This window comes from Nocardia mikamii NBRC 108933, from assembly GCF_001613505.1.
GTDB classification, from domain to species: Bacteria; Actinomycetota; Actinomycetes; order Mycobacteriales; family Mycobacteriaceae; genus Nocardia; species Nocardia mikamii.
Genome location: NZ_BDCM01000024.1, coordinates 54,331 through 96,238 on the forward strand (window position 1 = coordinate 54,331; position 41,908 = coordinate 96,238).

At 67.0% G+C, this 41,908-nt stretch carries 40 protein-coding genes and 4 tRNA genes; 31 read left to right on the forward strand and 13 right to left on the reverse strand.

Annotated elements, in window-relative coordinates:
- Positions 1-17 precede the first annotated feature (17 nt).
- Positions 18-461 (reverse strand): siderophore-interacting protein, encoded by a 444-nt coding sequence (locus NMI01S_RS30735; protein WP_063002242.1) that lies wholly within the window; start codon positions 459-461, stop codon positions 18-20.
- Positions 462-644: 183 nt separating this feature from the next.
- Here NMI01S_RS30735 and menD point away from each other — a divergent pair, with 183 nt between their 5' ends.
- On the forward strand, positions 645-2,267 hold the full coding sequence (gene menD, locus NMI01S_RS30740; RefSeq protein WP_063002243.1) for a 2-succinyl-5-enolpyruvyl-6-hydroxy-3-cyclohexene-1-carboxylic-acid synthase: 1,623 nt from the start codon (positions 645-647) through the stop codon (positions 2,265-2,267).
- A 32-nt stretch (positions 2,268-2,299) separates the two neighbouring features.
- Here menD and NMI01S_RS30745 read toward each other — a convergent pair whose 3' ends face one another.
- Complete coding sequence (locus NMI01S_RS30745; protein WP_063002244.1) at positions 2,300-2,503, reverse strand: Rv3202a family protein; 204 nt, start codon at positions 2,501-2,503, stop codon at positions 2,300-2,302.
- 183 nt (positions 2,504-2,686) lie between these two features.
- Between NMI01S_RS30745 and NMI01S_RS30750 the strand changes: the two genes are divergently transcribed.
- Positions 2,687-3,268, forward strand: coding sequence for a TIGR03086 family metal-binding protein (locus NMI01S_RS30750; RefSeq protein ID WP_063002245.1), 582 nt, complete (start codon positions 2,687-2,689; stop codon positions 3,266-3,268).
- A 13-nt stretch (positions 3,269-3,281) separates the two neighbouring features.
- Here the strand turns inward: NMI01S_RS30750 and NMI01S_RS30755 are convergent, their stop codons facing one another.
- Complete coding sequence (locus NMI01S_RS30755) at positions 3,282-3,893, reverse strand: TetR/AcrR family transcriptional regulator (RefSeq protein ID WP_063002246.1); 612 nt, start codon at positions 3,891-3,893, stop codon at positions 3,282-3,284.
- 83 nt (positions 3,894-3,976) lie between these two features.
- Between NMI01S_RS30755 and NMI01S_RS30760 the strand changes: the two genes are divergently transcribed.
- Positions 3,977-5,017, forward strand: a complete 1,041-nt coding sequence (locus tag NMI01S_RS30760) for an aldo/keto reductase (RefSeq protein ID WP_063002247.1) — start codon at positions 3,977-3,979, stop codon at positions 5,015-5,017.
- Positions 5,018-5,025: 8 nt separating this feature from the next.
- On the opposite strand, the gene NMI01S_RS30765 is transcribed toward NMI01S_RS30760, so the two are convergent.
- The 4 genes from NMI01S_RS30765 to NMI01S_RS30780 all read right to left on the reverse strand — a co-directional run bounded on the left by NMI01S_RS30765 (position 5,026) and on the right by NMI01S_RS30780 (position 12,367).
- Entirely contained in the window at positions 5,026-9,300 is a 4,275-nt protein-coding gene (locus NMI01S_RS30765; RefSeq protein ID WP_245717095.1) for a bifunctional nitrate reductase/sulfite reductase flavoprotein subunit alpha, read from the reverse strand.
- Positions 9,301-9,461: 161 nt separating this feature from the next.
- Positions 9,462-10,166: a demethylmenaquinone methyltransferase gene (locus NMI01S_RS30770; RefSeq protein ID WP_036505900.1), complete on the reverse strand. Its 705-nt coding sequence runs from the start codon at positions 10,164-10,166 to the stop codon at positions 9,462-9,464.
- Between the two features lie 78 nt (positions 10,167-10,244).
- Complete coding sequence (locus tag NMI01S_RS30775) at positions 10,245-10,931, reverse strand: SGNH/GDSL hydrolase family protein (RefSeq protein ID WP_063002249.1); 687 nt, start codon at positions 10,929-10,931, stop codon at positions 10,245-10,247.
- A gap of 2 nt (positions 10,932-10,933) precedes the next feature.
- On the reverse strand, positions 10,934-12,367 hold the full coding sequence (locus NMI01S_RS30780; RefSeq protein ID WP_084513405.1) for an MFS transporter: 1,434 nt from the start codon (positions 12,365-12,367) through the stop codon (positions 10,934-10,936).
- A gap of 125 nt (positions 12,368-12,492) precedes the next feature.
- Here NMI01S_RS30780 and NMI01S_RS30785 point away from each other — a divergent pair, with 125 nt between their 5' ends.
- Complete coding sequence (locus NMI01S_RS30785; RefSeq protein WP_063002250.1) at positions 12,493-13,137, forward strand: TetR/AcrR family transcriptional regulator; 645 nt, start codon at positions 12,493-12,495, stop codon at positions 13,135-13,137.
- Between the two features lie 67 nt (positions 13,138-13,204).
- On the opposite strand, the gene NMI01S_RS30790 is transcribed toward NMI01S_RS30785, so the two are convergent.
- Both NMI01S_RS30790 and NMI01S_RS30795 read right to left on the reverse strand, forming a co-directional pair.
- A complete protein-coding gene (locus NMI01S_RS30790) occupies positions 13,205-14,344 on the reverse strand; it encodes a glycosyltransferase family 4 protein (RefSeq protein ID WP_063002251.1) in 1,140 nt (379 codons plus the stop codon).
- A 74-nt stretch (positions 14,345-14,418) separates the two neighbouring features.
- Positions 14,419-14,895, reverse strand: coding sequence for a DUF3592 domain-containing protein (locus tag NMI01S_RS30795; protein WP_174554588.1), 477 nt, complete (start codon positions 14,893-14,895; stop codon positions 14,419-14,421).
- Positions 14,896-14,935: 40 nt separating this feature from the next.
- On the opposite strand from NMI01S_RS30795, the gene NMI01S_RS30800 reads away from it, so the two are divergent.
- Positions 14,936-15,442 carry a DUF2505 domain-containing protein gene (locus tag NMI01S_RS30800; RefSeq protein WP_063002252.1) on the forward strand — a complete coding sequence of 169 codons (507 nt, stop codon included), beginning with the start codon at positions 14,936-14,938 and terminating at the stop codon, positions 15,440-15,442.
- Between the two features lie 50 nt (positions 15,443-15,492).
- On the opposite strand, the gene NMI01S_RS30805 is transcribed toward NMI01S_RS30800, so the two are convergent.
- The 3 genes from NMI01S_RS30805 to NMI01S_RS30815 all read right to left on the reverse strand — a co-directional run bounded on the left by NMI01S_RS30805 (position 15,493) and on the right by NMI01S_RS30815 (position 17,778).
- Positions 15,493-15,942, reverse strand: a complete 450-nt coding sequence (locus tag NMI01S_RS30805) for a VOC family protein (RefSeq protein ID WP_036505891.1) — start codon at positions 15,940-15,942, stop codon at positions 15,493-15,495.
- A gap of 9 nt (positions 15,943-15,951) precedes the next feature.
- Positions 15,952-16,413 (reverse strand): helix-turn-helix transcriptional regulator, encoded by a 462-nt coding sequence (locus NMI01S_RS30810; RefSeq protein WP_063002253.1) that lies wholly within the window; start codon positions 16,411-16,413, stop codon positions 15,952-15,954.
- Positions 16,414-16,497: 84 nt separating this feature from the next.
- Positions 16,498-17,778 carry a geranylgeranyl reductase family protein gene (locus NMI01S_RS30815; RefSeq protein WP_063002254.1) on the reverse strand — a complete coding sequence of 427 codons (1,281 nt, stop codon included), beginning with the start codon at positions 17,776-17,778 and terminating at the stop codon, positions 16,498-16,500.
- 357 nt (positions 17,779-18,135) lie between these two features.
- On the opposite strand from NMI01S_RS30815, the gene NMI01S_RS30820 reads away from it, so the two are divergent.
- Positions 18,136-19,158, forward strand: a complete 1,023-nt coding sequence (locus NMI01S_RS30820) for a polyprenyl synthetase family protein (protein WP_030516270.1) — start codon at positions 18,136-18,138, stop codon at positions 19,156-19,158.
- A gap of 146 nt (positions 19,159-19,304) precedes the next feature.
- Positions 19,305-20,183: a zinc metalloprotease HtpX gene (gene htpX / locus NMI01S_RS30825; protein WP_063002255.1), complete on the forward strand. Its 879-nt coding sequence runs from the start codon at positions 19,305-19,307 to the stop codon at positions 20,181-20,183.
- Here the strand turns inward: htpX and NMI01S_RS30830 are convergent.
- Positions 20,180-20,671, reverse strand: a complete 492-nt coding sequence (locus NMI01S_RS30830; protein ID WP_063002256.1) for a YajQ family cyclic di-GMP-binding protein — start codon at positions 20,669-20,671, stop codon at positions 20,180-20,182. The two genes, htpX and NMI01S_RS30830, sit on opposite strands and share 4 nt — an antisense overlap.
- 164 nt (positions 20,672-20,835) lie before the next feature.
- On the opposite strand from NMI01S_RS30830, the gene NMI01S_RS30835 reads away from it, so the two are divergent.
- From NMI01S_RS30835 to rpoB, 24 genes are all read left to right on the forward strand, one after another.
- Positions 20,836-20,916: transfer RNA gene (locus NMI01S_RS30835), tRNA-Tyr, on the forward strand.
- A 251-nt stretch (positions 20,917-21,167) separates the two neighbouring features.
- A tRNA-Thr gene (locus NMI01S_RS30840) sits at positions 21,168-21,240 on the forward strand.
- Positions 21,241-21,305: 65 nt separating this feature from the next.
- Positions 21,306-21,378: transfer RNA gene (locus NMI01S_RS30845), tRNA-Met, on the forward strand.
- A gap of 43 nt (positions 21,379-21,421) precedes the next feature.
- On the forward strand, positions 21,422-21,592 hold the full coding sequence (rpmG, locus tag NMI01S_RS30850; RefSeq protein WP_011211653.1) for a 50S ribosomal protein L33: 171 nt from the start codon (positions 21,422-21,424) through the stop codon (positions 21,590-21,592).
- Positions 21,593-21,812: 220 nt separating this feature from the next.
- Entirely contained in the window at positions 21,813-22,883 is a 1,071-nt protein-coding gene (locus NMI01S_RS30855) for a fused (3R)-hydroxyacyl-ACP dehydratase subunits HadA/HadB (protein WP_084513409.1), read from the forward strand.
- A gap of 240 nt (positions 22,884-23,123) precedes the next feature.
- Positions 23,124-23,196: transfer RNA gene (locus NMI01S_RS30860), tRNA-Trp, on the forward strand.
- Between the two features lie 31 nt (positions 23,197-23,227).
- Positions 23,228-23,641, forward strand: a complete 414-nt coding sequence (gene secE, locus NMI01S_RS30865) for a preprotein translocase subunit SecE (RefSeq protein WP_063002258.1) — start codon at positions 23,228-23,230, stop codon at positions 23,639-23,641.
- A 140-nt stretch (positions 23,642-23,781) separates the two neighbouring features.
- A complete protein-coding gene (gene nusG / locus NMI01S_RS30870) occupies positions 23,782-24,603 on the forward strand; it encodes a transcription termination/antitermination protein NusG (protein ID WP_063002259.1) in 822 nt (273 codons plus the stop codon).
- Between the two features lie 70 nt (positions 24,604-24,673).
- The gene (gene rplK, locus NMI01S_RS30875; protein WP_030516276.1) at positions 24,674-25,108 is read left to right on the forward strand and encodes a 50S ribosomal protein L11; all 435 of its coding nucleotides are present in this window, start codon (positions 24,674-24,676) and stop codon (positions 25,106-25,108) included.
- 93 nt (positions 25,109-25,201) lie between these two features.
- Positions 25,202-25,915 (forward strand): 50S ribosomal protein L1, encoded by a 714-nt coding sequence (gene rplA, locus NMI01S_RS30880; RefSeq protein WP_063002260.1) that lies wholly within the window; start codon positions 25,202-25,204, stop codon positions 25,913-25,915.
- Positions 25,916-26,340: 425 nt separating this feature from the next.
- Positions 26,341-26,895, forward strand: a complete 555-nt coding sequence (gene rplJ, locus NMI01S_RS30885) for a 50S ribosomal protein L10 (RefSeq protein ID WP_063002261.1) — start codon at positions 26,341-26,343, stop codon at positions 26,893-26,895.
- Between the two features lie 72 nt (positions 26,896-26,967).
- Positions 26,968-27,354: a 50S ribosomal protein L7/L12 gene (rplL, locus tag NMI01S_RS30890; protein WP_063002280.1), complete on the forward strand. Its 387-nt coding sequence runs from the start codon at positions 26,968-26,970 to the stop codon at positions 27,352-27,354.
- A gap of 236 nt (positions 27,355-27,590) precedes the next feature.
- A complete protein-coding gene (locus NMI01S_RS30895; RefSeq protein WP_051043278.1) occupies positions 27,591-28,679 on the forward strand; it encodes an ABC transporter ATP-binding protein in 1,089 nt (362 codons plus the stop codon).
- Between the two features lie 11 nt (positions 28,680-28,690).
- The gene (locus tag NMI01S_RS30900) at positions 28,691-29,485 is read left to right on the forward strand and encodes an MlaE family ABC transporter permease (RefSeq protein ID WP_051025193.1); all 795 of its coding nucleotides are present in this window, start codon (positions 28,691-28,693) and stop codon (positions 29,483-29,485) included.
- A gap of 41 nt (positions 29,486-29,526) precedes the next feature.
- Positions 29,527-30,354, forward strand: a complete 828-nt coding sequence (locus NMI01S_RS30905) for an MlaE family ABC transporter permease (protein ID WP_086006975.1) — start codon at positions 29,527-29,529, stop codon at positions 30,352-30,354.
- 178 nt (positions 30,355-30,532) lie between these two features.
- On the forward strand, positions 30,533-31,888 hold the full coding sequence (locus tag NMI01S_RS30910) for an MCE family protein (protein ID WP_063002262.1): 1,356 nt from the start codon (positions 30,533-30,535) through the stop codon (positions 31,886-31,888).
- Positions 31,885-32,964: an MCE family protein gene (locus NMI01S_RS30915; protein ID WP_174554589.1), complete on the forward strand. Its 1,080-nt coding sequence runs from the start codon at positions 31,885-31,887 to the stop codon at positions 32,962-32,964. Before NMI01S_RS30910 ends, NMI01S_RS30915 begins: the two co-directional genes overlap by 4 nt.
- Complete coding sequence (locus tag NMI01S_RS30920; protein WP_063002263.1) at positions 32,964-33,974, forward strand: MCE family protein; 1,011 nt, start codon at positions 32,964-32,966, stop codon at positions 33,972-33,974. Before NMI01S_RS30915 ends, NMI01S_RS30920 begins: the two co-directional genes overlap by 1 nt.
- Positions 33,974-35,260, forward strand: a complete 1,287-nt coding sequence (locus NMI01S_RS30925) for an MCE family protein (protein ID WP_084513406.1) — start codon at positions 33,974-33,976, stop codon at positions 35,258-35,260. The genes NMI01S_RS30920 and NMI01S_RS30925 overlap by 1 nt, the downstream gene beginning before the upstream one ends.
- A complete protein-coding gene (locus NMI01S_RS30930; protein ID WP_084513407.1) occupies positions 35,257-36,495 on the forward strand; it encodes an MCE family protein in 1,239 nt (412 codons plus the stop codon). The genes NMI01S_RS30925 and NMI01S_RS30930 overlap by 4 nt, the downstream gene beginning before the upstream one ends.
- A complete protein-coding gene (locus tag NMI01S_RS30935) occupies positions 36,492-37,733 on the forward strand; it encodes an MlaD family protein (RefSeq protein ID WP_063002264.1) in 1,242 nt (413 codons plus the stop codon). Before NMI01S_RS30930 ends, NMI01S_RS30935 begins: the two co-directional genes overlap by 4 nt.
- 49 nt (positions 37,734-37,782) lie before the next feature.
- The gene (locus NMI01S_RS30940) at positions 37,783-38,550 is read left to right on the forward strand and encodes a hypothetical protein (RefSeq protein ID WP_157126448.1); all 768 of its coding nucleotides are present in this window, start codon (positions 37,783-37,785) and stop codon (positions 38,548-38,550) included.
- Positions 38,551-38,563: 13 nt separating this feature from the next.
- Positions 38,564-39,325, forward strand: coding sequence for a hypothetical protein (locus tag NMI01S_RS30945; protein ID WP_063002266.1), 762 nt, complete (start codon positions 38,564-38,566; stop codon positions 39,323-39,325).
- 508 nt (positions 39,326-39,833) lie between these two features.
- On the forward strand, positions 39,834-41,908 hold a 2,075-nt coding region (rpoB, locus tag NMI01S_RS30950; protein WP_084513410.1), incomplete at its 3' end, for a DNA-directed RNA polymerase subunit beta.

Below are 41,908 nucleotides of genomic sequence, written 5' to 3' on the forward strand. Positions count from 1 at the left end.
GCGTCGCGCTGTGCCGATCAGCCCGGCGCCGACTTCCCGAACCGCCAGTAGCCCGTGAAAGTAATGTCCGCCTTGGCGATTCCGCGCTCGTTCGCGAGATGCCGGCGCAGGCCGGAGGCCAGTTTCTGCTCTCCCGCCCCGAAGGCGTAGACCCCGCTCGCCGCAATGTCTGCCGCTCGCGCGGCGGCCGGCGCGAGGCTGCCGATCTCGGCCGCCGGATTGTTGCGGACCAGCCAATTCACCACCACCCCTTCGGGTTCGCTCAGATCTTGCGCATCGTCGGGGTGGGTGATCTCCAGATACGCCGCACCTCGCAGATCCCGCGGCGCCGATCGCAGAGTTCCGGCGGTCGCCGCCGCCGAGGGCAGCCGCAGTTCACCGTCGCGCGGCAGGAAGAGGCGGAACCACTGGTCGAATCCCCTCGGGGTGAACTCGGCGAGACCGGCGCCACCGAGAGTCACCGCACGAAATTCGGGCTGATCCGCTTGTTCGCCAGTATCTCGGCGGTGAGGATCCGCCGCCCCTCCGGCTTGACGTACTCGGCCCGCTCGGCCCTGAGGTCAGGTTAGCGAAACCTAACTCGGCGAAGGGGGTGTGAGCGGGTCGACGTCCCCTACGGCCGGAAGGTCTGACAGTCTGGGGATGTGAATCCATCGACAGCACAGGCCCAGGTCGTGGTGGACGAGCTGGTGCGCGGGGGTGTGCGCGATGTCGTGCTGTGCCCGGGCTCGCGCAACGCGCCGCTGGCCTTCGCGCTGCAGGCGGCCGATGCGGCGGGGCGGCTGCGCCTGCATATGCGCATCGACGAGCGGACCGCCGGATTCCTCGCGGTCGGTATGGCGGTGTCCACGGGGGCGCCGGTGCCGGTGGTGATGACCTCGGGAACCGCGGTGGCCAACCTCGGACCCGCGGTGCTGGAGGCCAACTACGCCCGGCAGCCGCTGATCGTGCTCAGCGCCAACCGGCCCTACGAGATGCTGGGCAGCGGCGCCAACCAGACCGTCGAGCAGTTCGGCCTGTTCGGCAGTCAGGTGCGGGCGGCGATCAGCCTGGGCCTGGCCGAAGCCGAACCGGATTACCGCAGTCAGAACAGTGTGTGGCGGGCCGCGGTCTGCCGCGTCCTGGCCGCCGCGCGCGGCACCCGGTCCGGTAACGCCGGGCCCGTGCACTTCGACATTCCGCTGCGCGAGCCCTTGGTCCCCGATGCCGTTGCCGGCGAGCCGATTCCGGCCGGACGCGCCGGTGGCGCGCCGTGGACCGAGACTCGGTACGCGACGCTGGATGTGCCGCTGGATATCGACCTGAGGCTCGATACCGTCGTCATCTCCGGTCACGGCGCGGGCTATCGCGCCGAGCTGGCGCAACTGCCCACGGTCGCCGAACCCACCGCCGCGATGCCCGGCCCCGCTTTGCATCCGCTGGCGCTGCCCTTGTTGAAGCCGCGCCAGGCCATCATCACCGGCCGCCCGACTCTGCATCGGCAGGTGTCGAAGGTGCTGGCCGATCCGGATGTCACCGTCTTCGCGCTGACCACCGGGCCGCGCTGGCCCGATGTGTCCGGCAATGTCGTCGGCACCGGCACTCGTGCGGTCACCTCGGGGGCGCCGCGCCCGGAATGGCTCGAGCGGTGCCGCGAACTCGACGCGATGGCCTGCCGCGCGATCCGCACCGAACTCGCCCGCCATCCCAAGCCGACCGGCCTGCATGTGGCCTCGGTGGTGATGGACGCCCTGCGCGAGGGTGACCAGCTACTGCTCGGCGCCTCGAATCCGGTGCGGGACGCGGCGCTGGTCTCGCATCCGCGTCCCGGCGTGAAGGTGCTGTCCAACCGCGGCGTCGCCGGGATCGACGGCACGGTGTCCACCGCGGTCGGCGCGGCCCTGAGCCATCCCGGCCGGACCTTCGCGCTGATCGGCGACCTGACCTTCCTGCACGACGCCTCCGGCCTGCTGATCGGCCCGGGGGAGCCGCGCCCGGCGGATCTGACCATCGTGGTCGCCAACGACGACGGCGGCGGCATCTTCGAACTGCTCGAGCAGGGCGACCCGCAGTACGCCGGCGTCTTCGAGCGCATCTTCGGCACCCCGCACGGGATGGATCTGGCCGCGCTGTGCGCCGCCTACCGGATCCCGCACCGGCAGGTCGACCCGGCCGAGCTGGCGGTGGAATTGACCGGGCACGCCCACGGCATTCGCGTGCTGGAAGTCGCGACCGAGCGATCCAGCCTGCGCGAATTGCATGCCGCGGTGCGCGCCGGCATCGAATAGCTCGGTGACCGCACAGCTCGGTCACCGGTAGCTCAGTAACCGGCCTCGGGCTCGTCGTATTCGTCGTCGAGCGGGACGGGAATCGACTGCTCGATGAGGTCGGCCTCGGCGGCCTCGCGGTCGACGGCCGGTGCGTCGAATTCGGGTTCGTCCGGCGCCACCTCGAGATGCTGATCCAGCTGATCGGCCTCCGGAACCATATCGACGGAGGTGGTGTCGGTGGTGCGATCGGTCATCGGTTGCTCCCTTCCGCTGGGGGTCCGACTTGCCGGATACCGCGATCCGGCACTGTCGAGGATGCCCTCACCGCGTGCGGCTGGCAACCCGCTCGTGCCCGGCCGCCGATGAATTCGGGCCGCCCGCCTCGTCTGCTCAGTGAGTGCCTGTGCCGGTACAGGTCGTATTCGGAGGAGGACCACATGGCGACACCCCACTTCGATCTGGAAAGCGCCACCGATGCGATGACCGAGATCGTCAGCGGCATCGGCGCGGACGATCTGAGCGCCGCGACCCCGAGCCCGGGGGTCAGCGTGCGGGATCTGCTGTTCCACACCCTCGGATTCACCGAAGGATTCCGCCAGGGTGCCACCAAGGAGGGCGTCGGCCGCTCGGCGCCGCCGCAGCAGGCGCCGGAGGCGGATCTGCCCGAGGGGTGGGGTGAGTTGATCACGACCCAGTTGAAGGCCCTCACCGAGGCGTGGCGCGATCCGGCGGCCTGGGAGGGCGATACCGAGGTGGGCGGTGTCACCGCCCCCGCACCCGCGATGGCCGGATTCGCCCTGAACGAGGTGGTGATGCACAGCTGGGACCTGGCGTGCGCCACGGGTCGCCGCTTCGAGCCGGCCGACAAGGATGTGGCGGTACTGCTCGAGCAGTTCCGCGAGACGCCGCGCGAAGGCGTTGCGGGGCTGTTCGGCCCGGTGATCGAGGTACCGGCCGACGCGTCGGATTGGGAGCGCCTGCTCGGCCTGACGGGCCGCGACCCGTACCGGCAGGCGTGAGCGTTCCGGCTTCTCACCGGGTGAACAGGCCCGCGGCGGCCGCTGTCGCCGCGGCTTCGGCGGCGGTCACCGCCACCGCATCGTCGATCGGGTCGCCGGAGGCGAGGAAGCGGTAGTACAGCGGAGCCGAGACCGCGGAAACCACTGCGCGGGCATCGGTTCCGGGGGCGAGTTCGCCGCGTTCGACCGCGGCCGTGACGCACGGCTCCCATTCGGTGATCCGCACATCGTAGAACCGGTGCAGGGCCGCGGTGGTTTCCGGATCGCAGATGGCCGCGGCGACAAGGGCTTTGAACAGCGGGCCCTGGCGTGGATCGGTCAGGGTGCGCGCGACGAGGCGCGCGTTGGCGGTGAGGTCGCCGCGCAGCGATCCGGTATCGGCGTGCGGCAGTGAGGTTTCCGCCATCTCGGTGAGCATGTCCGCCACCAGTCCGGCCGGCGTGCGCCAGCGGCGGTAGACGGTCGTCTTGCCGACCTCCGCGCGGGCCGCCACCTCGGCGAGGTCGAGTTCGGCGAAGCCGCGTTCGGCCAGCAGATCCCCGGCCGCGCGCAGGACGGATTCGCGGACGCGGGCCGTGCGACCGCCTGGGCGTACCGAACCGGGCGCGGCAGTGTCCGAGCTCATAACGGTCCTCCAGTTTCATTAGCGTCGAATCGAGTGTAACGTCTTTCGTGTTAATGAAACTTCAGTTCCGTTAGGGGTTGATCATGGACTATCGTCGACTGGGTGCTTCGGGCCTGCTCGTCCCGGCTCTCAGCTTCGGAGCGGGCACCTTCGGTGGCCGTGGCGAACTGTTCGGGGCGTGGGGCGACACCGACGCCCAGCAGGCGCGCCGAATGGTCGATGTGGCGCTCGAGGCCGGTGTCACGATGTTCGACACCGCGGACGTCTACTCCGACGGCGCCTCGGAAGAGATTCTGGGCCGCGCGATTCGCGGCCGCCGGGATCGAGTTCTGCTGTCCACCAAGGCGGGCCTGCCCACCGGGCCCGGAGCCGCCGAGGCCGGATCGGGCCGTTCCCGGCTGATCACGGCCGTCGATGCCGCGCTGCGCCGGCTCGACACCGACTACATCGATCTGTTCCAGCTGCACGCCTTCGACGCCGCGACCCCGGTCGAGGAGGTGCTGGACACGCTCGCGGATCTGGTGCGGGCCGGGAAGATCCGCTATCTGGGCGCCTCCAACTTCGCGGGCTGGCAGCTCATGAAATCCCTCGCCGCCGCGGACCGTGGCGGTCATCCGCGGTATGTCGCCCATCAGGTCTACTACTCGCTGGTCGGCCGCGACTACGAGTGGGAGCTGATGCCACTCGGCCGTGACCAAGGTGTCGGCGCGATGGTGTGGAGCCCGCTGGGCTGGGGCCGGCTGACCGGCAAGATCCGGCGCGGACAACCACTTCCGGCGGGCAGCCGGCTGCATCGCACCGCCGAGGCCGGACCGCCGGTCGACGACGAACTGCTCTACGACGTCGTGGACGTGCTCGACGAACTCGCGGCCGAAACCGGTAGATCCGTACCGCAGATCGCGCTGAACTGGCTGTTGTCCCGCCCGACCGTCGCGACGGTCATCGTCGGCGCCCGCAACGAGGAACAGTTGCGCCAGAACCTCGGTGCGGTCGGCTGGCAGCTCGAACCCGAGCAACTGGCCCGGCTGAACAAGGTCAGCGCCGTGACTCCGCCGTATCCGTACTACCCCTACTACCGGCTGCCGGATTTCGCGCGGGTCAACCCGCCCATCGGGGTCGCGTAGCGGGCGGCTCAGTACACATCGCGCACATACCGTTTCTCCGCGGTCAGCTGCTTCTTGAACGCCAGCGCCGCATCCTCGTCGAGATCGCCGTGGATGCGGGCGATCTTCAGCAGGGCGTCGTCGACGTCGCGGGCCATGCGCGCGGCGTCACCGCAGACGTACAAGTGAGCGCCGTCGCGCAGCCACGCCCACAACTCGGCGCCGTGCTCGATCATGCGGTGCTGCACGTAGATCCGCTCGCGCTGATCCCGCGAGAAGGCGAGGTCGAGCCGGGTGAGGAAGCCGGAGCGGAACATGTCCTCGAGTTCGGCGCGGTAGTAGAAATGGTCCTGAGCGTGCTGATCGCCGAAGAACAACCAGTTGCGCCCGCGGCATCCCAGCGCGCGGCGTTCGTGCAGGAAGCCGCGAAACGGTGCGATGCCGGTGCCGGGGCCGACCATGATCATCGGCGCGTTCGGATCCAGCGGCGGCCGGAAATGCGGTGCGCGCTGCAGGAATACGGGCACCCCGCCGGTCTCGTCACGGTCGGCGAGGAAGGTGGAACACACCCCGCCGCGCGGGTCGTCGGCGGCGCCGTAGCGCACCACGCCAACGGTGAGCTGCACCTCGCGCGGACTCACCAGCGGGCTCGACGAAATCGAATACTGCCGTGGTTGCAGCTTTTTCAGCACCGAGAGCCACTCCACCAGATCGGCCCGCACGGGAAAGTCGCGCAGAACGTCGACCGCATGGCGATCCCACAGATAGCGGTCCAGTTCGTTGCGGTTGTCGCGGCGCAGCAGCTTCGCCAACTGCTGACTGGGATTGTGGGCGGCGACGAAGGACAGCAGATCCCCACTGATCTTGGTGATGTCGAAATGTGTGCGCAGTGCCGATTCCAGCGGCACGTCGCGTCCGTCGATCTCGACCGGCCGGGCACCGTCGAGCCCGGTCGCCGCCAGCCAATTCCGCACGGCGGCGGTACCGTTCGCGGGCCACACCCCGAGGCTGTCGCCGACCTCGTAGCCGGCCTCGAGACCGGTCAGGTCGAATCCGAACTGCCGCACCTCCTTACCGGATCCGGGCCGTGACAGCAGTTCGTTGCGGACCAGCGGGGCCGGCACCGGGGCGTTGCGGGTGAACGGCGCGGGGACCGATCGGGTGGTGCGCTCGGGCGCGGCGGTGCGGGCCTCGACGCGATCGAGCACCCGGACGCCGAGCCCCGCGGGCGCGCCGGCACGACCGGCGTCGGTGGAGGCACCCAGACCCTCGCCGCCACTGCGCGCGGCGGCCGCACCACTACCGCCGGGCGCGCCGCCACCGTGGTCGTCGGTGGCCGCATTCCCGTGTCCGTCGCCCAGGGCGGCGAGGACCGCGGTGATCCATTCCTGCGACGAATCCTCGTGATCCGGTTCGCTGTCGACGCGATCCAGCAGCCGGACACCGCCCCGTTCGGACAGCAGCCGATCCATCTTGCGGCCGTAGCCGCAGAAATCGTCGTAGGAGGAGTCGCCGAGGGCGAAGATCCCGTACCGCAGGCCGTGGAACCGAGTGCCGCTGTCCTGCAGCCGATCCCAGAAGTCGGCGGCGTTGTCCGGTGGGCCGCCGTCACCGAAGGTGCTGGTGACGAGCAGAACGTCACCGGTCAGTTCCGGCAGTTCACACGCGTTCATCTCGACCAGCCGGGGCGCGTACCCGTGCTCGGCGAGGGCTGCCGCCACCGCCGCGGCCAATTCTTCGGCGGTACCGGTCTGGGAAGCCCACAGCACGGTCACCGTTCGTGGCTGTGAGGCGGCCGGACCCGCCGCGGGGGCTGCCGCCGCGGCGCCGGGCGCGGAGTCCGCGGCCCGCGAGTACATCCCCGCCAGCAGCCCGTCGATCCACCAGCGGCTGCGATCGGACAACGGCGCCGATTCCGGGAGGACGGGCTGCCCCTGGACCGGAAGTGATTGCAGCGCGGCCAGATACCCGCCCAGGTAAATTCGCTCCGCCTCGCTGAGCATGGGCGCGGGCGCGGAATCGAGTCCCAGCATCGCGGCGAGTGGATGCGCTGCGGGTGCGCCGCCGGCTGCCATCCGGCTGCCACCGGCGGCGTCGACACGGTGGTCCGGTTCGGTGCCGCCCGGGTTGTCCTCGTCGATGACGTCGCGAGTGTCTCGGGCGGGCCCGACGCGCCTCAGCGTCACCGCGCACGCCTTGAATTCCGGTTGCAGCGAATCCGGATCCACGGCGTCGTTGGTCACGGCGTTGATGGTCAGATATTCGCCCTGTTCGTCGTTCCAGTGGAACGGTGCGAAACACGCGCCCGGCCGCACCCGATCGGTGAGCTGCACGGGCAGCACCGCTCGCCCACGGCGAGAAGCGATTTCGATCTGATCGCCGGGGCGCACACCGAGCGCGCGCGCATCGTCGGGATGCACCTCGAGAAACGGCGACGGATTCAACTTGTTCAGCTTCGCGACCCGGCCGGTTTTGGTCATCGTGTGCCATTGATGTTGGACGCGACCGGTGTTGAGGACGAAGGGATAGTCGTCGTCGGGCATTTCGGCGGCGGCCATATGCGGCCGGGGCCAGAACACGGCCCGGCCGCTCGCGGTGGGGAAGGCCGGCGCACCCGCATCGCCGGTGCGATAGCGAATCGGGTTGCGGCGCTGCGCGGCATCGGCGCACGGCCACTGCATCGGGCCCTCGCGCAGTGCGGCGTAACTCATTCCGCTCAGGTCGTAGCCGGTCGCCGGATTCGCGAAGCCACGGACCTCGTCGAAAATCTCTGCGCTGGAAGCGTAATCGAATCCCTCGAATCCCATCGCCGTCGCGATCCGCGCGATCCACTCCCAATCCGGCAGCGCCGCGCCGAGCGGCTCCACCGAATGCCGCAACAATGTGACATTGCGTTCGGAATTGACCATCACGCCGTCGGCTTCGGCCCACAGCGCCGCCGGCAGCAGCAGATCCGCGTAGGCATTGGTCGCGGTATCGAGATAGGCGTCCTGGGTGATCACCAGTTCCGCCGCCTCCAAACCGGCGATCACGGTTTTGCGATTCGCCACCGAGGCCACCGGATTACTGCAGATGATCCAGCACGCCTTGATCCGGCCGTCGGCCAATTCCCGGAACATGTCGATCGTGCCGCGCCCGGATTCGGCGCGAATGGTGCCGGCGGGCAACTGCCATGCGGTTTCGACGAAGCGGCGGTCGGCATCGACGAGGGCGCTGCGCTGGCCGGGCAAACCGGGGCCCATATAACCCATTTCGCGCCCGCCCATGGCATTCGGCTGCCCCGTCAGCGAGAACGGACCGCTGCCGGGCCGGCAGACGGCGCCGGTGGCCAGATGCAGATTGCAGACGGCATTGGTGTTCCACGTGCCGTGGGTGGACTGATTGAGTCCCATCGTCCACAGGGTCATCCATTCGCCGGCCGCGCCGATCCACGCGGCGGCGGTGCGAATGTCGTCCTCGGCCAGGCCGGTGATCTCGGCGACGCGGGCCGGTGGATAGTCGGCGAGAAATTGCGGCATCGCCTCCCAGCCCTCGGTGTGGGCGGCGATGAATTCGGCATCGATATCACCGTTGCCGACCAGCAGGTGCAGCAATCCGTTCAGCAACGCCAGATCCGTGCCGGGCCTGATCTGCAGGAAGAGGTCGGCCCGGGCGGCGGTGTCGGTGCGCCGCGGATCCACCACGATCAGCCTCGCGCCGGCCTTGAGCCGATCAGCCATGCGCAGGAACAGAATCGGATGGCAGTCGGCCATATTCGAGCCGATCACGAAGAACAGGTCGGCGCGGTCCAGGTCGTCGTAGGAACCCGGCGGGCCGTCTGCTCCCAGCGATTGTTTGTATCCGGCGCCGGCGCCGGCCATGCACAGCCGCGAATTGGATTCGATATTCACCGTGCGCAGATAGCCTTTGGCCAGTTTGTTCGCCAGATACTGCGCTTCGAGTGACATCTGCCCGGAGACGTAGAGCGCGACGGCATCGGGCCCGTATTCGTCGACGATCGCGCGTAACCGCTGCGCCGCCTGCCGCACCGCTTCCTCGACCGCGAGTTCGACCGGTTCCTGCCCGCGCCGGGGCCGGTGCATGGCCGTGGTCATGCGTCCGGGGGCGCGCATCAATTCCAGGTGGGTGGCGCCCTTGGTGCACAGCCGTCCGGCATTGACCGGATGCAGTTTGTCGCCACTCACCTTCGCGATGACCGGGGCGCCGGCCGCATCGCGCTCGGTCCGCACCGTGATGCCGCAGCCCACGCCGCAGTAGGAGCACGCGGTCCGGACGGTGCTCGTGGAGTTCTCGGCGCTCGACACATCCCCGATGATGGCGAGCTGCCGTTGCGACGGATTTACCGAACGTTATCGGCAGATGACGAAAATTCTCACCTCATCGGTGTGGTCGCGGTGAGATTTCCGGTCAGCACCCGGTCGGGCACCGTTTCCGCCGGCGGGCCGGCCGTGCGCGGTGAGCTACTTCACCCCAGTTTGTAACCGCGGTGCAGCGCGACGATGCCGCCGGTCAGGTTCCGCCACTGCACCGACGACCAGCCGGCGTCGGAGATCCGCATCGCCAGCTGTCGCTGGTTGGGCCACGCCCGGATCGATTCGGCCAGGTAGACGTAGGCATCCGGATTGCTGCTGACGGCCTCGGCGACCTTCGGCAGCACCTTCATCAGGTATTCCATGTAGATCGTGCGGAACGGCCCGAAGACCGGGGTGGAGAACTCCGCCACGACCAGGCGTCCGCCCGGTTTGGTGACGCGCAGCATTTCGCGCAGCGCCGCGTCCGGTTCGGAGACGTTGCGCAGGCCGTAGGAGATGGCGACCGCGTCGAAGGAATCGTCGGCGAACGGCAGGGCGGTGGCGTCGCCGTTCACCATCGGAACCCGGCGGAACCGCCCCGCCTCCAACATGCCCTTGGAGAAGTCCAGGGCCAGGCACCAGGCTCCCGACTTCGCGAATTCGGCGGTGGAGACGCCGGTTCCGGCCGCCAGATCCAGCACCCGCTCCCCGGGCCGCAGGGCCAGCGCACGGCGGGTGGCCCAGCGCCAATAGCGGTCCTGTCCGCCGGTGAGCACCGTGTTGGTCAGGTCGTACCGCTTCGCGACCCCATCGAACATGGATGCGACCTCATGCGGTTGCTTGTCCAACGAGGCCCGAAACGACTCTGTCTTCGCCACGGGAGTGACCCTAGCGCCCGGCGCCCGGGGCAGGGACGCGGGCCGGTGCGCGATCACGGGGAGGATTGGGCGCCTGCGCTATTCGCTCCTGCGGCTCGACAGTGCGTAGGCCAGATGTTTGACCATCTCGGTCGCCAGCACCGCCTGACCGGAGGTGGAGAAGTGGATGCGATCCGCACTGAGCAGGTTGTCGCGAGCGTTGACCGGGTGATCCCACATGTCGACGACGACCGCCCCGTAGTCGGCGGCGACTCGGCGCGTGATGTCGTTCATGCCGCGAATTCGCTCGGGCCAGTCGGGAAAGGCCGGTACGACATAGGCGCTGCCGAGGGTGAACGTCGTCAGCAGAGCGCCCGTGCTCGCCGCGACGTCGTACATGCGCCGCATCGTCGTTTCGATCTCGTCGAAATCGGGGTCGCGCCGCGCGATGTCGTTCGGGCCGCACGGCATGTGCAGCAGGTCCGGACCGAACGCGGCGATGCGGTCGAGCTGGTGGTCGATCGTCCGGGCCGTGGTTGCCCCGATCTCCGCTGTGCCGAGGTATCGCACATCCGGGCGCACTCGCCGCAGCACTCCCGACAGCCGTTCGGACCAGCCCGCGTTCCGGTAGCCGGGGGTGGGGTCGCCGACTCCGGCCGACAAGCTGTCGCCGGCCACGCCGAAGCGGCGCCACGGCGCGTCGAACAGCAATGCGGCCGCGGTGGTCTCGGACAGGCAGAGCGGATCGGTCTGCTCGGCCGTCGCCGGCGCCGTGGGTTTCGACATGGTCACCTGCTTCGCTTCGATCGACGGGGACGAGGTGTGATTCCGAAGGCCGTGGCCGCGCCGGCGAGGGCGACGATCGCGACGAACACCCAGCCGTGCCGGAAAGCGGTCACCATCCGGTCGGTCGTGCCGAACGATCCGAGGAGCGCGATCAGTACCGCGACGCCCACGACGTAGCCGAGCTGGCGGGCGGTGTTGACCACGGCGCTGCCGGTCGCCGAGCGGTCCGGCGGCAGATCGACGGCGGCCGAGGCGATCATCGTGGGCAGTGCGAGGCCGATGCCGATACCGGAGATCACCCAGCCCGGCAGGACCGCGGTGGTGTACCGCACGGGCGTGTCGGCGGTGAACAGCACGAGCAGGACACCGGTCGCGAACAGCGTATTGCCCAGGGCCACAACGATACCCGCCGGAATCCGCCGGATCGATCGTTGAGCTACGGCGGCGAAGATCGGCACCATGATCGGGCCCGGGACGATGGCGAGCCCGGTGCCGATCGTGCTGAAGCGGGCTGCGTTCTCGAGCCAAAGCGTGATGCTCAGGAACCAGGCCCCGAAGGCCGTGCAGAACGCCAGCACGGTGGCGTTGGCCCAAGCGAACGTCGGCACCCGGAACAGATCCGGCGGCACCACCGGATCCGGATGCCGCCGCATCCGCACGACGAATGCGGCGATGCCGAGCGCCGCCACGGCCGCCGCCGCCCAGGTCGCACCGCCGGACCACGCATCGCTTTCGACCAGGGCCAGCGACAGCGCGCCGATCGCCACGATCAGCACCGTCACCCCCAACAGGTCGGGCATCCGTGCGGAGGCTGGCCGAGGTGGATTCGGCACCAGCCATGCGGCCGCGAGCCCGGTCACCACGCCCACCGGCAGGTTGATCAAAAAGACCCAGCGCCAGGAGATGTCCACCAGCGCGCCGCCGACCACCGGGCCGCAGGCCGCGGCGAACGAACTCGTCGTGGCCCAGATCTTCACCGCGCCCGGCACCCGGGCCGGCGGCAGCACGGTGAGCAGCAATCCCAGGCCGGCCGGCGTCAGGGCCGCGGCGCCCACCGCCTGCACGAGCCGGAACGCCACCAGGGCCCACAGCGCCGGAGCCGCTGCACAGGCCACACTCGCCGCCGTGAACAGGGCGAGGCCGCCGAGGAATCCGGTCTTGCGGCCGAATCGATCCGAGAAGCGGCCCGCCGGAATCAACAGGGCCGCATAGACGATCGCATAGCCGTTGAGCACCCAGCTCACATCGGCCGGCGAGGATCCCCGGTAGGACTCGCCGATCTTCGTGAACGCCACGTTCACGACGAAGACGTCGAGCATCGCCACGAATGCGGCCGAGCACAGGATCCACACGATCACGGTCGACCGGTCGCGAACCGGCTCGACCGTCGTGGATTCGTCCGCGAGCGCGGACCGTTCGGCTGCTACGCCATCCATCAGGTTCCCTTTCTCGTCGCCACCGGCTGTGTCATCGCACGCCGATGTGTTCGAAAGAATACGGTCGACCGTATGTTTACCGCAATAGGCGGTGAGCCGGACCGGAATGACATACGATCGACCGTATGGACGTATCCGAGCGGCAGCCGGGAGCGGATAGCACCGATCAGCGGTTACGTCGCGGTGAGCGATCGCGCCGCGCGGTCACCCGCCGCTCGGTCGATATCGCCTCGGTGGACGGACTCGACGGGCTGAGTTTCGGGCGGCTCGCCGAGGATCTCGGCGTCAGCAAGGCCGGCATTCAGACCCTGTTCCGAACCAAGGAAGCGCTGCAACTCGCGACCGTGGACGCGGCGCGGGACGTATTCCTGGACGTCGTCGTCCGCCCGGCCCGGGACGTCCCGGCGGGTGCCGCGCGGCTGCGCGCCCTCATCGACGGATGGATCGAGTACGCCGAGCGTCCGGTCTTTCCCGGCGGCTGCTTCTGGGGTGCGAATCTGCCCATATTCGACAGCCGACCGGGGCCGGTCCGCGATGCGTTGCGCGAGCAGCAGCGCGCCTGGGTCGCGGTGCTGGCGAACCAGTTCCGGCGGGCGGTCGACGCCGGCGAGATCGCCGAGATGGAACCCGAGACCGCCGCCTTCGAGATCGCGGCCGTACTGAATGCCCTGAATCTCGCACTGCGCCTCGGCGACGACGCCGGCGTGGCCATGGCGCGACGGTCCGTCGACCGTCTGCTCCGGAGCCCGCGGAAAACCCAGGAGTCCTGACAACTGCCGAGTCCCCCGAAAACGCAGCGTCCCCGAAACCGCTGGGCTGCTTGCTACACCGCAGGGATCAGGCGCTGCGGTGCAAGACTTCCTGACCGCCGATCACCTCGTGGTAGTGCCCCATCAGCTCGGAGCAGATCGCCGGCCAGGTGCGGTGCAGCACCGATGTGCGTGCGGCACCGGCGAATCGGGCCCGCAGAGCCGGATCGCGCAGTGCCCCGACCGCACTCGGCAGCAACTCGGTGAACCGGTCGACGGGCAGCAGATATCCGTTGCGGCAGTGCGCGATCAGATCGCGGGGACCGCCCGCGTCCGGGCCGATCACGGGTGTGCCGCAGGCCAACGCCTCCTGCACGCCCTGGCAGAAGGTTTCGTGTTCGCCGGGGTGAACCATCAGGTCCAGGCTCGCATAGGCCCGGGCCAGTTCCTCGCCGCCGAGTTCGCCGGTGAAGACGGCCGTCGGCAGCAGGCGTCGCAGGTGCGCCCGTTCCGGTCCGTCGCCCACCACGACCAGCCGGATATCGGGATCGTGTGCCAGCGCGGCGAGACGTTCGACATGTTTCTCCGGCGCCAGCCGGCCGACGAATCCGACCACCAGCCGATCGCCGTCCGCCCACCGCGCGTGCATGCCGGCGTCGCGCGCGCCGGGGGTGAACCGCACCGCATCCACGCCGCGGGCCCAGCGGTGCACGCGGGTGATGCCGTGCCGCTCGAGATCATCGATGGCCGCCGACGACGGCGCCAGGGTGCGTGCCGCGCGATTGTGGATGCGCCGCGTCCAGGCCCACGCCGCCCGCTGCGCGGCCCCCAGCCCGTAGCTGGCCGCGAATCCGGCCACGTCGGTCTGATACACCGCCACGGCGGGCAGATCCAGGCGCAATGCCGCCGCCGCCCCGCCGGCGCCGAGCAGGAACGGCGAGGCCAGATGCACCACATCGGCGTCGAAATCCTCGATCGCCGATGTCAGCAATGGTTGCGGCAGGCCGACCGGCAGCGAGCTGATCCGCGGCACCATGACCGCCGGCACCCGGATCACCGGAAAACGGCCGTACGAGCGCGGCGCCGCGGACTGACCGCGAGGAGTGTCCGGGGCGATGACGAGCGCATCGTGTCCGTTGCGGTCCAGATGGGCCAGGACCTGCAGCACGGAGTTCACGACACCGTTCATATTCGGCAGAAACGATTCGGAGACGATCGCTACACGCACACCTGCAGTCTGCGGTGCGCGGCACGCCAGGACACCACACCCATGTGACGGATGTGCGAAGTTCGGGCGAACAGCTAACCGGAGGTGCGCACCGAACGCCGCTCGAAGCGGCGCACCACCCACAGCACCGGCAGCGCCACCACCCACACCACCACGATCACCGAGAGCGCCGGAATCACCGCGACCCGGGCGTCGCGCCCGGCCACGCGAACCAATTCCGGATCGCTGCGACTGTATTCGACATTGATCCGCTCGCCAGCGGTGAGTTTGGTGGGGTACAGCACCCCCACTTTCGGATTGTGTGTGACACCGTCCGGCGTCACATAGGTGACCGCGGACCGCAACCGGCCCGCCGACAACACCTCCGCACTGGTCACGCCCTTGTCGGAGCTGATCAGCAGATCATCGCGCCAGGCCGCCAGCACCAGCAGGACGGCCAGCACGCTCACCGCGGCGGCGATCACCGCGATGGTGATCCGGGTCCGGCGTAGGCGAGGTGAACCGGCCTCGGCTCGGTGCTCGCGCGCAGCAGACTCGGTGGTTTCCGACATCGCACCAGGCTATTGCATGGTTCCGATAGCGTGTGCGCTCATGTCCCGAAACTTCCGCTTCACCGTGTCATACACCGTCCCGGTCGAGGAATTGCACCGGGCGCTCACGAGCGACGAATTCTGGCACGCCCGCTTCGAGGGTGCCGAGACCGCGACCATCGAACTGGCCCACCCGAACGGGCCCGGCACCATCCATCTGCGCATGACCGAGACGGTCCGCCAGGACAAGATCCCGGCCCTCGTCCGCAAGGTGCTCAAGGCCGAACTGGTGCTCGAACGCACCGACGACTGGGGCCCACTGGACGGGAACTCCGCCGCGGGCACGTTCTCCGCGACCTCCTCGGGCATCTCCTCGCAGATGACCGGCAAGTATGTGCTGCGGGCCGCGGGCACGGGCTCCGAACTCGAGGTCACCGGCACTGTGAAAGTGAAGGTCCCGCTGGTCGGTGGGGCCATCGAGCCGCTCGCCGAACAGTTGCAGCACCGGGTGGTCGACGGCGAACGCAGGTTCGTCGAGAAGTACTTCGCCACCGAATCCGGGGAATAGCCGACAGTGGCGGGTGCGAGCAGCGCAGCCTCGCACCCGTCGCGCGCCGGCTACTGCGCTCCCGGACCGAAAGCGCCACCGTCGAATTCGCGCTGTTCGACCAGGACGAGCCAATTGCCGGAGTTGTCCCGCATCACCGCCTCCACGCCGTACGGGCGTTCCGCGGGCGGCTGCACGAATTCGACACCCTTCGCGGTGAGCTCCTCGTAGGCCTTCTGACAGTCCTCCGTGCGCAATCCCAGCGCGCCCATGGTGCCGTTGCCGAGGGAGCGGCGGATCGCCTCGGCCATCGTCTCGTCGAGCGGCGGACCCGGAACCATCAGGGTCACCTCGAGTTCGGGATGATCCGGTTGGGCCACGGTGACCCAGCGGAAACCGTTGTCGCCCATCGAGATATCGGCGGTTTCCACGAAACCCAGTTTGTCGATGTACCACTGCTTGGCGGCGGACTGATCGGTCACATACACCGTGACCAGCGATACGTTGGTGATCGTCGTCATGAGCTCAGGCTATGAGCCCTCGGTGCCCGCCGGCTTCTCCGAAATTGCGCCACCGGGATCGGGCGCCGGCTCCGGCGGTTTCCGATCGGAGAGGCCGTGCATGAACACGTAACACCCCGGAATGCGCGGAACTCCGTCCGCGGCGAATTTCGCCTGATAGGCCGACGGTGTCATCCCGACCAGTTCGGTGAACTTGCGGCTGAACGAGCCCAGGCTGGTGTAGCCGACCAGCATGCACGCCTCGGTCACGGTGATATTGGTGGCGCGCAACAGGTCCTGCGCGCGTTCGATGCGCCGCTCGGCCAGATACAGCGCGGGGGTGTGGCCGTAGGTTGCGGCGAAACAGCGCAGGAAGTGATATTTCGAGACCCCCGCGGTCGCGGCCAGCTCGTCCACGTCGAGCGGGCGGGCGTATTCGCGATCGACCAGATCCCGCGCCCGGCGCAGATGCGGAAGCAGATCCTCCGGCACCGAGGGCGTCCGATCGCGGCGCGGGCGTGGCTGGCTGCGATTGTCCACGCTGCCTCCTGTCCGGCCCTGTGCGCCGCGCATCGCTCAGCTGAACGGTGCCGGATCGTCGAAACGTAGCGATGCCCGGCCCGCCGCCCGCCAGGCCCGGGCGGTGAGGTCGGTATCCTCCTCGTCGACGAGATTGCCCATCACCCGCACGGCCGTGCGCTGCAGCAGCGCCGAACGCATCACCGGCGGTCCGCCGGTCGGGACCATCCGCGGATGGGTGGCCAGCGCCGCGATCCGGCGGGCCACCGAGAAGGTGCGCCCGTAGCGGGCCCGCAGCAGATCCGGCCACACCGTGGTCAGATCCGGTTCGTCCAGCAGCCCGGACAGCAGGTGACCGCCCTCGAGCCCGTAGTCGATGCCCTCGCCGTTGAGCGGATTCACACATCCGGCGGCATCGCCCACCAGCACCCAGTTGCGGCCCGCGATATTCGACACCGCCCCGCCCATCGGCAGCAGCGCCGAGGCGACGGCCCGCACCTCACCCTCGAACTGCCACTCCTGCCGGCGCAGCGAAACATAATGCTGCAGAAGAGGTTTCAACGCGATATGCGAGGGCCGGCGTTCGGTGGCCAGGGAGCCCACCCCGATGTTGACCTCGCCGTTGCCCAGGGGGAACACCCAGCCGTAGCCGGGGACCAGACCGCCCTCGGCATCGCGCAGTTCCAGATGCGACGTGATCCATTCGTCGTCGCTGCGGGCGGAGCGGATGTAGGCGCGTGCGGCCACACCGTAGGCGAAGCGGCGATGCCACACGCGGCCCAGCGACTTACCGACCGGCGAACGCACCCCGTCGGCGACGATGAGGATGTCGCAGCGAATGTCCTGCGAGCCCGATTCGGTCTGCACGGTGACACCCGTGACCCGATCGTCGTCGCGCGCCACCGCGACCACCCGCACCCCGTCGACCATGCGCGCACCCCACTTGACCGCGGTCTCACGCAGCTTGTCGTCGAGTTCGGTTCGGGGAACAGCACTTCCGTAGGTGGGAAAGGACCCGCCCGGCCAGGGCAGCAGCGCCTCCCGGCCGAATCCGGCCATCCGCAGACCCCGGTTGACGGTATGCGCGCGCAGCCATTCGCCCAGCCCGAGCGCCTCCAGTTCCGCGGTGGCGCGCGGGGTCAATCCGTCGCCGCAGGTCTTGTCCCGGGGAAACACCGCGGCATCGGTGAGCAACACCTCGCGCCCCGCCCGCGCCGCCCACGCCGCCGCCGCGGATCCGGCCGGTCCCGCGCCCACCACCAGCACCTCGACGTGCTCGGGCAAGACCGTGCCACGTTCCCGTTCCGGTGCTGTCGAACCGCCGTGAGCTGAACCCATAGCCCAATAGTGGCAGAGGTGCCGCCACCGGCTCGCTCGGGCGGGTTGTGTGCCGAGCAGATCGGTACGCCATGGAAGTTGCGCTACCCGAAACGATGCAGTCGGTAGTCACACCGCACTTCTGGGTATGTGTTTCCAGGATGGTGCTCGGACCCGGTTTCGGCCCGCCTCGATTGTGGACTGACGGAGCGGGGGAGCGAAGCGGAGGATCGGAGGAGGGAAAATCGAGGCCCAGGGGGCCGAAACCCCGCCGGAGCGAAGCGGAGGCCACAGGCAGAGTGACGGTGTTCATGGGAGCGGGGAGGGCAACACGCTAGGTTCTTCGGTGTGGGGACGGACGCGGCATTGGGAGAAGACATGAGTGCATCGGCTGTGAGCGATGAAAGCACCGTGGTTGCCGGGGTCGATCTCGGCGATCCCGAGCTCGCGGCGACCGTGCGCAACGGGCTCGACGAGGTGGAGAAGCTGCTGGTCAGCGAGCTCTCCGATGGGGAGGACTTCCTGCTGGAAGCCGCGCTGCATCTGGCGCGCGCCGGCGGTAAGCGGTTCCGGCCGCTGTTCACCATCCTCACCGGTCAGCTCGGCCCGCGCCCGACCGACCCCGATCTGATCACCGCAGGCACCGTGGTCGAACTGGTGCACCTGGCCACGCTCTACCACGACGACGTGATGGACGAGGCGTCGATGCGCCGCGGCGCCCCCAGCGTGAACTCCCGGTGGGGCAACAGCATCGCCATCCTGTCCGGCGACTATCTGTTCGCCCACGCGTCGCGGCTGGTGTCCACCCTGGGCCCGGACGCGGTGCGCATCATCGCCGAGACCTTCGCCGAACTGGTCACCGGTCAGATGCGGGAAACCTTGGGCGCCAAGAAGTCTCAGGATCCGGTCGAACATTATCTGCGGGTGGTGTGGGAGAAGACCGGTTCGCTGATCGCCGCGTCGGGCCGCTTCGGCGGCACCTTCTCCGGCGCGAGCCTGGACGACGTGGAACGGCTGGCTCGCCTCGGCGACGCGGTCGGCACCGCCTTCCAGATCTCCGACGACATCATCGACATCTCCTCGGTGTCCGAGCAGTCCGGCAAGACGCCCGGCACCGACCTGCGTGAGGGCGTGCACACCCTGCCGGTGCTGTACGCGCTGCGCGACGAGGGCGCCGAGGGCGACCGGCTGCGCACGCTGCTGGCGCGGCCGCTGGAATCCGACGACGAGGTCGCCGAGGCGCTGGAGCTGCTGTCCCGCTCGCGCGGCATGGTGCTGGCCAAGCAGAAGTTGCAGGGCTACGCCGATATCGCGCATGCCGAACTCTCGGCACTGCCGCAGGGCCCGGCCAACGACGCGCTGGAACGCCTGGTCCGATACACCATCGAGCGAGTCGGCTGAGCCTGTCCGCCGTCGCACCGGCGGACGGCCGGAGTTCGGTTTTCGCGCTGCTGTGATCGATATCGCAGTGCTGTGATCGATGACGCAAACGCGGAGGGCCGGGGCCTCGAGCGGAACCCGAGTTCCCCGCCGATCGTTGATCCGACATGCATGGTTACGCGAACGGTTTGAAGACCTTCGGGCTGATGGTCGGCCTGTCGGCACTGATCGTGTTCGCAGGCGCGATGTTCCGCAACCCCACGATTCTGATCATCGCCATCCTGCTGGCCGTGGGCATGAACGCCTACGCCTACTTCAGCAGCGACAAGCTGGCCCTGCGGGCCATGCACGCGCAGCCGGTATCCGAACTCGAAGCGCCCGTGATGTACAAGATCGTGCGTGAGCTGGCCACCACCGCCCGCCAGCCCATGCCGCGGCTGTACATCAGCCCGACGAACGCGCCCAACGCGTTCGCCACTGGTCGCAACCCGCGTCATGCGGCGGTGTGCTGTACCAGCGGCATCCTGCAGATCCTCGACGAACGGGAACTGCGCGCGGTGCTCGGCCACGAACTGTCGCACGTCTACAACCGCGACATCCTGATCTCCTCGGTCGCCGGCGCGCTCGCCGCGGTCATCTCCGGCCTGGCCAACCTGGCCTTCTTCGCGAGTATGTTCGGCGGCGGCAGCCGCGACGGCGAAGGCCCGAACATCCTCGGCGTGCTGCTGGTCTCCCTGCTCGGCCCCATCGCCGCCACCCTGATCAAGCTCGCCGTCTCCCGCTCCCGCGAATACCAGGCCGATCAGGACGGCGCCGAACTCACCGGCGACCCGCTGGCCCTGGCCTCGGCGCTGCGCAAACTCGAACGCGGCACCCAGGCCGCGCCGCTGCCGCCCGAGCCGCAGCTGACCGCGCAGTCGCACCTGATGATCGCCAACCCCTTCCGGGCCGGCGACAAGATGGCGCGCTGGTTCTCCACCCACCCGCCGATGGGCGAGCGCATCCAGCGCCTCGAGCACCTGGCCGGCGGGCCTCGCAGCTACTAGCGGTAGTTGACGAACTGCAGGGCCACGTCGAGGTCCGCACCCTTCAGCAGCGCGATGACGGCCTGCAGGTCGTCGCGCTTCTTACCGCTGACCCGCAGTTCGTCGCCCTGGATCTGCGCCTTCACGCCCTTGGGGCCCTCGTCGCGGATCTTCTTGGCGATCTTCTTCGCGTTCTCCGGGGAAATGCCCTGCACCAGGGTGCCGGTGATCTTGTAGGTCTTGCCCGAGGCGGCCGGCTCGCCCGCGTCGAACGCCTTCAGCGAGATGTCGCGGCGAATCAGCTTCTCCTTGAACACCTCCAGCGCGGCCTTCACCCGTTCCTCGGATTCGGCCGACAGCACGATCTTCTCCTCACCCGACCAGTCGATGCTCGCACCCGTGCCGCGGAAGTCGTAGCGGGTGTTGAGCTCCTTGGCCGCCTGGTTGAGGGCGTTGTCGACCTCCTGCCGGTCGACCTTGCTGACGACATCGAATGACGAATCGGCCACGCTGCGCTCCTGTCTGACGGCTCACATTTCACCCGGAACTCCGGTAGGGAACTTTCTACCCCGGCCGCCCCGCATCGGTCACGGCACCCCCGCTGGCCAGCCGGTTTGCATCCGAGCGCCCTGGTCGTTGTATTCTGCTCTGCGCGCTGGCAACAGTGCGACAAGGCGGATTGCCCGAGTGGCCAAAGGGAGCTGACTGTAAATCAGCCGCGCAAGCTTCGGAGGTTCGAATCCTTCATCCGCCACCCTCTCAGGGCCCTCCCCGATCGGGGAGGGCCCTCTTTTCGTTCGAGGGTGATTTGTGGGGCCCGGCCCGGCCGGAGTTGTCGAGCGGTTCGGCTGTCCGTCCCTCCCGACGACCGCCGAACCTCGGCGGAGTAGTTTCAAATTCCTCTCTGACCTGCTGGTTTGGTAACTTCGCGGGGGAGTGTGTAACCTCGTTCAAGGCTTCAGCGCCCCGGGTTCGAGGATTCGAGTTCGGAGCGAATGTAGCCATGCCCCCTTAGCTCAGTCGGCAGAGCGTTTCCATGGTAAGGAAAAGGTCAACGGTTCGATTCCGTTAGGGGGCTCGCCGGATTGCCGGTGGTGACCGACGGCATGTCTGAGGCCGGGCGCCATCGCAAACCGACCTTATGGCGGTGTAGCTCAGTCGGTAGAGCAAACGACTCATAATCGTTGTGTCGCCGGTTCAAGTCCGGCCATCGCTACAAAACTGATACCCCGTCAGGTTGACCCGAAAGAAGGCATATCGTGGCCGCGAAGTCCACCGATGTCCGGCCAAAGATCACCTTGGCCTGCGAGCAGTGCAAGCATCGCAACTACATCACCAAGAAGAACCGGCGCAACGACCCGGATCGTCTGGAGCTGAAGAAGTTCTGCCCGAACTGCGGCACCCACCGGGCGCACCGCGAATCTCGCTAGATCTCATCGCGTGCACGCTGCCGCGCGCGAAGTCGGCGCCCGGATCCAGGGAGGTCTGTCGATGACCTTCCCGGATATTCGTGGACCGCGCCGACCCATGCAGCACCTCATGCCGGAGCAGGTTTCCCGACCCGCTCCGGCATTTGCTGTACTTGCGGTAGTTTCACGCTCCGCAGACTCCCGGTAGCGGAGTCAGATAGGGACTCAACTCTCCGTGACAATCAACACCGGAACCGATGCCGTGGACGCGCAGAGCGCCGACAGCGAACCGTTCGACCCGTCTGCCCACGCCGCCGCCATGGTCGGTCACCACTACCGCGTCGACGACTACTACGAGGTCGGCCGCGAGAAGGTGCGCGAATACGCACGCGCGGTGCAGGACTACCACCCTGTGCACTGGGACGAGAGCGTCGCCCGCGAGTACGGCCACGACGGCCTGCTCGCACCTGTGACGTTCATCTCTCTGGTCGGCATCCTGGCCCAGCGCAAGCTGTTCGAACAGGTCGTCACGGGTTACGACCTGAGCCAGATCATGCAGACCGACCAGACCCTGGAATTCCACCGCCCGATCCGGGTCGGCGACCAGCTCACCTGCGACGTCTACCTGCACTCGTTCCGGCAGGCCTTCGGCGGCGACATCATCGTCACCAAGAACATCGTCACGGCGCAGAACGACGAACTGGTGCTCACCACGTACACCACGCTGGTCGGCCGCAGCGGCGGTGACGTCGATCCCAATATCGCCGACGCGGTCCGCAACATCCTCATGCACGGCATGGGGGAGGCGCCCGACCGCCCGACCGCCGAGCCGCCCATCACGGCGCCCCCGGTGCCGGTGACCACCGTTCCCGAGGTCACGGTCAGCGGCCACACACGTTCCTTCGACAGCGTGGCCGTCGGTGACGAACTGCCGGCCCGCATCGTCCGGCTCACCCGCGGCGATCTGGTGAACTACGCGGGCGTCTCCGGTGACGCGAACCCGATCCACTGGAGCGACGAGGTCGTCGCGCTCGCCGGCCTGGACAACGTCGTCGCGCACGGCATGCTGACCATGGGCCTGGGCGGCGGATTCGTCACCTCCTGGCTCGGTGATCCGGGCGCGGTGAAGGAATACAACGTGCGTTTCACCAGCCCGGTCTACGTGGCCGGCGACCACCCGGCCGAGGTCGAATACACCGGCAAGGTGAAGTCGGTGGACCCGGAGAACCGCACCGCCGTGATCGCGATCGTCGCCAAATCCGGTGGCCGGAAAATCTTCGGACGTGCGACCGCGACGGTGCAGCTGGCATGATGGTCGGCGGGCCGGCAAGCCGCTTCGCGGTGGCCGACGGCCCGATTGGCTATCCGCCGGGGCGGTAACGTACACTCGGATTTCTGGGGTCGCCAGCCACTGCGCGCTGCTCTGAGGGGCTGGTTCCGGGCGGGTGACCGCCGGGGCCGGCACACCGGCGGAGCGGCGCGCGTGTTGTGTGGCCCCGGGTTGGCACAACTGAATAAGCACCGTGCTGGATGACATTGCGATTCCAGCCGAAGGGGCGTAGCTCAATTGGCAGAGCAGCGGTCTCCAAAACCGCAGGTTGCAGGTTCAAGTCCTGTCGCCCCTGCACTGGATGCCAGCGACGAGAGAGGGTTCACGTGAGCGACGAGCGGGACATTCGCCACGGCGCGCATGCCGCCGATGACGAAGACACCGCTGCGGTCAGCCGGCCGAGTGGTAAGCGGTCGACTCGCCGGGCTCGCGCCGGATCTTCCTCGGACACCGGCTCCGTCGCCACGATCGACCGTGGTGACAGCTCGGATTCGGCATCGCGCAAGGCGTCCAAGTCGGCGGGGAAGAAGACCGCCGAACGCGGTCGGGGCAATCCCTTCAAGCGCCTGGTGAAGTTCCTGCGGGAAGTCATCGCGGAACTGCGCAAGGTGATCTGGCCCAACCGCAAGCAGATGGTCACCTATACAAGCGTTGTCCTGGTGTTCGTGATCTTCATGGTCGCGTACATCAGCGGGTTGGACCTGGCGTTCATCAAGGGTGTCAACTGGCTGTTCGGCTAGCTGACCGGTGCGTCAGGAGCGGAGCCTGCGGAGCGAACCATGGGCGCTGCTGGCCGTCCGCCACGCGAGGACGGAAACCATCCGTCGGATTCACCTCCGGCGTAGTGGATGTACGTGACGACACAGGAAGCGAGTGCCCAGTGAGCACCCCGGAGAACGGCACAACCGACGAGTTCCCGGTCGACGACGAGGCGGCGGAGACGGCCGTCGACGAGGCGACCGTCTCGGACGGTACCGAGGCGTCCTCCGGCGAAGTCGAGGGCGACACCGACACAGACGAGACCGACACCGACACGCCCGCGGAGCCCGCGGCACCGGAAGAACCCGCCGACCCCGTCGCCGAGATGAAGGCCGCGCTGCGTCGCGCCCCCGGTGACTGGTACGTCATCCACTCGTACGCCGGTTACGAGAACAAGGTGAAGACCAACCTCGAGACCCGCGTGCAGAACCTGGGCCTCGAGGACTACATCTTCCAGGTCGAGGTGCCGACCGAGCAGGTCACCGAGATCAAGAACGGCCAGCGCAAGAACGTGCAGCGCAAGGTGCTGCCCGGCTACATCCTGGTCCGGATGGATCTCAACGACGAGTCGTGGGGCGCGGTCCGCAACACCCCCGGCGTCACCGGATTCGTCGGCGCCACCTCCCGTCCGTCGCCGCTGACGATCAACGACGTGGTGAAGTTCCTGGTCCCGGCCGAGCAGCAGCAGAAGAAGCCGGCTGCCGCCGCGGCGGGCGCCGCCGCGTCCACGTCGGAGACCGTCACCGAGACCGCGGCAAAGCCGGCCATCGAGGTCGACTTCGAGGTCGGCGAGTCGGTCACCGTGATGGACGGTCCGTTCGCGACGCTGCCGGCCAGCATCTCCGAGGTCAACGCCGAGCAGCAGAAGCTGAAGGTGCTGGTGTCGATCTTCGGCCGCGAGACCCCGGTCGAACTCGCGTTCACGCAGGTCGCGAAGATCTAAGACTTCCGGGGTTAGCGCCCCGGGACAGGCTTACGGAAGTCCGTAAGGAACCTAAACCAAGGAAAGAAAGATGCCCCCCAAGAAGAAGAAGGTCGCCGGGCTCATCAAGCTCCAGATCCAGGCTGGTGCGGCCAACCCCGCTCCGCCGGTCGGCCCCGCGCTGGGTCAGCACGGCGTCAACATCATGGAGTTCTGCAAGGCGTACAACGCGGCGACCGAGTCGCAGCGTGGCAACGTCATCCCGGTCGAGATCACGGTCTACGAGGACCGCTCGTTCGACTTCAAGCTGAAGACTCCGCCCGCCGCCAAGCTGCTGCTGAAGGCCGCCGGTGTGCAGAAGGGCTCCGCCGAGCCGCACCGCAACAAGGTCGCCACGGTCACCATGGATCAGGTCCGGGAGATCGCCAAGACCAAGCAGGAAGATCTGAACGCCAACGACATCGATCAGGCGGCCAAGATCATCGCGGGTACCGCTCGCTCGATGGGTATCACCGTCGCCGACTGACGGTCCCGTCTCCGCCGGTGACCGGCGGGATGTGCGTGGGAGGGACGGCCAGTCCCGACAACCACTTCTGACTTACGAACAGGACAGAGAATCATGGCAAAACGAAGCAAGGCTTATCTCGAGGCGGCCGCCAAGGTCGACCGCTCCCAGCTCTACTCTCCGCTGTCGGCCACCCGGCTGGCGAAGGAGACCTCGACCACGAAGACCGACGCGACCGTCGAGGTCGCCGTCCGTCTGGGCGTCGACCCGCGCAAGGCCGACCAGATGGTCCGCGGCACCGTCAACCTGCCGCACGGCACCGGTAAGACCGCGCGCGTCATCGTGTTCGCGGCCGGCGAGAAGGCCGCCGAGGCCGAGGCCGCCGGTGCGGACGCCGTCGGCGCCGAGGACCTGATCGAGCGCATCCAGGGCGGCTGGCTGGACTTCGACGCCGCGATCGCCACCCCGGACCAGATGGCCAAGGTCGGTCGCATCGCGCGTGTGCTGGGCCCCCGCGGCCTGATGCCGAACCCGAAGACGGGCACGGTCACCACCGATGTGACCAAGGCCGTCAACGACATCAAGGGCGGCAAGATCAACTTCCGCGTCGACAAGCAGGCCAACCTGCACTTCGTGATCGGCAAGGCCTCCTTCGACGAGAAGAAGCTGGTCGAGAACTACGGCGCCGCGCTGGAGGAGATCCTGCGTGTGAAGCCGTCGACCGCCAAGGGTCGCTACGTCAAGAAGGTGACGATTTCGACGAACACCGGACCGGGCATCCCGGTGGACCCGAACCGCACCCGCAACCTCACCGAAGAGGACGCGTAAGGCGTAGGTAGCTTTCGACGAGGGCCGGTAGGAATTTCCTACCGGCCCTCGGCATTTCGCGGAAACGCAGCGAAAACCGCAGGTGGGTGCGGGCCCCGATTTTGGGATTCGGCTGCTCGTCCGCTATTCTGATTGACGGTCGCCGACCAGTTCGGTGATCACCCCCAATCGTTCTACCGAAGACCGTTGGTTGCTGCCGTCAGGCAGTCGAAGGTCCGGCGATATTGCCGGCGGCCCACGCAGGGAGAGCCGAGGTGAGGGACGACATGTGAGCCGTGAGCTCATGTCGAGTTTCTTGTGCGCCCCGGGACCACTCTGCGTCCGGGGCGTTTGCTTTGTCGCCGGGTCGACGTAGCCTCCCCGGGTCCAGCCTCCGCGAGTCGGTAGTTCATCGCAGAACCGACCATCCAGAGAGGAGGCGAAGTATGGCGAAACCAGAGAAGGTCACCGCGGTCGCGGAGATCACCGAGCAGTTCAAGAGCGCTACGGCCACTGTGATCACGGAATACCGTGGTCTGTCGGTCGGCAACCTCACCCAGCTGCGTCGTGCGCTGGGCAGCAATGCCACCTACTCCGTCGCCAAGAACACCCTGGTCAAGCGTGCGGCCGCCGAGGCGGGCGTCGAAGGCCTGGATGACTTGTTCGTCGGTCCGACCGCGATCACCTTCATCACCGGTGAGCCGGTCGACGCCGCCAAGGCCCTCAAGACCTTCGCCAAGGACAACAAGGCGCTGGTCATCAAGGGCGGCTACATGGACGGCGCCGCGCTGTCGGTCTCCGAGGTCGAGCGCATCGCCGACCTGGAGTCGCGCGAGGTGCTGCTGGCCAAGCTGGCCGGCGCCATGAAGGGCAACCTGACCAAGGCGGCCGGCCTGTTCGCCGCGCCGGCCGGCCAGGTGGTTCGCCTGTTCGCCGCGCTCGAGGACAAGCAGCGCGCCGCGGGCGGTGCCGAAGCGGCCCCGGCCGCCGACGCCGAATAAGCCGACCCGGACAAGTCGACAAACCCCCATACTCTTTTCCCGCCGATGCGGGATGAACCGAAAGGAAACACCATGGCCAACGTGGACGAGCTGCTCGAGACCATCGGCAACATGACCCTGCTGGAGCTCTCGGACTTCGTCAAGAAGTTCGAGGAGAAGTTCGAGGTCACCGCCGCCGCTCCGGTCGCGGTTGCCGCTGTCGCCGGTGGCGCGGCCGCCGGTGGCGCCGAGGCCGCCGAGGAGCAGGACGAGTTCGACGTCATCCTCGAGGGTGCCGGCGACAAGAAGATCCAGGTCATCAAGGTCGTGCGTGAGATCGTCTCCGGCCTGGGCCTGAAGGAAGCCAAGGACCTGGTCGAGGGTGCCCCGAAGCCGATCCTGGAGAAGGTCGCCAAGGACGCCGCCGACGCCGCCAAGGCCAAGCTGGAAGAGGCCGGCGCGAAGGTTTCCGTCAAGTAATTGCGGTAATCGAGTCCGGAAAAGGGCGGTCCCGTTGCGGGGCCGCCCTTTTCGCATATTCGCGGTGAATGTTTGTGAACTGTCGCGACCGGCTCATTACCGTCGACATTTCTACCGACCAGTCAGGTAGGGTGTCCTGCACCAGCGGCATGCGATACAGTGGCCGCACCCCAGTGTGACGCGTCACATCGCGCTGAAATACGGTGACGCGGCCGTGGGCGCTCGTCAGAAGAAATATGGAGGTCGACGTGGGCGTCGAGGTCAGGACCGAAGGTGTTACGAAATCTTTCGGGTCCCAGCGGATTTGGCAGGATGTCACTCTGACTCTGCCCACGGGGGAAGTCAGCGCCTTGCTCGGCCCCTCCGGTACCGGTAAGTCGGTGTTCCTGAAGTCGCTGATCGGTCTGCTGCGCCCCGAGCGCGGCTCGATCTACATCGACGGCACCGACATCACCACCTGCTCCAACAAGGAGCTCTACGAGATCCGCAAGTTGTTCGGCGTTCTGTTCCAGGACGGCGCGCTGTTCGGTTCGATGAACCTGTTCGACAACGTGGCCTTCCCGCTGCGCGAGCACACCAAGAAGAGCGAATCCGAGATCAAGCAGATCGTGATGGAGAAGCTCGAGCTGACCGGTCTGCTCGGCGCCGAAGGCAAACTGCCCGGCGAGATCTCCGGTGGTATGCGCAAGCGTGCCGGCCTGGCCCGCGCGCTGGTGCTGGACCCGCAGATCATTCTCGTCGACGAGCCCGACTCCGGTCTGGACCCGGTGCGTACGACCTATCTGTCGCAGCTGCTGATCGATATCAACGCGCAGATCGACGCGACGATTCTGATCGTTACCCACAACATCAACCTGGCTCGTAGCGTGCCCGACAACATCGGCATGTTGTTCCGTCGCCAGCTGGTCATGTTCGGCCCGCGTGAGGTTCTGCTGACCTCGGAGGAGCCGGTGGTCAAGCAGTTCCTCAACGGCCGCATGGTCGGTCCGATCGGTATGTCGGAGGAGAAGGACGAGGCCCAGATGGCGCGCGAGCAGGCGCTCGCCGACGCCGGCCACTACGACAACGGAACCGAGGACGTCGAGGGCATCATCCCGCAGATGAAGGCCACCCCGGGCATGCCCGTGCGTCAGGCCGTGGAACGTCGCCGCCGCCGCGTGCTCGAGATCATGCATACCCTGCCGCATTCCGCGCAGGTGGCGATCCGCGAGTCGATGGAAGAGAACGGCGATACACAAGTCCTTCCGGCGTATACGGGTAACGCTCCGCAATATCAGGGCGGCACGTACGACACCACCGTGCGACACGACACAACCAACGGGTAACATACGCAACCGTGAATCAACCCCTGGCACGGCTGCGCACTCCGGTCGAGTCGGGATTTGCGCAGGCCGGCAACATATTTGCGCTGCTCATTTCCGTGGCACGCAACACCCTGCGCCGGCCTTTCCAATGGCGCGAGTTCATCGAGCAGTCGTGGTTCATCGCGAGCGTCTCGATCCTGCCCGCCGCACTGGTGGCAATCCCGTTCGGCGCCGTTGTCGCATTGCAGACCGGTTCACTTATCAAGCAGCTCGGTGCTGAATCGTTCACCGGCGCAACCAGTGTGCTGGCAACTGTGCAGCAGGCCGCTCCCGTCGTCACCGCGCTGATCATCGCCGGTGCCGCGGGTTCGGCCGTCGCTGCCGACCTCGGCTCCCGCACCATCCGCGAAGAGATCGACGCGATGGAGGTGCTCGGCATCGATCCGGTGCAGCGTCTCGTCGTGCCGCGCGTCCTCGGCATGATGCTGGTGGCGCTGCTGCTCAACGGCCTGGTTTCGGTCGTCGGCATCTGCGGTGGATATTTCTTCAATGTGTTGCTGCAGGGCGGAACTCCCGGCGCCTACCTGGCGTCGTTCTCCGCGCTGGCGCAACTCCCGGACCTCTGGATCGGTGAATTCAAGGCTCTGATCTTCGGATTGCTCGCGGGCGTTATCGCCGCATACAAAGGTTTGAATCCCAAGGGGGGACCGAAAGGTGTTGGTGACGCGGTGAATCAATCCGTGGTGATCACCTTCCTGGTGCTCTTCTTCGTCAATCTGCTGCTGACGTTGGTGTACCTGCAGGTCGTCCCGGCCAAGGGTTCGTGACGATGGTTGTTTCCCAGCGTTCTCCGATCTTTTCGAGGCGGATGCGCCGAGTAGGTGCTGCGCTCAAGTCGCCGGTGAATGTCATCGATCGCGCCGGCGATCAGATGTCGTTCTATTCCAAGGCGATCGCGTGGATTCCGCGCACCGTCGTGCATTACCGCAAGGAGGTCATGCGGCTACTGGCCGAGGTGACCTTCGGTTCGGGTGCACTCGCGGTCATCGGCGGCACCATCGGCGTCGTGGTGATGATGTCGGCCTCGGTCGGTGTCGTCGTCGGCCTGCAAGGTTTCAAAGCTCTCGACGCCCTGGGCAGTTCGGTGCTCACCGGCTTTCTGACCGGCTACATCAATACTCGCGAATTGGCGCCGCTGGTCGCGGCATTGGCATTGTCGGCGACGGTCGGCTGTGGTTTCACCGCGCAATTGGGTGCGATGCGAATTTCCGAGGAAATCGACGCGCTCGAGGTGATGGCGGTACCCGGCGTGCCGTTCCTGGTGACCACGCGCGTCATCGCGGGATTCGTGGCGGTGATTCCGCTCTACATCGTCGGCCTGCTGGGCACGTTCATCGCGTCCAGGCAGATCAGCGTGTGGTTCAACGGGCAGTCCACGGGATCGTACGACCATTATTTCGGTCTGTTCCTGCCACCCGAGGACGTGCTGTATTCGTTCGTGAAGGTGCTGGTGTTCGCCTTCGTGATCATCCTGATCCATTGCTATTACGGCTTCAACGCCACCGGCGGCCCGGCCGGCGTCGGCGTGGCCGTGGGGCGTGCGGTGCGCGCGTCGATCGTGCTGGTGAACATCCTCGACTTCTTCCTCAGCCTGGCGATCTGGGGTACGACGACGACAGTGCGAGTCGCGGGATGAGCGGACAGGGCCGCGGCGCGACCGACGGGTTCGGAGGCGGCAGCGTGCGTGACCACGCAGAACCCCGGGGGCGCCGCCATCGGATGCTGCCGGCGGCAGCCCGCGTGACCACGCAGCACCTCCGATCATCCCGCCGGGTGTGCAGCATGAGGGCGACGGCGTCCCGAAAGGTGGGAGCATGAGCGCGCGCAGTGTGCAATTCTGGCGCTCGACCGAGAAACTCCGAATCCGCACGTTGGGCATCGTGTTCTTCGTGGTGATGGCGCTGTTTCTCGGCACGACGATCGCGGCCTACAACAAGGTGTGGGTCAAGGTGATCAAGGTCGACCTGATCACCGATACGGTCGGAAACGCGTTGACCCGCAATGCGGATGTGAAGGTTCGCGGGGTCAATGTCGGCGAGGTGCGTTCCAGTGAATCCGCCAACGGCAAGGTGACCCTGCATCTGGCGATCGATCCGGACAAGGCCACCAAGATTCCGTCCAATGTGACGGCCCGGCTGCTGCCGAAAACCCTGTTCGGCGAGCGCTATGTCGATCTGGTCTGGCCCGAGCAGCCCAGCCCGCAACATCTGCGGGCGGGCATGACGCTGTATCAGGACGCCAGCGGCAATGCGGTCGAGGTGAGCCAGCTGCTGGATTCGATCATGCCGCTGCTGCAGGCGATCCCGCCGCAGTATCTGGCCTCGACGCTGGGCGCGCTGTCGCAGGCGCTGGGTGGTCAGGGTGAGGAACTGGGCCACACCATCGATCGGCTGGACGACATATTCCGCGATATCAACGGCGTGATGCCGCAGTTGCAGGACGACATCCGTACCTTCGCGACGGTCGCCGACACCTATTCGGACGCGCTGCCGCAGCTGGTCGATGCCTTCGACAATCTGCGCACGCTGAATGCCACCATCGTGCAGAAGCGTTCGCAGTTGGACACGCTGTATTCGGTTCTGACTCCGACGTCGTCGAAGACCGCCGATTTCCTGACGGCCAACCACGACAACATCATCGATGTCGCGGCCGATTCGCGTGAGGCGCTGGAACTGCTGGCGACCTATTCGCCCTCGTTCCCCTGCACGATGAAGAATTTCGCGCAGCTGAAGCCGCGCATCGATGACATCTTCGGCAAGGGCACCGATACCCCGGGTTCGCGGGTGACGATCGAGATCACCAATCCGCGCGGCCGGTATCTGCCCAATCAGGACGAGCCGCGCTGGCTGGACACGAACCGGCCGCCGGCGTGTTTCCCCGAATATCCGCTCGGGGTGGATCCGGGTCAGTATCCGACCGGATCGGCCAACGACGGTTCCTATCAGCCGCCGACCCGGAATCCGGGTGACCAGAACATCGGTCAGCTGCCGGCGGCACAGTTCTCGGTCTACGGCGCGGCCGGCGCCACGACCATGGGTTCGCCCGCCGAACAGCACACCCTGGGTGCGATCTACGGTGCGGCGAACGGGGTTTCGCCCGATCAGGTGCCCAGCTGGGTGAGCAGGATCGGCGCCCCCGCGATGCGTGGAAGTGAGGTGAGTGTGCGATGAAGGCCAAGTTGCGTGGTCTGGGCGGGCCCCTGACCAAACTGGGCATCTTCGTGCTCGTGACAGTGCTCGCGACCGCGTTCCTGGCGCTCACCATCGCCAACTATTCCGGCGGCGGCACCGAGTTCAAGGCGCGGTTCAGCGATGTGACATCGCTGAACAAAGGCGACGAGGTGCGCATCGCCGGTGTGCGGGTCGGCAAGGTGACCAAGGTTTCGGTCGTCGACCGCAACATGGCCGAGGTGCACTTCCAGCTCACCGACCGGGATTGGCTACCCGCCTCCACCACCGCGACCATCCGCTACCGCAACCTGGTGGGGCAGCGCTACATCGCGCTGGAACAGGGCGCCGGACAGCAGGGCCACAAGATCACGAAGGGCGCCACGATTCCGCTGGAGCGGACCAAGCCCGCGCTGAATCTCACCACCCTGTTCAACGGTTTCCGGCCGCTGTTCCAGACGCTGTCGGCCGAGGACGTGAACAAGCTGTCCTACGAGATCATCCAGGTCTTCCAGGGTGAATCGGGCACGATCACCGATCTGGTGCGCAACACCGCGAGCCTGACGAACAAGATCGCCGACAAGGACGCGGTGATCGGCGAGATCGTCAAGAACCTCAACCAGGTGCTGGACGCGGTGAACGCCCGCGACGGACAGCTCAACGATCTGATCGTCAACACCGAGGCGCTGGTGAGCGGGCTCAACGCCGAACGCGGCACGATCGGCTCTGCGGTGCAGTCGCTGGGCAATCTCGCCTCGGCGACCGCGGATCTGCTGGTACCCACCCGGCCGACCCTGCAGGGGTCGATCGCCGGCCTGAACCAGCTGACCGGCACCCTGAACGATCGTTCCGACGACGTCAATCAGGCCCTGGAGAATCTGCCGATCAAGATGGAGAAACTGGGACGCGCGGCCAGTTACGGCTCGTGGTTCCAGTTCTACCTCTGCGGTATCGATATCGTCGCCGGTCCCGGAGTGAAGGATGCGCCGCAATTGAACCTGCCGGCCCAGATGCCGACGGTGAATCAGCCGGTCTACACCAATCCGGCGCCGCGCTGTCACGGGAAGGGTGGCCGCTGATGGAAGACCGGGTTCTCCTCGGCAAGCGCAGCCCGGCGTTCATGGGTGGGCTCGGCCTGTTCATGGTGCTGCTGATCGCGTTGTCGGCCTTCTTCTTGGACAAGCTGCCGATCATCGGCGCGAGCACCAGTTACACCGCGGAATTCTCCGAGGCCGCGGGCCTGAAGAAGGGTAACGAGGTACGCATCGCGGGCGTGAAGGTCGGCGATGTGTCCGATGTGCGCCTCGACGGCGACCGCGTGCTGGTCGACTTCCGGACCAAGGACGCGTGGATCGGCGATGCCACCACCGCGTCCATCCAGATCAAGACCCTGCTCGGGCAGAAGTATCTGGCGCTGGATCCCAAGGGTTCCCACCCGGCCGATCCGGGCAAGCGAATTCCGTTGTCGCGCACGGTTTCTCCGTACGACGTGGTCGAGGCCTTCAGTGATGCCGCCTCGGATCTCGAGAAGACCGACACCGCGCAGCTGGCCACCAGCTTCCGGGTGCTCTCCGACGCGTTCTCCGGCACCCCGCCGGAGATCCGCGGCTCGATCGACGGCGTCGCCCGGCTGTCGGAGACGCTGGCCAAGCGCGACGAAGAGCTCAAGCACCTGTTCAACGCGACCAACAAGACCACCAAGGTGCTCGCCGACCGCAACGAGCAGTTCGAGCGGTTGCTGGCCAACGGCGGTCAGCTGCTGGCCGAGTTGAACGTCCGCCAGCAGGCCATCTCGCAGCTGCTCAACGGCGCGAAAACCGTTGCCGCCGAATTGAGTGCGCTGGTGCACGACAACGAGCAGCAGATCGGTCCGGCGCTGACCAATCTGAAGAAGTCCATCGACATGCTCAACGACAATCAGCAGAACATCTCCAAGACGCTGAAACTGGCGGCGCCGTTCTACGGCCTGTACGCCAACGTGCTGGGCAACGGGCGCTGGTTCGACGCGGTGATCGTCAACCTGATCCCGCCGGCGCTGCCGGAGATTCCGGGTAACCGCCCGCCGATCCGCACCCTGGGAGGCAACTGATGCAGGCTGCTCTCGGTAAGGGATCGCGCCGGGATCCGCTGACGGTGATCCGCGAATCCGGCCGCGGCACCAAGATCGCCCTAACCCTCGGCACGGTGGCCGTGGTGGTCGTCGCCGGTGTGCTGTGGTGGCTGTTCAGCAGCTACAACACCACCAAGATCACCGCCTACTTCGACAAGTCGATCGGCATCTACGAGGGCTCCGAGGTGCGTATCCTCGGCGTCCCGGTGGGCAAGGTCGATTCGGTCACGCCGCAGGGTGATCAGGTGAAGGTCACCATGCATGTCGACCGGAAGTACGACATCCCGGCCGACGCCAAGGCCGCCCAGATCACGCCGTCGGTGGTGTCGGACCGCTACATCCAGCTCACGCCCGTCTACAAGGGCGGGCCGAAGATGCCGCGCAACGCCACCATCCCGCGCGACCGCACGGCGACCCCGGTCGAGGTCGACCGGCTGTACAAGAGCATCCAGGAACTGTCGGATGCGCTGGGGCCCAACGGCGCCAACAAGGACGGCGCGGTGAACGAGCTGGTTCGCACCGGTGCCGCGAATCTTTCCGGAAACGGGGACGCGCTGGCCAACAGCCTGACCCAGCTCTCGCACGCGGCCCGGTATCTGTCCGACGCGCGCGGCGACATCTTCGACACGATCAAGAATTTGCAGGTCTTCGTGCACACCCTGGCGGTCAACGACCAGCAGGTGCGCGAATTCAACACGCAGCTGGCGGATCTGGCCGGATTCCTCTCCGGTGAGCGGGAGAACCTCGGGCAGGCACTGAATCTGCTGTCGATCGCGCTCGGCGACGTCGCCCGGTTCATCGACGACAACCGGGACCTGGTCGCCGAGAACGCCGATGCGCTGACCAAGCTGACCCAGACCCTGGCCGATCAGCGCCAGGACGTGGCGAACGCGCTGCCGGTGCTGCCGGTGGCGCTGAGCAACCTGATCAACATCCACAACGGTGAATCCGGCACGCTCGACATGCGCGCCAACTTCACCGATCTGCAGAACCCGTTCGGCACCGTCTGCAAACTGCTCGACCTCGGCCAATTGCGGCCGGGTGACCCGAAATTCGATGCGATCAGCCGGCAGATGCGCCCGATCCTGGATCAGTGCAAGGTGATCACCGATCAGATCAAGGACGGTGTGCAGACGCCGTCGCTGGTGTTGCCGTTCGGCATTCTCAGCGGTGACAACATCCAGAACACCCCGGCTCCCGGCAGTGTTCCGGGCACCCCGTCGGACCGGCAGCCGCCGTCGCAGCAGGAAGGTGGCCAGCGATGACGCCCTTCGCATTCCGCAGGACGGCCCGCGGACTGGGGGCCGTCGCGGTGGTCGGCGTGACGGCGATGCTGGTGGGTTCGTGCTCGTCGGACGGTATCTACAGCGTGCCGCTGCCCGGCGGCGCCGATGTGGGTGACCATCCGATGCGTATCGACGTGCGGTTCGACGACGTCCTGGATCTGGTGCCGCAGTCGGCGGTCAAGGTCGAGGGTGTGCCGGTCGGCCGGGTGGAGTCCATCGACGTCGCCCCCGACGGCTGGACCGCGAGCGTGCACACCGTGGTGAACTCCTCGGTGAAGCTGCCCGCCAACGCCCACGCCGAGGTGCGGCAGTCGAATCTGCTCGGTGAGAAATTCGTCGAGCTGTCGGCGCCGAAGGACGACGCCTCGCCCGACCGGTTGAAGGACGGCGCGGTCATCCCCGTCGACCGGACCCGGCACGCGGTGGAGATCGAACAGGTCCTCGGCGCGCTGTCGCTGCTGCTCAACGGCGGTGGCGTGGCGCAGTTGCAGCCCATCGTGGTGGAACTGAACAAGGCGCTGGCCGGCCGCGAGAACCGAGTGCGGTCGCTGCTGGATCAGGCCGACACCCTCATCGACGGTCTCAACCAGCAGGTTGCCGATATTCAGCACGCGCTCGACAGCCTGGGCACGTTGTCCAGCCGGGTGGGGCAGCAGTCCGAGCAGATCGGCAAGATCCTCGACGAACTGCCGGCCGGCATCAAGATCCTCGACGAGCAGCGGCCGCAACTGATCGGCTTGCTGAAGCAACTCGACCGGGTCGGCCAGGCCGGTGTCGACGTGCTCGACAAGTCGAAGGACAACCTGATCCGCGATCTGCAGGCGCTGCGTCCGACGCTGCAGGAGCTGGGCCGTTCGGCGCCGGATCTGGTTTCCGCGCTCCCGTTGATCCCGACGTATCCGTTCCCGGACGAGGCGATCAAGTCGACCTTCGGTGGTTCGGTGAACACCTGGCTGTCCGTCGACACCCAGATCGGCGTCCTGATGTCGAATCTCGGTGTGGGCAAACCGGATCCGGTGTACATCCCGCCGCGGTACGGGCCGCCGGTGCCGGTGGATCCGACCAATCCGTATTACAACGGCAACGGCCCGCGGCCGGGCTGGCCGACGGTGTCGCTGGTGCCGTTGCCGCCGACCGTGGTGGCTCCGGCCCCCGCCAAGCCGGGTGACCCGATCGGGTCGATTCTCGATCAGTTGGGAGTGAAGCCGCGATGAGTAGATTGGTGCGCTACCAGCTGATCGCCTTCGCGGTGATCGCCGTGCTCGGCGTGGTCTTCGTCGGCGCGAAGTACATTCACCTCGACCACATGCTCGGCTTCGGCCAGTACCAGGTGAAGGTCAAGGCGAAGACGACCGCCAACCTGTCCAAGGGCGCGGAGGTCACCTATCGCGGTGTGCCGGTCGGCCGGGTGGACTCGCTCGACATCACCCCCGACGGCGTCATGATCTATCTGGAGCTGGATTCCGGGAAGCCGAAGGTCCCGGCCGCCGCCAAGGCCGTGATCGCCAACCGCTCGGCGATCGGTGAGCAGTACCTGGATCTGGTGCCCGAGACGTCGAAGGGCCCCTACCTGCGCGACGGTTCGGTCATCGACGGCGCCGAGACCCCGATCCCGGTCGAGGATCTGCTCGCCAGCGTCAACCATTTCTCGAGCACCACGGATCTGACGGCGTTGACGACAACCGTCACCGAACTCGGTAAGGCGTTCGACGGGCAGGGCGACAACCTGCGGATCCTCATCGATTCGCTGAACAAGTTCTCCCAGACCGGCATCGAGGCGTTGCCGCAGACCGTGCAGCTGATTCAGGACGCGCAGACGGTGCTCGGCACCCAGGCCGACCAGTCGCCGGCGATCCGGACCTTCAGTGACGGCCTGGACCGGCTCGCCGTGCAGTTGCGGGCCAACGATCCCGATATCCGGCGGTTGATCGGCACCGGCGCCGACGCCGGCGAGCAGATCGGCAAGCTCCTCGATCGGAGCGGCCAGCCGCTGACCACGGATCTGTCGAATCTGCGGCTGCTGCTGCAGGCGGTGTCACCGCAGACCTACACGCTCAAGCCGCTGCTGCAGATGCTTCCGCTCCTGTCGGTCGGTGGTTCGGCGACCGCGCCCGGCGACGGCACGACCCACTTCGGCCTGGTGCTGGAAACCAACAATCCGCCGGCCTGTACCGTCGGGTACGAGGGAACTCAGCGCATTCTCGACCAGATGAAGGCGCAGAATCCCAATTTCGACGACAATCGTGACGATTTCCCGTTCAACACGGACGCGAAATGCACGGTGCCGTTCGGAAGTCCGACCGACGTCCGCGGCGGCGCGCGTGCGCAGTACGCCGATCCGAATGTCCCGCAGCCGTGGGATTCCAAGCCCAAGACCGATCCGGACAAGCTCAACCTGAGCCCCGTCGCCATCCAGCTGGCCACTCTCATCGGAGTGACCCCGAAGCGGTGAGGCGGGCACGGAGGCAAGTCCGGAAAACCGACGACGCTAGGGTGTCGCTGTGAGTTCTGATCTGCCCAACCCCTCCTCGCAACCTGCGGTGGAGCCGTCGGACGACGCCGAAAAAGCGGTAGCTGAGGCGTCGCCGGAGGCGACCGTGCGCCGGTCCGCCGGTGAGCAGCCGGCCGCCCGGCCGGGTTCGTCGGCACTGCGCACGGTCGTGACCTCGGTCGCGGCGGTGTGGCTGGTGGCGGCCCTGGTCTTGGCGGCGTGGTTCGGCACCGGCTGGGTGCGCGCGATGTGGTTCACCGACGGTCCGCGCGCCGATGCTCGCGATACCGCGCTGGATGCGGCCCGGCAGGCGGCGATCAACCTCACCTCGATGAATCCCGGCGATGTCGAGGGGTCGATCACCACCATGCGGTCCTCGATGACCGGCGACATGCTGACCCAGCTCAACGAGAACCACGACCGCATCAAGGATGCCGCCGAGAAGTCGAAGACCAAGATCGACAGCAAGGTGCTGGGGGCGGCACTGAGTTCGCTGGACAGTGAGCGCGACAAGGCCTCGGCGATCGTGGTGCTGAAACTCACGCAGACCGCGCCCAACGTTCCGATGCAGTCCTTCCGGGCCACCTGGACGCTGGATATGAAGAAGGACGGCGACACCTGGAAGACCGAGCAGGCCAATTCGCTCGGTCAGCTGGTGTCGCTGGACACCCCCGGTCCCGCCGGGGCGGCCCAACCGCCCGCGAACGGAAACGCCGCGCCCGCGCCGAGCGCGCCCGCGAATCCGTCCGAGGCGCCCGCCCCCCAGCCGGGATCGTAGGAGAGGTACACCGATGGCATCCCGCCCGCCGATCAACAAGGTTTCCCCGCGGCTCAAGCCCGGCGACCGCTCGTCCGAATCCGCCGCGCGCACGATCCGCCGCCGCGGCGGCGCCGATCGCACCGCGTCCGGCGCGAAGTCCGCCAAGCCCGCCGGTAAGTCCGCGAACACCACATCGCGCACCAGGACCGTGCGCGCGGGTACGGCGGCCACGCGTCCGGCGCGGCCCGTGGCATCGCGTCCGTCCCGGAAGCTGCCGCGTCCCGGTCGCCTGCCGCGGCCGGCGCCGGCCGCCTGGGGGCTGGCCGCGGGTCTGATCGTGGCGAGTGTGCTGTTGACCGCGTTCGCGGTGGTCGCGGCGTTCAAGCCGGGAGTGGACAACGGCAACAAGGCCTTCGTCGACACCAAGGCCACCCAGGAGGTGACCGCGGCGGCCGACAACGCGCTCAAGACGGTCTACTCCTACGACGTGAAGACCGTCGGCGGCTACAAGGACGCCGTGCACAAGGTCGTCACCGGCAAGATGCGCGGTGATTTCGACAAGTTCGCCGACACCACGGTGTCCGCGATCCAGCAGGCGCAGTCGACCGCACAGGCCACTCCCGACCCGATCGGTGTGACATTGCTCACTGATGACCGGGCGGAACTGCTGGTGAATCTGACCGTGAGCGCGACCAAGAACGGCGCCCCGCAGGAGAGCGCGTCGGGTCCGATCGTGTTGCACATGCAGAAGGTGGACGGTCACTGGCTGGCGAGCGAGATCGCCGACCGTTGAGTGGCCCAGGCGGGTTCGGAAGTATGTTCGAGCCCGTCACCTGCGGAATCTTCCCAGCTCAGCGGCGGATATTCGCCCGCGTGACGGTGTGATTCGCCAGCGCCACACGGGATCTCGCAGTTATCGAGGTGGTCTCGCCACTTGACGACTTACGTCCGAACCGTCACGCTATTCACAACAGCGGCAGCTGTGACAGGGTCGAGTACCCAGGTCGAGGCGCCGCCGGAGACTCGAACGCAGCCAGCGGAAGCGGGTCCGGCGCGCCGAACATCCGGAACTCGGTTCGGATGGTACTTTGACACCCCTTCTTCGTGGGTGTAGGTTTGGACTTTGCGCTGGCTGCCTCCTGTCCATTCCTTGATCGCATCACGAAAGTTCCACCGTTGAGGTGTTACTTCCGTTGTTTGCTGTTCGGGTTTTGTCCGGGTTGTAACCAGCAGAACTCGTAGCAGACAAGCGACGGTCGTTTGGTGTCTTGTACGTACAGGCACCGGGCGACGCGCGTGAGGTGCTGGAAGGACGCATCTTGGCAGTCTCCACCCAGACCAAGGCCGGTATTCCCGGAGCCCCGAAGCGGGTGTCTTTCGCGAAGATTCGTGAGCCCTTGGAGGTTCCGGACCTTCTCGATCTACAAACCGAATCGTTCGCGTGGCTGGTCGGTGCCCCCGATTGGCGTGAGCGGGCCATCGCCCGGGGCGACGCCAGCCCGGTCGGTGGGCTGGAGGAGGTGCTCGAGGAGCTCTCGCCGATCGAGGACTTCTCCGGTTCGATGTCCCTGTCCTTCTCCGATCCGCGCTTCGAAGAGGTCAAGGCCTCGATCGAAGAGTGCAAGGACAAGGACATGACCTACGCGGCACCGCTGTTCGTGACCGCGGAGTTCATCAACAACAACACCGGTGAGATCAAGTCGCAGACGGTCTTCATGGGTGATTTCCCGATGATGACCGACAAGGGCACGTTCATCATCAACGGCACCGAGCGCGTGGTCGTCTCGCAGCTGGTGCGCTCACCGGGTGTGTACTTCGACGAGTCCATCGACAAGGGCACCGAGAAGACGCTGCACAGCGTGCGCGTCATCCCGTCGCGTGGTGCGTGGCTGGAATTCGATGTCGACAAGCGCGACACGGTGGGCGTGCGTATCGATCGCAAGCGTCGTCAGCCGGTCACCGTGCTGCTCAAGGCGCTGGGCATGACCACCGAGGAGATCACCGAGCGTTTCGGTTTCTCCGAGATCATGCTGTCGACCCTGGAGAAGGACAACACCGCCGGCCAGGACGAGGCGCTGCTCGACATCTACCGCAAGCTGCGTCCGGGCGAGCCGCCGACCAAGGAGTCCGCGCAGACCCTGCTGGAGAACCTGTTCTTCAAGGAGAAGCGCTACGACCTGGCTCGCGTCGGCCGCTACAAGGTCAACAAGAAGCTGGGCGTCAACACCGGTGAGCCCGTGGTCGGCTCGACGCTGAACCGCGAGGACATCGTCGCCACCATCGAGTACCTGGTGCGCCTGCACCAGGGCGACAAGCTGATGACCGTTCCCGGCGGCGTCGAGGTTCCGGTCGAGGTCGACGACATCGACCACTTCGGCAACCGTCGCCTGCGCACCGTCGGCGAGCTGATCCAGAACCAGCTGCGCGTCGGCCTCTCGCGTATGGAACGCGTCGTGCGTGAGCGCATGACCACCCAGGACGTCGAGGCCATTACCCCGCAGACCCTGATCAACATCCGCCCGATCACGGCGGCGATCCGGGAGTTCTTCGGCACCTCGCAGCTGTCGCAGTTCATGGACCAGAACAACCCGCTGTCGGGTCTGACCCACAAGCGTCGTCTGTCGGCGCTGGGCCCGGGTGGTCTGTCCCGTGAGCGCGCCGGCCTGGAAGTGCGCGACGTGCACCCCTCGCACTACGGCCGCATGTGCCCGATCGAGACTCCGGAAGGCCCGAACATCGGCCTGATCGGTTCGCTGTCGGTGTACGCGCGGGTCAACCCGTTCGGTTTCATCGAGACCCCCTACCGCAAGGTGGAGAACGGCCGGGTCACCGACGAGGTCAAGTACCTGACCGCCGACGAGGAGGACCGGCACGTCCGGGCCCAGGCGAATTCGCCCGTCGACGCCGACGGCAACTTCCTCGAGGAGCGCGTGCTCGCCCGCCGCGGTAACGAGGAGATGGAATACGTCTCCCCGGCCGAGGTCGACTACATGGATGTCTCGCCGCGCCAGATGGTGTCGGTGGCGACCGCCATGATTCCGTTCCTGGAGCACGACGACGCCAACCGCGCCCTGATGGGTGCGAACATGCAGCGTCAGGCCGTGCCGCTGATCCGTTCCGAGTCGCCGCTGGTCGGCACCGGTATGGAGCTGCGCGCCGCGGTGGACGCCGGCGATGTCGTGGTGAACGAGAAGCCTGGTGTGGTGGAGGAGGTTTCGGCCGACTACATCACCGTCATGCACGACGACGGCACCCGGAAGTCCTATCGGATGCGCAAGTTCGCGCGTTCCAACCAGGGCACCTGCGCCAACCAGCGTCCGATCGTGGACGAGGGGCAGCGCGTCGAGCAGGGCCATGTGCTCGCCGACGGCCCCTG

Coding starts and splice junctions, on each gene's coding strand:
- NMI01S_RS30745 (WP_063002244.1), bottom strand. CDS start 2,503: ATGACCGATCGCACCACCGACACCACCTCCGTCGATATGGTTCCGGAG.
- NMI01S_RS30750 (WP_063002245.1), top strand. CDS start 2,687: ATGGCGACACCCCACTTCGATCTGGAAAGCGCCACCGATGCGATGACC.
- NMI01S_RS30755 (WP_063002246.1), bottom strand. CDS start 3,893: ATGAGCTCGGACACTGCCGCGCCCGGTTCGGTACGCCCAGGCGGTCGC.
- NMI01S_RS30760 (WP_063002247.1), top strand. CDS start 3,977: ATGGACTATCGTCGACTGGGTGCTTCGGGCCTGCTCGTCCCGGCTCTC.
- NMI01S_RS30775 (WP_063002249.1), bottom strand. CDS start 10,931: ATGTCGAAACCCACGGCGCCGGCGACGGCCGAGCAGACCGATCCGCTC.
- NMI01S_RS30780 (WP_084513405.1), bottom strand. CDS start 12,367: ATGGATGGCGTAGCAGCCGAACGGTCCGCGCTCGCGGACGAATCCACG.
- NMI01S_RS30785 (WP_063002250.1), top strand. CDS start 12,493: ATGGACGTATCCGAGCGGCAGCCGGGAGCGGATAGCACCGATCAGCGG.
- NMI01S_RS30795 (WP_174554588.1), bottom strand. CDS start 14,895: ATGTCGGAAACCACCGAGTCTGCTGCGCGCGAGCACCGAGCCGAGGCC.
- NMI01S_RS30800 (WP_063002252.1), top strand. CDS start 14,936: ATGTCCCGAAACTTCCGCTTCACCGTGTCATACACCGTCCCGGTCGAG.
- NMI01S_RS30805 (WP_036505891.1), bottom strand. CDS start 15,942: ATGACGACGATCACCAACGTATCGCTGGTCACGGTGTATGTGACCGAT.
- NMI01S_RS30815 (WP_063002254.1), bottom strand. CDS start 17,778: ATGGGTTCAGCTCACGGCGGTTCGACAGCACCGGAACGGGAACGTGGC.
- NMI01S_RS30820 (WP_030516270.1), top strand. CDS start 18,136: ATGAGTGCATCGGCTGTGAGCGATGAAAGCACCGTGGTTGCCGGGGTC.
- htpX (WP_063002255.1), top strand. CDS start 19,305: ATGCATGGTTACGCGAACGGTTTGAAGACCTTCGGGCTGATGGTCGGC.
- rplK (WP_030516276.1), top strand. CDS start 24,674: ATGCCCCCCAAGAAGAAGAAGGTCGCCGGGCTCATCAAGCTCCAGATC.
- rplA (WP_063002260.1), top strand. CDS start 25,202: ATGGCAAAACGAAGCAAGGCTTATCTCGAGGCGGCCGCCAAGGTCGAC.
- rplJ (WP_063002261.1), top strand. CDS start 26,341: ATGGCGAAACCAGAGAAGGTCACCGCGGTCGCGGAGATCACCGAGCAG.
- rplL (WP_063002280.1), top strand. CDS start 26,968: ATGGCCAACGTGGACGAGCTGCTCGAGACCATCGGCAACATGACCCTG.
- NMI01S_RS30895 (WP_051043278.1), top strand. CDS start 27,591: ATGGAGGTCGACGTGGGCGTCGAGGTCAGGACCGAAGGTGTTACGAAA.
- NMI01S_RS30905 (WP_086006975.1), top strand. CDS start 29,527: ATGCGCCGAGTAGGTGCTGCGCTCAAGTCGCCGGTGAATGTCATCGAT.
- NMI01S_RS30910 (WP_063002262.1), top strand. CDS start 30,533: ATGAGCGCGCGCAGTGTGCAATTCTGGCGCTCGACCGAGAAACTCCGA.
- NMI01S_RS30915 (WP_174554589.1), top strand. CDS start 31,885: ATGAAGGCCAAGTTGCGTGGTCTGGGCGGGCCCCTGACCAAACTGGGC.
- NMI01S_RS30920 (WP_063002263.1), top strand. CDS start 32,964: ATGGAAGACCGGGTTCTCCTCGGCAAGCGCAGCCCGGCGTTCATGGGT.
- NMI01S_RS30925 (WP_084513406.1), top strand. CDS start 33,974: ATGCAGGCTGCTCTCGGTAAGGGATCGCGCCGGGATCCGCTGACGGTG.
- NMI01S_RS30930 (WP_084513407.1), top strand. CDS start 35,257: ATGACGCCCTTCGCATTCCGCAGGACGGCCCGCGGACTGGGGGCCGTC.
- NMI01S_RS30935 (WP_063002264.1), top strand. CDS start 36,492: ATGAGTAGATTGGTGCGCTACCAGCTGATCGCCTTCGCGGTGATCGCC.
- NMI01S_RS30945 (WP_063002266.1), top strand. CDS start 38,564: ATGGCATCCCGCCCGCCGATCAACAAGGTTTCCCCGCGGCTCAAGCCC.